46 protein-coding genes and 1 tRNA gene (2 of these 47 cut by a window edge) are annotated in these 57,671 nt (G+C 39.9%); 33 read left to right on the forward strand and 14 right to left on the reverse strand.

The window, feature by feature from the left end; all coding sequences use genetic code 11:
- From DVR12_RS19990 to DVR12_RS20010, 5 genes are all read left to right on the forward strand, one after another.
- Positions 1-2,541 carry the 3' portion of a hypothetical protein gene (locus DVR12_RS19990; protein WP_147323495.1) on the forward strand. 873 nt of this gene lie to the left of the window's left edge, so only the last 2,541 of its 3,414 coding nucleotides appear in the window; its start codon lies beyond the left edge, outside the window; the stop codon is at positions 2,539-2,541.
- Between the two features lie 27 nt (positions 2,542-2,568).
- Positions 2,569-6,990, forward strand: a complete 4,422-nt coding sequence (locus DVR12_RS19995; RefSeq protein ID WP_199417156.1) for a DUF6443 domain-containing protein — start codon at positions 2,569-2,571, stop codon at positions 6,988-6,990.
- Between the two features lie 2 nt (positions 6,991-6,992).
- A complete protein-coding gene (locus DVR12_RS20000) occupies positions 6,993-7,595 on the forward strand; it encodes a hypothetical protein (protein WP_116977572.1) in 603 nt (200 codons plus the stop codon).
- 339 nt (positions 7,596-7,934) lie between these two features.
- Positions 7,935-8,288 carry a hypothetical protein gene (locus DVR12_RS27635; protein WP_158563315.1) on the forward strand — a complete coding sequence of 118 codons (354 nt, stop codon included), beginning with the start codon at positions 7,935-7,937 and terminating at the stop codon, positions 8,286-8,288.
- 82 nt (positions 8,289-8,370) lie between these two features.
- Positions 8,371-8,976 carry a hypothetical protein gene (locus tag DVR12_RS20010; RefSeq protein ID WP_116977574.1) on the forward strand — a complete coding sequence of 202 codons (606 nt, stop codon included), beginning with the start codon at positions 8,371-8,373 and terminating at the stop codon, positions 8,974-8,976.
- 110 nt (positions 8,977-9,086) lie between these two features.
- On the opposite strand, the gene DVR12_RS20015 is transcribed toward DVR12_RS20010, so the two are convergent.
- From DVR12_RS20015 to DVR12_RS20025, 3 genes are read right to left on the reverse strand one after another with little or no spacing between them, the layout of a single operon-like run.
- Positions 9,087-10,034, reverse strand: coding sequence for a glycoside hydrolase family 43 protein (locus tag DVR12_RS20015; protein WP_116977575.1), 948 nt, complete (start codon positions 10,032-10,034; stop codon positions 9,087-9,089).
- Positions 10,035-10,090: 56 nt separating this feature from the next.
- Positions 10,091-12,865 (reverse strand): TonB-dependent receptor, encoded by a 2,775-nt coding sequence (locus tag DVR12_RS20020; RefSeq protein ID WP_116977576.1) that lies wholly within the window; start codon positions 12,863-12,865, stop codon positions 10,091-10,093.
- A 5-nt stretch (positions 12,866-12,870) separates the two neighbouring features.
- Positions 12,871-13,578 carry a hypothetical protein gene (locus DVR12_RS20025; protein WP_116977577.1) on the reverse strand — a complete coding sequence of 236 codons (708 nt, stop codon included), beginning with the start codon at positions 13,576-13,578 and terminating at the stop codon, positions 12,871-12,873.
- A gap of 320 nt (positions 13,579-13,898) precedes the next feature.
- Between DVR12_RS20025 and DVR12_RS20030 the strand changes: the two genes are divergently transcribed.
- Positions 13,899-14,639, forward strand: a complete 741-nt coding sequence (locus DVR12_RS20030; RefSeq protein ID WP_147323496.1) for a hypothetical protein — start codon at positions 13,899-13,901, stop codon at positions 14,637-14,639.
- A gap of 132 nt (positions 14,640-14,771) precedes the next feature.
- On the opposite strand, the gene DVR12_RS20035 is transcribed toward DVR12_RS20030, so the two are convergent.
- A complete protein-coding gene (locus DVR12_RS20035; protein ID WP_116977579.1) occupies positions 14,772-15,107 on the reverse strand; it encodes a winged helix-turn-helix transcriptional regulator in 336 nt (111 codons plus the stop codon).
- A gap of 117 nt (positions 15,108-15,224) precedes the next feature.
- Between DVR12_RS20035 and DVR12_RS20040 the strand changes: the two genes are divergently transcribed.
- Together DVR12_RS20040 and DVR12_RS20045 are read left to right on the forward strand one after the other, a co-directional pair.
- Positions 15,225-16,094 carry an SDR family oxidoreductase gene (locus DVR12_RS20040; protein ID WP_116977580.1) on the forward strand — a complete coding sequence of 290 codons (870 nt, stop codon included), beginning with the start codon at positions 15,225-15,227 and terminating at the stop codon, positions 16,092-16,094.
- 469 nt (positions 16,095-16,563) lie between these two features.
- The gene (locus DVR12_RS20045; RefSeq protein WP_116977795.1) at positions 16,564-17,106 is read left to right on the forward strand and encodes a hypothetical protein; all 543 of its coding nucleotides are present in this window, start codon (positions 16,564-16,566) and stop codon (positions 17,104-17,106) included.
- A 471-nt stretch (positions 17,107-17,577) separates the two neighbouring features.
- On the opposite strand, the gene DVR12_RS20050 is transcribed toward DVR12_RS20045, so the two are convergent.
- Positions 17,578-18,627, reverse strand: a complete 1,050-nt coding sequence (locus tag DVR12_RS20050; RefSeq protein ID WP_116977581.1) for a TAXI family TRAP transporter solute-binding subunit — start codon at positions 18,625-18,627, stop codon at positions 17,578-17,580.
- A gap of 374 nt (positions 18,628-19,001) precedes the next feature.
- Between DVR12_RS20050 and DVR12_RS20055 the strand changes: the two genes are divergently transcribed.
- From DVR12_RS20055 to DVR12_RS20085, 8 genes are all read left to right on the forward strand, one after another.
- The gene (locus tag DVR12_RS20055; RefSeq protein ID WP_147323497.1) at positions 19,002-21,254 is read left to right on the forward strand and encodes a hypothetical protein; all 2,253 of its coding nucleotides are present in this window, start codon (positions 19,002-19,004) and stop codon (positions 21,252-21,254) included.
- Positions 21,255-21,582: 328 nt separating this feature from the next.
- Positions 21,583-22,404, forward strand: coding sequence for a type IV toxin-antitoxin system AbiEi family antitoxin domain-containing protein (locus tag DVR12_RS20060; RefSeq protein ID WP_116977583.1), 822 nt, complete (start codon positions 21,583-21,585; stop codon positions 22,402-22,404).
- Positions 22,401-22,964, forward strand: coding sequence for a nucleotidyl transferase AbiEii/AbiGii toxin family protein (locus DVR12_RS20065; RefSeq protein ID WP_199417157.1), 564 nt, complete (start codon positions 22,401-22,403; stop codon positions 22,962-22,964). Before DVR12_RS20060 ends, DVR12_RS20065 begins: the two co-directional genes overlap by 4 nt.
- A complete protein-coding gene (locus DVR12_RS27830) occupies positions 22,933-23,202 on the forward strand; it encodes a nucleotidyl transferase AbiEii/AbiGii toxin family protein (protein ID WP_199417158.1) in 270 nt (89 codons plus the stop codon). Before DVR12_RS20065 ends, DVR12_RS27830 begins: the two co-directional genes overlap by 32 nt.
- Before the next feature lie 7 nt (positions 23,203-23,209).
- Complete coding sequence (gene hsdR, locus DVR12_RS20070; RefSeq protein WP_116977584.1) at positions 23,210-25,603, forward strand: EcoAI/FtnUII family type I restriction enzme subunit R; 2,394 nt, start codon at positions 23,210-23,212, stop codon at positions 25,601-25,603.
- A gap of 10 nt (positions 25,604-25,613) precedes the next feature.
- A complete protein-coding gene (locus tag DVR12_RS20075; protein WP_116977585.1) occupies positions 25,614-27,032 on the forward strand; it encodes a class I SAM-dependent DNA methyltransferase in 1,419 nt (472 codons plus the stop codon).
- Position 27,033: 1 nt separating this feature from the next.
- Positions 27,034-29,055 (forward strand): restriction endonuclease subunit S, encoded by a 2,022-nt coding sequence (locus DVR12_RS20080; protein ID WP_116977586.1) that lies wholly within the window; start codon positions 27,034-27,036, stop codon positions 29,053-29,055.
- 47 nt (positions 29,056-29,102) lie between these two features.
- Positions 29,103-32,903 carry an AAA family ATPase gene (locus tag DVR12_RS20085; RefSeq protein ID WP_116977587.1) on the forward strand — a complete coding sequence of 1,267 codons (3,801 nt, stop codon included), beginning with the start codon at positions 29,103-29,105 and terminating at the stop codon, positions 32,901-32,903.
- A gap of 84 nt (positions 32,904-32,987) precedes the next feature.
- Here the strand turns inward: DVR12_RS20085 and DVR12_RS20090 are convergent, their stop codons facing one another.
- Positions 32,988-33,983: a 5'-nucleotidase gene (locus DVR12_RS20090; RefSeq protein ID WP_116977588.1), complete on the reverse strand. Its 996-nt coding sequence runs from the start codon at positions 33,981-33,983 to the stop codon at positions 32,988-32,990.
- A 37-nt stretch (positions 33,984-34,020) separates the two neighbouring features.
- On the reverse strand, positions 34,021-34,455 hold the full coding sequence (locus DVR12_RS20095) for a helix-turn-helix transcriptional regulator (protein WP_233522431.1): 435 nt from the start codon (positions 34,453-34,455) through the stop codon (positions 34,021-34,023).
- Between the two features lie 259 nt (positions 34,456-34,714).
- On the opposite strand from DVR12_RS20095, the gene DVR12_RS20100 reads away from it, so the two are divergent.
- The 9 genes from DVR12_RS20100 to DVR12_RS20140 all read left to right on the forward strand — a co-directional run bounded on the left by DVR12_RS20100 (position 34,715) and on the right by DVR12_RS20140 (position 39,702).
- Positions 34,715-35,452 (forward strand): sensor histidine kinase, encoded by a 738-nt coding sequence (locus DVR12_RS20100; RefSeq protein WP_116977589.1) that lies wholly within the window; start codon positions 34,715-34,717, stop codon positions 35,450-35,452.
- A gap of 30 nt (positions 35,453-35,482) precedes the next feature.
- Positions 35,483-36,397 carry a HEPN domain-containing protein gene (locus tag DVR12_RS20105; protein WP_116977590.1) on the forward strand — a complete coding sequence of 305 codons (915 nt, stop codon included), beginning with the start codon at positions 35,483-35,485 and terminating at the stop codon, positions 36,395-36,397.
- Positions 36,381-36,776, forward strand: coding sequence for a hypothetical protein (locus DVR12_RS20110; protein WP_116977591.1), 396 nt, complete (start codon positions 36,381-36,383; stop codon positions 36,774-36,776). Before DVR12_RS20105 ends, DVR12_RS20110 begins: the two co-directional genes overlap by 17 nt.
- A gap of 8 nt (positions 36,777-36,784) precedes the next feature.
- Positions 36,785-36,991 (forward strand): hypothetical protein, encoded by a 207-nt coding sequence (locus tag DVR12_RS20115; protein WP_116977592.1) that lies wholly within the window; start codon positions 36,785-36,787, stop codon positions 36,989-36,991.
- A gap of 56 nt (positions 36,992-37,047) precedes the next feature.
- Entirely contained in the window at positions 37,048-37,866 is an 819-nt protein-coding gene (locus DVR12_RS20120; protein ID WP_116977593.1) for a hypothetical protein, read from the forward strand.
- A gap of 185 nt (positions 37,867-38,051) precedes the next feature.
- Entirely contained in the window at positions 38,052-38,420 is a 369-nt protein-coding gene (locus DVR12_RS20125) for a hypothetical protein (RefSeq protein WP_116977594.1), read from the forward strand.
- 19 nt (positions 38,421-38,439) lie between these two features.
- Positions 38,440-38,706: a hypothetical protein gene (locus tag DVR12_RS20130; RefSeq protein WP_116977595.1), complete on the forward strand. Its 267-nt coding sequence runs from the start codon at positions 38,440-38,442 to the stop codon at positions 38,704-38,706.
- Between the two features lie 29 nt (positions 38,707-38,735).
- Complete coding sequence (locus DVR12_RS20135; RefSeq protein WP_147323498.1) at positions 38,736-39,422, forward strand: hypothetical protein; 687 nt, start codon at positions 38,736-38,738, stop codon at positions 39,420-39,422.
- A gap of 31 nt (positions 39,423-39,453) precedes the next feature.
- A complete protein-coding gene (locus DVR12_RS20140) occupies positions 39,454-39,702 on the forward strand; it encodes a hypothetical protein (RefSeq protein ID WP_116977597.1) in 249 nt (82 codons plus the stop codon).
- A gap of 409 nt (positions 39,703-40,111) precedes the next feature.
- On the opposite strand, the gene DVR12_RS20145 is transcribed toward DVR12_RS20140, so the two are convergent.
- The 7 genes from DVR12_RS20145 to DVR12_RS20175 form a co-directional block, all read right to left on the reverse strand.
- Positions 40,112-41,206 (reverse strand): site-specific integrase, encoded by a 1,095-nt coding sequence (locus tag DVR12_RS20145; protein ID WP_116977598.1) that lies wholly within the window; start codon positions 41,204-41,206, stop codon positions 40,112-40,114.
- Entirely contained in the window at positions 41,203-41,532 is a 330-nt protein-coding gene (locus DVR12_RS20150; protein ID WP_116977599.1) for a hypothetical protein, read from the reverse strand. The genes DVR12_RS20145 and DVR12_RS20150 overlap by 4 nt, the downstream gene beginning before the upstream one ends.
- Positions 41,533-41,647: 115 nt before the next feature.
- Positions 41,648-41,731, reverse strand: a tRNA-Leu gene (locus DVR12_RS20155).
- A 191-nt stretch (positions 41,732-41,922) separates the two neighbouring features.
- On the reverse strand, positions 41,923-42,735 hold the full coding sequence (locus DVR12_RS20160) for an enoyl-ACP reductase FabI (protein WP_116977600.1): 813 nt from the start codon (positions 42,733-42,735) through the stop codon (positions 41,923-41,925).
- Between the two features lie 102 nt (positions 42,736-42,837).
- Positions 42,838-43,470 (reverse strand): DUF2625 family protein, encoded by a 633-nt coding sequence (locus DVR12_RS20165; protein ID WP_116977601.1) that lies wholly within the window; start codon positions 43,468-43,470, stop codon positions 42,838-42,840.
- Positions 43,471-43,697: 227 nt separating this feature from the next.
- Positions 43,698-45,407, reverse strand: a complete 1,710-nt coding sequence (locus tag DVR12_RS20170) for a GMC oxidoreductase (protein ID WP_199417159.1) — start codon at positions 45,405-45,407, stop codon at positions 43,698-43,700.
- Positions 45,408-45,435: 28 nt separating this feature from the next.
- Positions 45,436-45,987, reverse strand: coding sequence for a gluconate 2-dehydrogenase subunit 3 family protein (locus tag DVR12_RS20175; protein ID WP_116977603.1), 552 nt, complete (start codon positions 45,985-45,987; stop codon positions 45,436-45,438).
- Between the two features lie 343 nt (positions 45,988-46,330).
- On the opposite strand from DVR12_RS20175, the gene DVR12_RS20180 reads away from it, so the two are divergent.
- The 8 genes from DVR12_RS20180 to DVR12_RS20215 form a co-directional block, all read left to right on the forward strand.
- The gene (locus DVR12_RS20180; protein WP_116977604.1) at positions 46,331-46,966 is read left to right on the forward strand and encodes a GntR family transcriptional regulator; all 636 of its coding nucleotides are present in this window, start codon (positions 46,331-46,333) and stop codon (positions 46,964-46,966) included.
- 504 nt (positions 46,967-47,470) lie between these two features.
- Positions 47,471-50,545: a SusC/RagA family TonB-linked outer membrane protein gene (locus DVR12_RS20185; RefSeq protein ID WP_116977605.1), complete on the forward strand. Its 3,075-nt coding sequence runs from the start codon at positions 47,471-47,473 to the stop codon at positions 50,543-50,545.
- Positions 50,546-50,563: 18 nt separating this feature from the next.
- The gene (locus DVR12_RS20190) at positions 50,564-52,021 is read left to right on the forward strand and encodes a RagB/SusD family nutrient uptake outer membrane protein (RefSeq protein WP_116977606.1); all 1,458 of its coding nucleotides are present in this window, start codon (positions 50,564-50,566) and stop codon (positions 52,019-52,021) included.
- 431 nt (positions 52,022-52,452) lie between these two features.
- Entirely contained in the window at positions 52,453-53,769 is a 1,317-nt protein-coding gene (locus DVR12_RS20195) for an aspartate aminotransferase family protein (protein ID WP_116977607.1), read from the forward strand.
- Positions 53,766-54,944, forward strand: a complete 1,179-nt coding sequence (gene dgoD / locus DVR12_RS20200) for a galactonate dehydratase (protein WP_116977608.1) — start codon at positions 53,766-53,768, stop codon at positions 54,942-54,944. The genes DVR12_RS20195 and dgoD overlap by 4 nt, the downstream gene beginning before the upstream one ends.
- Before the next feature lie 18 nt (positions 54,945-54,962).
- On the forward strand, positions 54,963-55,730 hold the full coding sequence (locus tag DVR12_RS20205) for an SDR family NAD(P)-dependent oxidoreductase (protein WP_116977609.1): 768 nt from the start codon (positions 54,963-54,965) through the stop codon (positions 55,728-55,730).
- 5 nt (positions 55,731-55,735) lie between these two features.
- Entirely contained in the window at positions 55,736-57,127 is a 1,392-nt protein-coding gene (locus tag DVR12_RS20210) for a neutral/alkaline non-lysosomal ceramidase N-terminal domain-containing protein (RefSeq protein ID WP_233522432.1), read from the forward strand.
- Positions 57,124-57,671 carry the 5' portion of an SLC5 family protein gene (locus DVR12_RS20215; protein WP_116977611.1) on the forward strand. It continues 1,024 nt past the right edge of the window, so 548 of the gene's 1,572 nt are visible here — the first part of the coding sequence; its start codon is at positions 57,124-57,126; its stop codon lies off the right edge, out of view. Before DVR12_RS20210 ends, DVR12_RS20215 begins: the two co-directional genes overlap by 4 nt.

Here is a 57,671-nt window from a genome sequence, read left to right on the forward strand (position 1 = left end):
CATAGAGAAACAAATACAGACCAGGTATTAAGCTTAAAAGGTAAAAGGATTAAGACAATAGTATTGCCTAATGGGGTTAATCTAACTTTCGATTACAGAACGGAAAATAAACCTGATTTAGTTATTTATTTCTTATTAGATAAGATAACTATTACAGGAAATAATAATAAAAGAGGGTTCTATTTGACACAGGATTATTCTCTTAATAGAGCAACTCTTAAAAAGGTAACTCCTTTTAATGGGAGTACTGAAATTAAGATGCCACCATACCAGTTTGAATATGACAGGCCTTTACCAGACAGGTTATCTAAAGAAATCGATCATTGGGGCTTTTTTACCAATCGTAGTACCGTTGTTGGTTTAATACCTTATGAACTTTTCCCGGAAAAACTTACAACATTTTATGAACTACCAGGATATAACAGAGATACCGATTCAGTGGGAGTATTAGCAGGATCCTTGAAGAAAATTATTTATCCTACCGGTGGGTCAACTGTTTTTCAAATGGAACCTAATAAGGCTTATAGCAACTGGTTGGATCAGAAGTTTACTACAACAGTACCCGGACCAGACAAAGTAAATAAAAATACTTCTGCTTATGTAGAAACCGGGCATCCTTATAAGTCAGACTTTGCTACAATATCTTATGACGGGTTATTAAATACCATGACCAATTTTAAAGTTAGTGCCCCTACTAGTGGAAGCTGTACCAGTGGTTGTAAGTTGGTATTGGAAGTTTATACCCCCACCGGAAGTTTGTTAATGTCTAAGGATTTTCCGTATTCAAATACTGATGGTATTTTTGGTACATTTTCCATTACAAATATGGTCAAAGGTGATTACAAATTTGTATTTTATACAAGTGGACTAACAGGCTTTGCTACTTATGTAGGAGTTGAGTGGGTTGAAACAATTATGCCAAATCCTGTTTCTGTGGTTTATGCGCATAAGCAACCTTTCGTTGGTGGGTTAAGAGTAAGGAAGATAGCTGATTATACCGTTGATAACGGAACTCCAATCGCAGAAAGAGAATATGAGTACTTGACTGCAGACGGCAACAAGAGTTCTGGTTCATTAGGAATTACTCCAAAATATTCTTTCTCAGCGTATTATTTTTATAGAATTACAATTGGGGCACCTCCGGGAGGAGATCAGTATGCTGATATCGGAGTTCATAATTATATAGTAAGATCCTCAAATACAATTAATGATTTAACCTATACAAATGGAAGCCCGGTTACCTATAGCAGAGTAGTCGAAAAACAAAAAAACAATGGTAGAGTAGAACGGTATTTTACCTCGTTTGAAGAGGGTGGGGCAATAGTAACCCAGTCAGCACCTTATATTCCGGCAGACTACAAACCCTGGGAATACGGATTATTAACCAAAGAACTTGTATATGATAACAATAATACTTTGGTTAAAAAGACAGAAAACGATTATCAATTACTTGAGGATAAGTATTTTCTTGATCCGGTGAGGTTCCAAAACTTTAAAGGGATATCAATACTTCCAGTCAAATATTACTTTCTGGTCGATTTTAATGTAACGTACGACTACTGGAAATATGCTACCAGACCAATCTATTTTCTAAGTAAGGAATTTTATCCTCCTGCTGGAAGAACAAACCTGATTAAAACTGCTGTTTTTAACTATGATAAGCTAGGTAATTATGTGAGGAAGGAAACAAATTCTATCTATGATATTAATAATTATTATTTAAGCTCTACCTGGAGTTTAAATAGTCTTAAGGATACGATACGCACTACATATAAATATACACCGGATCTGGTTTCAGTTGGTGCTGATTCTGCAATATATAAGGGAATGCTTCAAAAGAATATAATCAACATTCCACTGGAACAAACACATTTTATAAATAACAGACAGGTCGGATTTAATAAAAGTAACTATCATACTCCTTTCTCCGGTTTATACCTTACTAAAAATGTACAGGTGAAAAAAGGAAATGAGGCAATTGAAACCCGTATTAGTTACAGCAAGTATAATAATCGTGGCAGAAATTTAAGTATGTATAAAGATGATGGGCCTATAGTCTCATATAAATGGGGATATAATAGTCAATATGTCATAGCTGAGTGTAAAAATGCAGAAGCAGATGAATTCTATTATGAAGGCTTTGAAGAAACGGGTGTCAATGGTAATTCAAGAACGGGTACCAGATCATTCTCAGGAACTTTTACCACTGCCGATAAACTAACTCCGGGATTACGCGGGAAAACGTATAAGATCAGCTATTGGTACTATACAGCAGGAACCTGGAAATTCAGTGGCGAATTAAGTTATACTGGTCAGACTTTATCTGGTACAATAGACGATGTAAGGATTTATCCTGAATCGGCAGAACTGACAACCTACACTTTTGATCCTTTGGTTGGAGTTACTTCCGTTTCAGATGTTAGAGATATGCCTACATACTATGAATATGATATTGCCGGCAGATTGCGTTCGGTTAAAGACAAGGATGGGAAAATACTGAAATTGTATGATTATCAGTATTTGCAACCAATCACGCAATAATCATTATCCATTTTTGAAACCTATAGCATGAAAAGAATTCTGTTCTATACCTTATTAATAGCTGGCTTTAGCATTCTAAATGTAAATAGTTTATTAGCTCAAAATAAACCTGATGGGAGTATAAAACGTAAACCAGCTACTCCTGTTGCGTTACCTTCAAATGGAGCTATAAACTCCATCAATTACATAAGAACCTGGTTGCCCTCAATACCAACCAGCGATACATCTGTTGTTATCTCAAATTTGCGTACTTCAAAAGAAGTAGAAGAGTCAACAACATACTTCGATGGACTCGGCAGGCTTATACAAACAATAAACAGACGTAATAGTCCATCTGGTAAGGATCTGGTAATGCCTATGGTCTATGATGAAGTTGGAAGGCCCCAGTATAAATATCTGCCGTATGTTCCTCAAACCGGGAATATGAGTGATGGAAAGTTTAAGTCCAACCAGTTTGTGGCCCAGCAAGCTTTCTATCAGGATACTATTCTTAACCCGGCAGCCATTGGGGAAAATATATTTTATAGCCAGAATGAGTTTGATGGTTCTCCTTTAAATAAGACTGTTGCTCTTTATTCACAAGGCAATAGCTGGTCAAAAACTGGAGGAAATCACCCTCTTAAAACAGTTGAAGTTGCAAATACAACAGGCGATTCTGTTAGAATCTGGAAACAATCCCCGTCTGGCGGGCTACCAATAAGTCCGGGAATTTATGACGCTGGAGAACTTTTTAAAATAATAACAACTTCGGAGGAGGGATATCAAACTATAGATTATAAGAATAAAGAAGGAAAGATTCTTTTAAAAAAAATACAAGCGGCAGTAAATCCAGGAACCGGTCATATGGGTTGGAATTGCACGTACTATATGTATGACGATTGGAATAATTTGTGTTTCGTTATTCCGCCTTTAGCGGTACAGGGATGTATTCAGGACTGGAACTTAACAAATGTTGCACCTGGATTATGTTTTCAATACAGGTATGATAACCGTGATAGAGTAATTGTTAATAAGTTCCCAGGGGTAGATTCTACAGAAATGGTTTATGATAAACGTGATAGGGTAGTATTCGTTCGTGATGGAAATAATAAGGCCAATGGGGATTGGCATGTAACGTTTTATGATGAGCTGAATCGCCCGGTTAAAACTGCATTGTACAAAAGTAATGCTACCCGGCAATCACTGCAGGATCAAATGAATACATTGACTCAAACTACCGGTACTACTTCTTATACTTTCCCGGGAGATATGGATCTGGTGGTTGGTGTACATACTAAATCTTTATATGAAGCAACCAATAGTATTACCCTTACTGAGGGGTTTGAAGCCACTGGTGAAACCATAATACAAATCAACCCTAATTTAACTAATGGACAGGATATTGTAACAGTAAATAATCCACTACCTAATTTGCCTGATAACCTGCTGACACCCTTGACATTTGTGTTTTATGATAAATACAACTTTGCAGGTGCCCAGGCCTCAATGCCGGAATACGGAACGAAATTAAATGCTGGAAATAATCCATACGATGAACCTTTTTCTGTATCTGCTTTTCCAAAAGGATTGGTAACAGGTACAAAAACCCGCATACTTGGTACTGATCAGTGGCTGGTTACTACTAACTACTATAACGATAAAGGGCGTTTAGTTCAGGCAATCCAGGATAATGTTGCCGGAGGTAAAGATGTTACATCCAAACAATATGACTTTTCCGGGAAAGTATTAAGCATATATCTAAAACATAATAATCCTCGAAGTGGAACTGTTCCTCAGATTTCTGTACTTACCAGTTTCGGATATGATGCAGCAGGAAGGGTAATATCCATTAAGAAAAAGCTGAATGATCTGGATAGTCTGGAGAGAGTGATTGTGGTGAATGAATATGATGAGTTGTCACAGTTAAGAGCAGAACGTTTGGGCTTGAATAAGAGTGGAGTACCAATTGAAAGGATTTCATATGAATACAATATACGTGGATGGCAAAAGAGTATTAATAAAAAGTATCTGAATAACCAGTCAGATACCGCACATTTTGGACAGGAATTAAGTTATGATTATGGGTTTAAAGATTCTCTGTTTAATGGTAATGTGTCAGGAGTACGATGGAAAGGGTGGAATGACCAGTCTCCCAGGGCTTTTGGATATAACTATGACCTGGTATCCAGATTAACACATGCAGAATATAGTCAGCAGAATTCACAGAATAGCCCATGGACCAAAGATCAGATGAACTTTACAGTTGATTGGCTTACTTATGATGCGAATGGTAATATTCGTAAGATGGCGCAATACGGACTTGATGGAACAACCAGCACTCCTATTGACAGGCTGAATTATACTTATGCTAATTATAGTAATAAGCTGATGTCTGTTTATGATACCAGTACAGTAACAAGTCCGTTAGGAGATTTTAAGAATGGAACTAATTCTGGTGATGACTATGCTTACGATCCTAATGGTAATCTGATTAAAGACCTGAATAAAGGGATAACCAGTATTACCTATAATATTTTAAATCTTCCATCCGTCATACAGACAGCAAAGGGCACTATTACTTATCAATATGATGCATTGGGTGGAAAACAACGTAAAACAGTTGTAGATAACTCAGGTTCCTCTCAGAAGGTTACTGTGACAGATTATATTAATGGACTTACATATACTAATGATAGTCTTCAGCTTATCGGTCATGAAAAAGGTCGTATAAGAACTATATTCAAAACCGGGAAACCAGTAGAATATGCATATGATTACTTTGTTAAAGACAATATAGGGAATACCAGATTGGTATTAACTGAACAGAAAGACTTTAAAATGTATGCAGCAACAATGGAGCAACCAAAGGCTGCAACAGAAATGGCGTTATTCAGTAATATAGAAGAAACCAGAACACCTGTACCTGTGGGGTATCCGGATGATGGTACCGGTATTGAGAATAAATCGGTCGCTAAACTCTCGAGTAAAGAAAATGGAAAAAAAATAGGCCCATCAATTGTACTTCGTGTAATGGCCGGTGATACTCTTCAGGTAGGAAGTAAAGCATTTTTTAAATCAAATACTCCTGTCAGAAATGAGGGTAACGATATCGCAGAAAATATAGTAGCAGACCTGATTAATACATTCTCAGGAAGTGGCAAACAATCATCGGGGCATGGTGCAGGAGATCAAGCTATCGAGGTTCCATTTAATACGGATTTTTACAATAATGATTTAAAGAATTTAAAAGAGAAGGAGAATTCGAACCAGGACCCATCGAGGCCTAAAGCTTATTTAAGCTATATTTTGTTCAATGATCGTTTTGAAATGGTGGAAGAGAATAGTGGAGTTAAACAAGTGAAAAATGAACCTGATCAGCTACAGACTTTATCCTCAGATCAGGTTGTTGCCAAGCAAAGTGGATTTCTGTATGTTTACACTAGTAATGAAAGTCCTCAGGATGTGTTCTTTGATAATATCATAGTTACCCAGGAACCCGGACCAGTTTTGGAAGAAACCCACTATTATCCATTTGGACTTACAATGGCAGGAATAAGCTCCAATGCATTGAAGGGGTCAAACTATCCAGAAAACCGTTATAAATTTAGTGGAAAGGAACTTCAAACTAAGGAGTTTGGAGATAATTCCGGGTTGGAGTGGTATGATTACGGAGCCAGAATGTATGACCCACAAATTGGAAGGTGGCATGTAGTTGATCCACTAACCGAAGCATCCAGAAGATGGAGTCCATATACTTACGCATACGATAATCCTATCAGATTTATAGATTCTGATGGAATGCTGAGTTATGACTGGGTAAATAAAAAGTATGTCGATAATAATGGTCAGGAAGTAAGCAATATTGAGGCTGTACAGCAAATGGAAGGCTTCAGTGTACGTATTTATCAGGCAGATGAGAGTACTGAGACAAATAAAACAGAGAGTACTGAAAGTGTTAATCAGACAGATGGAGATAAAGTTAAAGCTCAAAGAGATAGACTGGTTAAGACAGCAGAGAAGCATGTTGGGGAGACTGCATGGGCGCTAGAAGTAAGTAAAGATAATGTAGAATCTGGTAAGTGGAAATGCAATAAATTTGTCTACGATATGTTAGTGGAAGCAGGTTTTAGTATAGGCTTGCCAAATGGAAATGGGGGGTTAGGTGGAAAATATCCTTACACGGCAAGTCAGTGGGCTGATCCTAAATTAAAAATACCGGGTTGGATAGTTGTTGCAACACCTGAACCTGGTGATATTGCAGCTTATGCGGATGCTGGTTATCATGACGCTACAGGACACGTAGGTATTTATGTAGGAAATGGAAATGGAATTTGGGCAAATAATATAGACATTCGTAAAGATCCAGTAAATCAAGCTACATGGCATACTTCGAAACCGATTATTTATCGAAGGTATGTAGGGCCAATCAATTTTTTTTCTGAAAATTATACTAAAAATCCAGTACATTAACTATGAAAAAATATTCAGCAATATTTTGTGTTTTTCTATTTGTGGCTTGCACAAATCAAAAGCCCCCAAAAAAATGTACGGATTTTCCAGCTATTCAACCAAAGTCTTATGCTGAAGTCTATAGTTCTATAGATAGTTTGACTAAAGGAAACATACAGGCTTATCTGGAACTTTCTTTTACATTAAGTGGTAACCCTGGTTTTAGAACTATGCTGAATAATCCATGTATTTATAAGCAGGGGTTGATTACTTTGCTAAAGGATACTTGTGTGAGTGATACCCATAGAGTGTTCGCTTTATATAGTTTGCAACACTTGTGTATTGATGAATACATTGAGGTGCTAACTACTGTTCAATCCTTATATGAAAACAAGAAAGTAGATGAAGAATTTATGATGAAGGCCATTGGACAGGGGTTTAGTTTAGAAGTTTGTAAAAACTATAAAAATATCCATGTACAGGAAATATTAAAAAGTGTTATGCAGACATTTAAGAACAAGAATCGTAAAAATTGGATAAACAAAATACTTACGGGAAATAGTTGGAAATATTCGAGGTCTTATTACCGAGAATCTGGAGAACCGATGCCTTGGACTTGTGATTAACTGTATTTCTGTAGATTATTTTTACTTATCATTCCAATTTATAATAAATCAAAAGGGTCTGTTTATTGACTCAATTTAGTAGTAAATGATATGAAAAAATATTCCGTCATTTTTTGTGTTTTTCTATTTTGGGGTTGTACAACCTCAAAAAAAACCAAATGCACTGATTTGCCGGCTATTCAGCCAAAGTCTTATACACAGCTTTGTACTATGATTGATAGTATTATAATTCCTAGATATCAAGTTGGCTATATAGAGTTCCCTTTTACGCTAAGAGAAGACTCTAATTTTCGAGCTATCCAGGATAATCCTTGTAGTTATAAATTGAGTTTAATTGCCATGTTGAATGATGATAATTTGGATAGAATACATAAGATGGTTGTATTGTATAGTTTACAACATCTATGCATTGATGATTACATCCCGGTACTAACAGCTGTTTATACCTTATATAAAAATAAAAAAGTAGATGAAGAATTTATGTTTACAGCTATTGTTCAGCATTTAAGTATAGAGGTGATTAAGAATTATAATAACGTTCATGTGCAGAAAGTATTAAACAACGTATTGCCACTACTCAAGGAGAAGGCTAAACAGGATAATATAAAGGAGATACTTTCAGGAAGCATTTGGAAGAACTTAAAGACTTATTATAGAGAATCTGGAGTGCCTATGCCATGGACCTGCGATTAAATATCATAGAATATATTCTCATTTCGGATTTATAATCAGCTTAAATACGCTGCTATATGATTCTAACTAGCTGCATGAAAATATGAAAAAATACATCGCAATTTTTTGTGTTTATTTATTGTGGAGTTGTACAACCTCAAAAAAAACCAAATGCACTGATTTGTCAGATATTCAGCCAAAGTCCTATGCTGAAGTCTATAGCTCTATAGATAGTCTTGTTAACCATAAATTTGTAAAAGGTTATTTAGAGTTTCCATGGAAATTAAAAGAAAACCATGGTTTTCGAACCATTCTGGGTAACCCCTGTACTTATAAATCTGGTTTAATCGCTATTCTCAAAAACGATAGTTTGGATGTAACACATAGGCTCTTCGCATTACATGGTTTGGAACGTTTGTGTATTGATGACTATATCGAGGTGTTGACTATTGTTTATGATTTATATAAGAGTAAAAAAGTCAATGAGGCATTTATGATATCAGCTATTGCTACAGAAGATTTTAGTATGGATGTTGCTAAAAATTACAAGAATATTCACTTACAGGAAATATTAAAAGATGTTCTTCATATACTTGAAAGTGAGAATCAGAAAAAATTTGTAAACAGTGTTCTTTCTGGAAAACGGTGGAAGTATTTAAAGGCTTATTACCGAGATTCTGGAGAACCGAGACCTTGGACTTGCGATTAAGTGTAATCTGTTTTAAAATTAATTGAGATCGATTTATAAAATGGCTTGAACCTGGTAAAACTTTGGTTCAAGCCATTTCTATTTGTTGAGAAGATTTAAAACTAACAATCCTATTTCCCTTTCAACCATTGAAATGAAGTACTATCAGCAACTAGCGCATCAACCCCTGATTTCATATTCTTAAACTTCAATTTTAGCATACCAGTAGCGCGTGGAGCAACTGTATCTTTAGAATGATGAGTATGTAGTACATAATACAGATTGCGCTTGTTATCCATGAAAATATCTCCATGCCCTGTTCCGTTAAATCCGATACTCTGCCGACTGATAATTGGGTTGTTTTCATATTTGGTCCACGGACCTTTTGGTGAATCTGACGTTGCGTATCCCACTGCGTAATCCTTGTTTCGGAAATCATTTGCAGAGTAGAGCAGGTAGTAGATATTTTTATGTTTTAATACAGTAGGCCCCTCTGTAACCGGCCATTCCGACTTCCAGGTATTTTCCCATTGTTCTGTTCCCGAAATACATTCTTTTTCAGTTCCTGGAATTATATCAGAGAGATCTGATTTCATTTCTGTTACAAAAATGCGATTACCCTGTTGCAGCTTTACATGATAGAGATATACCTTCCCATCGTCGTCAAAGAAGATGAATGGATCGATTTGTTTGCCTGTTCCACTGAGTGCATGAATGCTATCTTGTTTGAATGGTCCGGTAGGGCCGGAACCTTTGGCAATTGCTATCTGCTCATTGGCGGTATATGCCATGTAATACATTCCTTTATGCAGAAAAATCTGTGGTGCCCAGAACCCCTGTGAACCATATGCCTCACCACGAGTAAGGGCTAAACCTTTTGCAGGCTTCCAGCTTTTAAGATCATCAGACTCATATACCGGAAAGCCCTTTGGACTACCGGTGCCGTATAAATAGTATTTTCCTTTTACCGAAAATATTGTAGGATCGGCAAGGAAAACAGAAGGCTGCTGTGCCAGGCCTTTAGTAGCAATGCATGTCAAAAGTACTGCAATGCAAATAGAGATCTTCTGATTAATCATAGCCACTAAAGATAATAGGAATGCCCGACTTTCTATACTGCTATTCTTCCAGATACCTATCGCTCAGGTACAAAGCTCCCATCTCCGCGACGCTCCCCTGAGGCCAATTTACTGCGGATAAAGCGTTGAGGGCTCCACAACAGCTGGCAAAGGAAATACCTGCTTTTAAGATTTGAGATGGCATTGGAGTAACCTGTTACCGTCTGAGTAATTACATTGTTATTATTTTGTTGGAATGCGTCCATTACCATGAAGCTGATGATCGCATCTTTTTTCTTCAGGATGCGTTTCTCAATATTGGCATTCAGAATAAAGGGATGCTGATTGACAAACATACTGCTGGCCCTTGAGATGTTTTGTCTGGCACTGATATTCATCTTGAAATCTGGGGTAAAGAAAATAGATGCATCCAGCTGCAGGTTTAACTGATTATCAAATAATGGTCGACCAGGTTGTAATGAGTTTTTGTTGTTATTACTATTGTAAACCAGGGATGGAGCCAGATCCAACCACTTTATAGGTTTTAACATAGCAGTAAAATCGTAGCGGTTCATTTGCTGATGGGTCATTTCATGGTTGCCATCTGCCAAGTATATCTGATACCTCCATTGATTCCGTCCACCAAATCTCAGTGAGGTATTCATTAATTTAAAGTTTTTAGACAAAGTATAATCGACCGATTTATCCTCTCCGCCGGCTACATTCAGATAATAGGTTTCGGTTCGGATGGTATGAGTCTCCGAGTCTATCTGTATAAGTCTGTTAGCTCCAATGTTATTGGAAGTTTTATTGAGTGAGGTTCCAGCACTAAACAATAACCTGGCCCTGGGAATTGGATATGTATAATTCATGGAATAGTTGTTGATTATCCCATTTTTCAAATTTGGGTTGCCAATAGCTACATCAAATGGAGTAGTATAATAAGGGCTTGCACTTAATTGCAGTAATGAAGGCAGATTTACGAGCCTGTTGTAATTCAGACTTAGGGTGCCTACAGCACCAAAATCATATCGAAACATCATCCCTGGTAAAAAAACAGCTGAGTGGTTGGAAAGTGCCAGGTCTTTCATGTTAAACTTAGCATTACGCCAAATCGTTTCATAAGTGCCTCTTACATCCAGTGAAAGCTTTCCAACACTATAGGAGAGTCCTAATCTGACTGGAATTCTGTAATTGATCAACACATTATCATTACTGAGTTCATCCAGCCTCCGGGGTGGCTGGCCATGAATAAGCTCATCCCGGTAGTTGATATTTGCATTCTTATCAACTAGTGGGCTTACGTCCAATGAAAATGTATATGCCTTCTTCTTATACGATAAAACGGCTCCTATCGAGTTATTCGATGAAAGTGTCTTTTGTTGCTGCAGCAAATAAAGTGAACTATCGGGTTTGGTATTGTTAGTACTAAAAATGTCGGTATTATCGTTTCCTGATCCATTCAATTTATTAATCAAATTATTGACCTTAATTACTAATGAAACTTTGCGCCTTTCATAGAATGTAAATACGGAATTTGCCTGTAGGGTAGGAGACTGTGAATGTCTGCCCATTGCTGTCCGCTGCAGATTATCCAAAATACCAGTTTGGTTAATTTCGCGAAGATTTTCATTCTCGCTATTGATAAGATTAGCAATGAGGTTGGTCATCATTCTAAATTCCTTATTGTGTAGATCGGCGGAAACAGACAATGCATGCCTCGTATCCGTATTATCCGATTTGTTTTTGGAATTTCTTTTAAGGCTACCTTCTTTATAAAACTCTTCCGAGACCTCTTCAGATTCATTTAAATTATGAGTTCTGTAAAACTCATATAACAGGTTAAGTCCTAATTTGCCGATTTTGTCATTATAAATTACTTTCGCTGCCGTACCATTCGACCTGCCTCCGGCTGATCCGCCTCCTGATCCGCGTAGCATATATTCGGTCATGTTACTAATGGAACCTAAGGGTGTTTCTCTTGTACTGACAATCCCTGCAGGTTCCTGTATATTTGAAACATTAACGCTCCACATTCGCTGTCCATCTATTGTTTTGGCAGAACCACTTTCTTTATAACGGTCATTAGTTCCTGCCTCCAGGGCTACCAGGTACATTTGGCCGGCCGACTTATCTACTTTGGTAACAATATTCAGTGTTTGTGAGGAAGGCGCGGCAGGGGACGATTTGGGGCCAGTTCCGTCTTCATTATCCTGAATTACCTGGATACGCTCAACAATATCAGCTGGTAATTCTTTAATAGCAGCAGCTACATCTCCATCAAAATATTTCGCACCATTAAATAACGCTTTGTTAACAGGTTTTCCATTGTAACTCAATCTTCCGTTGGCATCTGTAGAAAATCCCTCCATTCGCTTCAACATATCTTCCAGGCGGGCATATTCCCTGACGATATAGTCCTTTGCCCAGAACTCAGTGGTATCGCCCCGTTGTTGTGGTCCTTTCGCAGTGGTGACTACAATCCCTTTAAGTTGCACCAGGCTTGACGTCAATATCAATGGTGGTAATACCAGAATAGGCCTGGTATCATTCAGAAAATATTTCTTGAAGAATGGATGATAGCTTGCCATCTGCACCTCAAGAGTGAAACTCTCACTATGAACTACAGGAAAGTTAAATACCCCATATTCAGAAGTAAGCGTGTGTAATGTATCTTTTGAAGAAACCAACCTTACAGCCGCAGCTGGAACAGCCTTACCCAAACTATCCCGTACAACACCATTTACACGTCTTACCGCAATCGGTTTTGACTTAGGGGTGGTGGGAAATTGAGCGAAAAGTGATGCGCCGGATAGGAACAGGAGTGCGGCAGTTAAAAGGAATTTATGCAAAGGATTTATTTTAAGAGATAAGTAACAGATAATTTAGATTCTTTGAGCAGTGCTTCCAAACCATAGCCCGATCCCTTTTGAGGGTCGAAATGCGCCTCCAAAACCAGAACGTTCAAGGCATTAGCAAATTCCTTCTCTGAAGGAATACTTATCCGGATGGTGCATGTACCAGATTTGACTGGCAGTAACTTTCTGGGAATGGCGAGTTCTCCATCTGCTCCCACATAGTAAGCAGTTTCGCTTTCATCAGGAGCGCCACCTGCTTCTTTTGCCGGTACTGCTTTTATCCAGAAACCTCCAGCAGCCTGTATTCCATCGTCATTATACACAGTGAGGGTATCGAATGTATTGCTACCTGATTTTTTTATTTCCAGGTGGTTCCACATTTCGTCTTTATTATTGCTATAGTGGCCGGGATAAACTATTTGAACACCGGGTTTATCTCCGTCACTGATTTCAAAAATCATTCTTTTGGGTAAGGCTATATTCCATGCAAACTTTGGGCGCTTAAAAGCGATGTACAAAAAGTCCTGATCGTTGTGTAGGTCGTACTCCAGAACTGCAGCCTTATCGTAGTGCTTTAATGACGGCCCCCATTCAGTTAACTTGCCATCTATGATAACATTTTCCGGGCCTGATGTTTGGGCATAAACCACATGGAAAAAACTACAACAGACAAATAGTAGCGCACTCAAAATCTTTCGCAGGTACATGGTTGATATTTTTATGGATGTCATCCATTTCAATAAATTCAGGCCACACAGATTATCTGTTACTTTTTATTTCAAATGAGTAAAAAGTAGCTAGCATTTACCACTCTGTATGGTCTGTTCAATAAATTTAGGAGGTTGATTTTTACCTAGAATAGGCAACAAAACCTTTAAAAAGGGTGAAGCGCAAGTAGAACAGGATAAGTATTTTGGAGTGAATAGTATTCAAAATCATGCTGTCGGGTTATTAAAAAATGACAAGAAATGACTAATTCAATGATGCTAAGCCATCACTATTTTTGCCCTGAATAATTGCTTTGATTATGATAAAAAGAATACTCGGGATTTGTCTTCTGACCAGTATGTTGGGGGCCTGTAAAAAAAATTCAGATCAAAATTTGCCCACTTCTCTTCCAAGTGGTATAGGAACTTACGAAGTAAGTTTGATTGATAATATTACCGGTAAGGAGTATGCCAGAATTAAGGGAGTTACAGACAGCTCCCGCAACTGGATTATATCAACCAATAACGGTATTGAACTTAATATTTCCCCCGCTTACCCCTACGCGTTAAATAAACTTATACAGGGAAATATAGAGTATATCCCTGACTTCAGACTTCCCTCTAATCCCGTTTATGTTGAAACACCTAGCGTAAATGGGCTCCAGGCCGGATTCCATGTGAATGAAAAAATAAATGTTAAGACTTATTTGGCCTATAATATGTCGAATGAGAGTTATGGACAAGTTGTTTTGAAAGATCCTGCCATGTATTCAGTGGAAGGGAACAATATTGATATTTTTCCTTTTCTCTCCATTAAACAGGATAATTATATAAAAGTAACTATAAATAATATCCGTTCTTATAACTGGAGGTCTAGCAATTATAGTAATCGTCTGATGCGGGATTCGTTGATTGAAGGATCATTTGAAATGTTATTATCACCCAAGCCTCAACCTCTTAATAAGAACTTTTCGTTATCAGGGTTGTCCATCACACGGGTATTTATTAGTGGTACGTTTAAGAACGCGCATGTACGTGTGTTGCCACTGCCGAATGATTGATATAATTAATCAAACTCTTAATGACCATGCTTCTACAATAGGAAGAAGTTAGATGTACAACCAACTGGCATGTTGGTCGTTTGTTGTAAATAATTATTCATAGAATCGAGATTCAATATAGTTATACAAATTTTATATTGGCCTCTTAACAACCGGTAAATTCTTCTTCCCCCAGGTTGCTAAATCTTTTAGAATAGGTGTCATAGTTTTACCGAGTTCTGTAAGTGAGTATTCAACTCTTGGAGGAATCTCATTGTACTGTTGTCTGTTTACCAATCCATCTGCTTCCAGTTCTTTCAACTGCTCTGTCAGTACTTTCCTGGATATACCAGGTATGCGTGCAGCTATTTCACCAAACCTTCTGGTGTTGGAAGATAAAACATAAAGTATTATTGTTTTCCAGCGCCCACCTATTAATGCCATTGTTGCCGTTACCGGACAATTATTTGTATTTGTTGTTTTGTTCATTAGTTACATTAAGGTTACTACTTTTTTGCCTGTTACCTAAAGGTAACAAGTTACTTTTTGTAACTAAAGTACTTCCTTTGTTCAACAAACAGAAATTTTAATTTAAAAATTTAAGATATGATACTGGTAACAGGAGCAACAGGACATTTAGGTAAGGCAACGATAACTTCATTAATACAACGTGGAGTTCTTGCAAAAGACATTGCTGCATTAGTAAGAGATGAAGCTAAAGCAATCTCGCTTAAAGAAGCTGGTATACAATTACGCAAAGGAGATTACACCGATTATAACTCTTTAAAAGCAGCATTTAAAGGCATAGAGCAGTTATTGTTGATATCTTCTTCCGATGTAGTTGGCGATCGCTTAGAGCAACATAAAAATGCAATTAATGCAGCTATTGAAAATGAAGTAAAACGAATCACCTATACTGGAGTTGATATTCGTGATTTTGAAACAACCTTAATGCCAGCAGTAACAGACGTCCATATTCAAACTACCAATTATCTCAAAGAAAAAGGCATCCCTTATACTGTATTAAACAACACGCTGTATGCAGATCTGATTCCTTTGTTTGCCGGCGAACATGCAATTGAAAAAGGTGTCTTTTTTCCTGCGGGTTACGGAAAAGTACCCTTTGTACCCAGAGCAGAAATGGCAGAAGCCGCAGCTGTAGTACTAACAACTTCAGGACATGAAAACAAGGAGTATGCAATAAGTGCTAAAACAGCTTATTCATTCGGAGAAATAGCTGAGATATTGACAGATCTTTCTGGCAAGGAAGTGAAGTATCATGCTCCTGATGTAAATACCTATATTTCTCAGTTAGTGAAATCAGGAGTTCAGGAAGGAAGTGCCCGATTCCTTTCTGTATTCGGTAAGGCAATAGATAATAATGAATTTGATACAAAGCGTAGTGATCTGGAAGTATTACTGGGAAGAGAATCCGTTGATTTGAAGGATTATCTGAAAACTGTTTATGCCAAATAGTTATAAGGCATTTCAATCAATAGAATCATGAATGATATGTACTTACCGATATAATCAAGAGTTCTAAAGCTGACAACCTTGCATTGGCACAATTATACAAACAAAAAGGCATGTTTCTATATTGTAGAGATAAGCACTTTTCAAGTGCCCACTAGTGGAAGATTATCGAATCTGTTAGTATTGATACTAATTAACACTACCTGTTTCTTGGTTATATCAGAGGGCGAAATCGGCAACCTTTTTTGCAGTCAATGATGCTTCTTAAGCAACGAGTTTCTAAGGCCCAGGGCCTATTTACAATAATTTACAAAATTTACATTATAATTTACAACCCTGACCCTCCAAGCTCCAAAGATCACAGTAGTTTCGCGATATCAAGCTTTAATTGGATGAGAATAATAAAAGAGATGCCTTAAGTGGATCTGATTTATCAGGAGATAGATCTATGTTAATTAAAACTACAAAAAATATGAAAAAAGCTATTTATGCACTGATCCTACCGCTGGTTGTGGTAAGCGGACTATTATTTGCAAATCGCGAAATCAAAAATGAAAATTCTAAAAAATCTACTGCAAAACCACTATCTGCTGCAGAAATGAAAGCCGAATTGAGAAAATGGGAAGCTACCCCTGAAGGTATAAAGTTCAAAAAATGGGAAGCCTCTCCCGAAGGTAAAAAAGTGCTTGCCGGTGCTGCTAAAATTAGTAAGCCTATAAGTGCTTTTACCAATATGGAGGCTGTTGTAACCTCCCTTTCTCTTCCACCGGGCTCACATTTAGGTTTCGGAGTGATGGCTAAGATTAATGGGGAGGATTATATTCTGAGTTTTGGACTGGAAAAATCTAATGAATTTCAGCAATTACATAACCTGAAAGTTAACGACAAAATAATTATAAGAAGCCATAGTGCATCGTACGCCCCCAAATATTCATATCCTATAGTATCAGGCGACTATGTAGAACGAGATAATAAAATAATTTATAAACGTCCTCCTAATAAAGGTGGTTGCTGAGTAAATAAATTGTGAAATAAGCACATGAATTTCTTCTTTGCAAGCTGATATTCTTGTACGTCCTGGTGATTCTCTGGTTATGGGAGAGTGGTTGGAAGCGGGAAAATTTGACACTTGCACAAACAAAAAAGGCTTATCTCTACAATGTAGTGATAAGCCTTTCTGGTGCCCAGAACAGGAATACTATCTGTCTGGTTATTAATATCTTACAGTCGCGGAATGTCAAATTGGTGTCGCTGTTTTTTAGACAGCATGAAAGCGGAACGATTGTTCAAGCTTTTTAACTCTTATTCACCTAACACCGTAAAAATAAGAATTTATTAAAGAAAATGTGGCAAATGAAATATTTTTTGATAGTGCCTGTTAATGTGCCAATTTTAATTGGTAGCATCTGATTGACAACTATTCAGCCCAAAGCAAAGCTTAGGAAAGAAAAGTCAACGAACAACTGGAAAGTTAATATGCCCACAATCATTGCATCTCCAAAATAACGGACTTGACCCGCTTACGCTTTTCCTTGCCCTTAAATTCAATATAAATAGGAATGGCAGATAATACAAGCCCAACTACCGATAATATTGTGGCTATAAGGTTCGTATTTCTATCTAAAAATGATGGTTGATCACGATTATAATACTGCAATACTGCTTTATGAACAGGGATATAGGTTTCTCCCTCATTTCCAACTTTTTGTAGCTGGCAAAATGGGTACTCATTAACTAATTCAGATTCTTTCTCGAACAAGGCCCTGGTAAAGTTATATACCGTTCTATCACTGAGATTACTGCTGATCACTAACATTGCTTTTGTTGCGAATGTTTCGTAATTTTTCTCCGGCCTATAAAGGCTATAAAAACCCATCGGGAGCACAAACTTATTTAGTTTGTGACGCCGTAGCAAATAAGCATCTGTATTTTCAAACGCAACTGGGTGCATGGTTGAATCCTTCAATATGGAAGAGATTACCTCATTGCCCAATCCCACGATCATAAACCCAAGATCAACTTTCCCTTCCTTTAACATGTTGCGTGTTCTATGATAAGTCGTGTCAACAAACCTTAACCTCGATGAATCGATACCATAAAAACGGATAAGGTCCAGCAAGTCCTTACTTGTCTGGCTGGGCGAGTCCAGCCGCGCTATTTTAAGCGTATCACGGTAATTGGCGATATCCTTGATAGACATTAGATCCTTTCTGTTTGTGATGAGAAAATAAAGCTCGGAATATACATAGGCAACTGCGGATATATTCTTTGAATTCCATTTGGCATTGGATTGAACCATTCCTATGTCAGCATTTCCCTTATCGAGCTGGTCAATCGTTGTTCCACTGGCCCCCTGGGAATTACAAACCTTCAGTTTTACTTTAAAACGGGACGAATCTTCATTTAAAACATGCGAAAATGCGTCAAGAAAATGCTCATATTCACCACCTTTTTTTACACTCGCCGTTAGCGTGAGGTCTAGATCTTTCGCAAAACGTCTAGAAAAAAAAATGTAAGAATGACGAACCCTAAACAGGAGACTATAGCCACAGGAATGATAATTTTATAGTGCCTTTTAACTAACATGCGCAGGTTTGGCGTGATAATGCCCATAACATTAGAAGATTTTAGTTGATAAATTCAGGGGTATTAAATGCAGGTATAAAAAACTTTATAAGCAATCCATCAATTTTCAATTTCGATGGAAAAACGGCATAAATTTAACAATTAATCAAATCAGTTAGATTTTCATTTAAAACTTCATCTTTGTTTTGATATAAGGTTCCGCTAAAGTGCCCCAACCATGCTTAGTAGACTATTTCTAAGTTTCACTTGGCCATATGCTAGCAGTAACTTTTGCTATTGATAATTAAAATACATTATTTTTAATCCTTTACAATAGGATCCCGTATGTTATACACCGACGCTTGTATTTATTTTATCATAGGTATATTTACCATAGGTTTTCCGCTATTTATTAGTGCAATTGGCCGACTTGATGATCGATATGAATCCGCACTAATCACGGATATTTTCCGCAAGGAAAATATATGGGAATACTTTACATTCTTCTTATATGCGTCGGTTTTTGCAACTGGGCTACATGTTCTCGTCGCTTTTGTCACGATAGGTAATAATTCCGGAAATGTTGACAGTCATGTCTGGCCGATAATTGTAACCGGTAGTATTCTATATTTCCTGACGTTAGGATTGATCGTTAACTTTGGGCGGTTCGTGGCCCTAATTCTGGTTTATTACTCAGCAGAGCGGCTGATCAACCATTTCAAAGCACGCTCCGACAATGAACAACACGTTTATTTCAGGTCGCTGGCAGACATATTATACGTAGCGATTAAAAAGGAGGACGAAAGTGTAATTATTACCCTAACATCAGAGTTCGGAATTCGTTTCGCCCGCTTTCGTCAGTTGGCCCCTCCTGGACCGGTAGTTTATCCGGCAGCATTCTATGACTTTCAATATAAAGTTATTCGTGATACAATTGCCAATAAGTCAGCTAAAATAAATGCACTTCGTTTCAGCGCTACCGATGGTACCTGGTTGTTAGGTTCCTTCCAGCATACAGAGATTAGTGTGGATACGTATAGATGGCTGTGGTATAACCTGCTGCTTATGGTGGAAAGCGATAGCGACAATCTCATCCTAGGCTACTGGAAAATGGCGGACCAGTATATGACATTCGGGTTAGACAAAATCCGGGAACCGTTTACAAATGATGCGGCACAACAGGAGCTCAACCGGGCAGAAGCTTTAAAACGTGAAGAAGAAAGGAAACGCTTCTTGCAATTCCATTATGCCTTAGGAGGCCTTTTGTTATACCGGAAAAAATATGATGTCATCAGGAGGATGTTTTTGTTTAGTAACAGTACGCCCCCACGATATGAGCTTTTACCTGAATCTATCAACACCATAATAGAGGCTTATCTTAAATTTACCAGTCGCTTCGACATGGAGCTATGGCCGATCACTGCCAAATACCCTTTTCCAGAAATGGAAGGTACAGCAGCCGATGAAGCTATACGAGACAGGATTGCCTTATACCTGGCACTCCTGCTATTACGCCTCTATACGTTACAATCGCCATATTACGGTGTTAAATACGTGATACAACCAGCCATTCCCCCATCTCAGGCGGACAAACAGGTGTATATCGACAATATGCTCTATCTAGTCAAAGATCTGCAGCAGCTACTAGGTGATCATGAGTTATTGAAGGTATTAGAATACGACATTATCAATCCTGGGTGGTGCGTTCTTAATAATAAGCCCTACCCACCTAAATTAATTGAAGATTTTATCCAGAAGTTAAAAGACGCTTTTGCCCTACAGGAAATGGTTCAGGAAATGGTGCCTGAAAAAGTAGCGGCATTCAAAACCAGTTCGACAGATATACTGACGCAGCGATTCACTCAATTAGGAGTGTTGGGAAATGCTACGCCTATTACTCGAAACTACCAGGACAATGAACTCAGGGGAACCCGGCAATTGATGGATAAAAGTGCCTTTGCTGCTAACCAGGCGGTGCACAATATGAACTATGATACCTTCTTGGCAGAAGGATTGATGTTGCAGTTAAAGCAAGACGTAGCTCTCAGCATCCAATCGCGCGTGTCAACTAGCTACCTGGTACGCAAAGCCGATTTTGTAGATGCTTTAAAACGGCTGAACATCAAACCTGACAAACACTCAATTATCTCCTTTGGATTGGACAATGACGAGTTGCTTAAAGATCTAGCAGCAGCAGGTATAAGCTTGCCCGAGCGAGACCTTATCGTCATGCCGCCAGATGCCTTCGACTCAAGAATATTTTATCGCGTTATACTTGTATTAGATAAGAGCAAGCTTCCTAGTATCCTCCATCTGCCGCTTCCTCAAGAACTAATTGCCAAGTACCACCTTGAAGCTTACAGCGAGCCTTTTAATTTTTACGGCTCGGTCATAGACCTGAATGCGGATCCGGTATTAAGGGCGCAGCTTGGAAACATACCTGGTGTAGACCTGGATAAATCAGTACTGCTTACATTGGATTACCGCTTGGTACTTAGATGGTATAACGATACTGCCATCACACAATTAGGCATTTATGATGAATTTATACAGAAGGGTTTTCCAAACAGTCATTCCGATGTAAAACCAATCTCTTAACCGTAACTAAGGCTTAATGAGGCTCTGTTAACGCAGGAAATATATGCGCGGTTACTCCATAGGCATCCATTCGGGATAGGTTTGTCATCAAAAGGTATACTAATTGCCAAAGTTGCGTCAACATCGGTATAACGTAACGTAATTCTTTATTTAGTTTAGCTGTTTCCCTTTAGATCTTCAAATATCAAACTTCGAGTTATACTTTGTAGTTAATTAGTCAGGCTAAACCTGACTAATTAACTATAAAAACACATGCTAGTACCTATAATCAATAAAATTGCATTATTTTTCATATCATTGCAGTCAGGTTTAACCTGACCAGTTGACTATGAAGCATAAGTACATCTCTACTCAATCAAACGAGCTCTTGTCCTATTTTAATGAAAAGGACCGGTTTTGCTTTGGTTACGGAGAGGCGTTTAAGGCTTTGCCAGAATCCAGTGAAAGTGCGGTAAAGGAATTACTAAGCGATATGACCAAGAGGGGGCTTTTAATGCGCCTAAAAGAGGGAGTTTATTATATAATACCTTATGAACAGGATGCCGAATCATTTATGCCCGACTGGCACCTAATACCAGAATTCATAGTAAAAGATGCCCAACATTATATCGGTTACTATTCAGCGCTGCAAATTCATAATCTTATTATACAACCATCGTTGAAAGAACAAATTGTTGTTTCTAAGCAACTCAGACCTTCTGTAATCACAATTAAAAACATTCCCTTCCAGTTTATATATCACAATCCGGATCACTTTTTTGGCATGAAAAAGATTTGGATTGACAATTTCCATAAAGTACAATGCTCTGATCTTGAAAAGACAATTATTGATTGTCTTTTCAAGCCGGACTATGCAGGGGGAATTGTTGAAATTGCAAGGGCAATCAGCATCTCTGCCAATCGAATTAAATTTGAGAAGTTATTAGAATATGTAACGAAGTTTAAGTCACAGGCAGTGATTAAGCGGCTTGGATTTCTTTTAGAACTATTAAACATTGACAACCCCATCATTGAGAAACTATTAAAAGAAAAAACGGCTTCTTATGTATTATTGGATACAGAATTACCTAAATCTGGGAAAATGATAAGCAGATGGAGCATTCATCAAAATCTGGAGACAGAAACAATTAAATCAGCTATCTACACATGATTAAGCCCGGAGAAATTCAGCAAAAAGCAAGAGAAGTCGGAGTCCGAGATCAGCAAATAGAGAAAGATTATGTCCTTTCCTCGATACTAAAGGGTGTATCACAACATGATCTACTTTCAAAAAGTATCGTGTTCAAGGGAGGCACCGTATTGAAGAAAATTTATTTTACAGATTACCGGTTTTCGGAAGATCTTGATTTTACATTGCTGGACAACAACATTTCCAATGCACAGATATTTGAATGGTTTAAAGAAGCTTTTGAATACATTAGAGATGAAACAAATATTCCCCTTGATATAGTCGATAATAATGAACACGAGGATGGCGGAATAAACTTTTACATCAGCTATATAGGGCCATTGGGCGGCCAAGGCAATAATAAAAGGGTGAAAGTGGACATTTCGAGAACTGAGAAACTGGAATTTGAACCCATCTTAAAGCCTGTTTTCATTGATTATAGTGATTTAGAAGATTACAAACTTCTATGCTATCCCTTAGAAGAAGTTTTGATTGAAAAGTTACTCTGTAATGCAGCGTATGGCTGCAAGGGATTTTTATGACATCTGGTATTTATTAGTGGAACATGGAATGGATGCGGCATTTTACCTGGAAGAATTTAGCAAAAAATTTGCTAGCAAAGGATTAAATCCCAAAGGTTTTCACAAGAAACTGGCTGAAAGACTACCCCAGTACAAGGGTAGGTGGCAAAGCTCAATGAGTGAACAGATAAAGGATCTACCCAGTTTTGACAAAGTAGAACGTGAGACCCTGAGACAACTAAAACAAATAAAGCTGTGACAATATCATGAACAGAAAGACTTTATCAGAAAGAGACATCTGCACTAAGTTTATCACCCCTGCCTTGGTAAATGCTGGATGGGATACACATTTACAGGTATTGGAAGAAGTCTCATTTACTGATGGAAGGATTTATGTTAGAGGTAAAATCACAGCAAGGGGAGCTAGAAAACGAGCCGACTATATTCTATATTATAAGCCTAATATTCCGATTGCCATTATTGAAGCCAAGGATAACAATCATTCAGTAAGGGCGGGCATACAACAAGCCTTAGATTATGCAAAAATACTGGACATTCCTTATGTTTTCAGCGGCAATGGGGACGGCTTTTTGTTTCATGATCGCACGGCGATAGATGGAAATGTTGAAACAGAAATCGGTTTAGATAACTTCCCCACTCCCGAGCAACTTTGGCAGAAATATAAAAAGTATAAAGGGATTAAAACACCCGAAGCGGAGAAAATCGTTTCGCAAGATTATTATTTTGACGGAACAAACCGTAAACCAAGATATTACCAACAAATTGCTGTAAACAGGACTATTGAGGCAATTGCTAATGGGCAAAATAGAATTTTGCTCGTCATGGCTACTGGTACCGGCAAGACCTATACCGCTTTTCAAATCATTCACAGGCTTTGGAAAAGTGGAGCCAAAAAGCGTATCCTGTTTTTGGCCGACCGAAACGCCTTAATTGACCAAACACGCAGAGGCGATTTTAAGCATTTTAAGGATAAGATGACAGTTGTCAAACACAGGCAGATTGACAAGAGTTTTGAAATTTACTTAGCCCTTTATCAGGGACTTTCAGGAACGAACGAAGCTGCCAATGCTTACAAACAGTTTTCAAGGGATTTTTTTGACTTGATTGTAGTCGATGAGTGCCATAGAGGAAGTGCCAAAGACGACAGCAATTGGAGGGAAATTTTGACTTACTTTCAAAATGCAACGCACATAGGTTTAACTGCTACGCCTAAAGAAACAACAGAAACAAGCAATACTGAATACTTTGGTGACCCTGTTTACACTTATTCTTTGCGTCAGGGGATTAATGATGGTTTTTTAGCTCCCTATCGCGTTATTAGGGTTGCCTTGAATATTGATACTGAGGGGTGGCGACCGGAACAAGGAAAAACAGACAAGGACGGAAACGAGATTGAAGATCGCATTTACAATAGAAAGGATTTTGATAAAAATTTAGTGATAGAAGAAAGAACGGATTTAGTTGCTAGAAAGCTAACCGAGTTTTTAAATGGATATGACCGTTTTGCCAAGACCATCGTGTTTTGTGTAGATATTGACCACGCAGAAAGAATGAGAACTGCGTTAGCCAGGCACAACTCTGATCTGGTTGCCAGGAATTATAAGTACATCATGCAAATTACTGGCGATAATGATGAAGGGAAGAGAGAACTAGATAATTTCATCAATCCAGAAGAAAGGTATCCTGTCATAGCAACCACTTCCGAGCTAATGACGACGGGAGTGGATGCCCAGACTTGTAAGGTCATCGTATTGGATTCAAACATTACCTCAATGACGAAGTTCAAGCAAATCATTGGGAGAGGCACACGCATCAATGAAGAATACGGCAAATTGTATTTCACGATTTTAGATTTCAGAAACGCCACTGATCTTTTTGCCGACCCGCAATTTGATGGAGATCCAATCCGAATAAAACCGGTTGCATCAGATACTGACTTAGAAGGCATTATTGACGAAGAAGAGGACAACAAAGAACCCATCATAGACATAGAAACAGGTGAAGAGATTGAAATGGTGCTTCCTGAGCTTCGCTATCCCGAAGCTGATTTTCCACCAACGACAGTAAATGAACCTAGACAAAAGGTTTATGTGAATGGTGTGGATGTTTCAGTATTGATTAGTCGCGAATTGCATTTTGATCAGCATGGTAAACCCATTACAACAAGTTTGAAGGACCACACAAAAGAAATAATTAAAGGGCAGTTTGCTTCGATAGATGATTTTCTCAATAAATGGCAAAGTTCGGACCGCAAAGAAGCCATCATTGCAGAGTTAGTGGAACAGGGCGTAATGGTAGAAGCACTTTATGAAGCTGTTGACAAGCAAGTGGATTTGTTTGATTTAATCTGTCATGTTGCGTATGACCAACCGCCACTAACGAGAAAAGAGCGGGCTAACAGCGTAAAAAAGAGGAACTACTTTACTAAATATGGAGATCAGGTCCGAAAAGTACTGGAAGCATTACTCGACAAGTATGCAGACCAGGGCATTGAGAACATTGAAGACATTCAGATTCTGACTGTTCCGCCCATCAATGAATATGGTTCCGTTACCGAGATCATCAAAGCATTTGGAAGTCGTGAGGAATATGAAAATGCCATTAGAGAATTAGAAAACGAATTGTATAAAATAGCATAATACATAATAAATGAGCAATATTGGAGGTATAATAAAATCAATCAGGGATGTTTTCCGTAAAGATCCTGGCTTGAGTGGAGACGCTCAACGCATTGAACAATTGGGCTGGATGATATTTTTGAAACTTTTTGACGACAAGGACAAGGAAAAGGAAATCCTCGATAGAAAATATAAATCGCCAATCCCATCTGCTTTCCAATACCGTAACTGGGCGGAGAACGATGAAGGTATGACTGGAGATGAGCTCATCAATTTTGTCAACAATCATTTATTTCCAGCGCTCAAAAACCTCAAGGTCGGCACGAATGATAAATTAGGCATCATTATCAGGCAAATATTTGAAGGAACCAACAATTATATGAAAAGCGGAACTACGTTTCGCCAGGCAATTAATAAACTCAACGAAATCGACTTCAACAGCAGCAAGGAACATCACGTCTTTAATGTAATTTATGAAGAGATACTTCAAGGATTGGCTACCAAGAAGGACACGGGCGAATTTTACACTCCAAGAGCTGTAACACAATTTATTGTGGATATGGTGAACCCGAAACTGGGTGAGAAAATTTCGGACCCAGCCTGTGGTACTGCTGGCTTTTTAGTTTGTGCAATTGAACACCTAAAGAAACAAGTAAGGAATGTAATAGATAAACAAACTTTGCAAAAGACCGTTGCCGGAACGGAATTGAAGCCTTTGGCTTTTATGCTGAGTGTGATAAATCTGATTACCCACGATATCGAAGTGCCTCAGATCGAAAACGGTGATTCGCTGAGTCGTGAATATAACTCCATCAGACAAAAGGATAGAGTAGATATCATTATAGCAAACCCACCTTTTGGTGGCGTCGTCGGTGATGGTATGGAAACCAATTTTCCTTTGAATTACCGCACGAAAGAAAGTGCAGATTTGTTCCTGATACTATTTATCCAATTACTTAAAGAGGGTGGACGGGCAGGTATTGTATTGCCCGATGGCAGCTTGACCGGCGATGGGGTAAAACAACGGGTAAGGCAAAAGTTGTTGGAAGATTGTAACGTGCACACCGTTGTGCGGTTACCCCAATCCGTTTTTGCTCCTTATGCTACTGTAAATACCAACCTCATTTTCTTTGAGAAGGGTAAACCTACACAAGAGGTTTGGTATTACGAACACACTTTGCCTGAGGGAGCCAAAGCCTATAACAAAACGAAACCTATACGCATAGAAGAATTTGAATCATTAAAGGCGTGGTGGAAGAAAAGACATGAAAATGAAGTGGCCTGGAAGGTGCCCATACAAACCATTATTGACCGTAATTATGATTTGGATATAAAGAACCCGAATAAAAGAGTGGAGGAAATTATGTATAATCCGAAGACAATAATTGAAAACCTTGAAAAATCATTTGAAAAATCGGTTCGTTTGTTGAATGAATTAAAGAATATTTGAAATGACTTGGGAAACAGTAAGGCTTAAAGAAGTTATCTCACATAGAAAAGGCTTCGTTGAAATTAATGATGAAACTGAGTATAAGTTAGTAACAGTAAAGCTGCATCGTAAAGGTGTAGTTCTAAGAGAGAATCTAAAAGGTTCTCAGATCAGAACTAAGAAACAGCAAGTTTGCAGAGCTGGCTATTTCATTGTTGCGGAAATGGATGCAAAAGTTGGAGGATACGGCTTTGTTCCAGATCATTTAGATGGTGCAATTGTAAGTAGTCACTATTTTTTATTTGAGTTGAATGAAAATAGATTAAGACCGAAGTACTTAGAGGTTATTTCACAACTTAGAATATTGCAGGATCAAATAAAGGCAGTAGGTTCAACTAATTATGCTGCAATTAGGCCTTACGATGTTCTTGATTGGGAAATTCCTTTACCTCCGATTGAAAAACAACAGGAGATTGAAACATTGTATTTAGAAACCAGATCTAAAATTGATAATCTCAATATTGAACTTTCTTACCAACTCAACCTCATCGATCAGCTCAATCAAGCCATTTTGCAGGAAGCGGTCCAGGGAAAATTAGTGCCACAAGATGATAAAGACGAGCCTGCAGATGATCTGCTTAAACGTATTAAAGCTCAAAAGGATTTTCTGATTAAGTCGAAGAAATTAAAAATAGGAAAATCAACTGATCAGTCCGTAAGCTATACGGACGAATATCGGATACCTGAAAGTTGGATTTGGTGCAAAGTAGATGATATTTTCTTTGTTACCAAACTAGCAGGTTTTGAATATACTAAACATATTAAGCTTAAAGAAGCAGGAGAAATTCCTGTAGTGAGAGCTCAGAATGTAAGGCCATTATACATCGATAAAACAAAATTGCTTTATATTGACGAGAGAACATCTTTTTCTTTAGAAAGATGTTCTCTTACAAAAAAATGTTTACTCGTAACTTTTATTGGAGCCGGAATCGGAGATGTTGCAACATTTAATGAGAATCGCAGATGGCATTTAGCTCCAAATGTTGCAAAAATGGAGCCTTTCGAAGGGTGTGACGAAACGATAGACGTTATGTTTTTTAACTACTTTTTACTATCAAATATCGGGCAAAGAGAATTGTTTAAACATATGAAGGCAACTGCACAGCCGAGTCTTTCAATGGGAACAATTAGAGACATAGATATTCCCCTTCCTCCATTTTCCGAACAAAAACGTATTGTGCAAGAAATCGAATTCCGGTTTGCCAAAACCAAGCAATTAAAAGAGTACATCATCGCTAACCAACAAGCTACCGACCAACTGCTCAAAGCCTTTCTGCATCAAGCGTTTGAATTGAAAGAAAAAGGGGAACCTGTTATTAAATCTAATGGAAAAGCAATCGAATTGACAACATCAACGATAAGCTGGAACAATCTTGCTGCAGCCCCCTTTGAAAAACGTGCTGCCCAACCTGTAAATAACATTCAGAATATTGATTGGGAAATGGCCTTAATGGTCGCTTGCATGAAAAACAAGCTTGGTGTTACATACGGAGATGTAGGTTTGCAGAAAAATGTGTTCAATACCAATTATCTACAGCCTATTTTTTCAAAACAGTATAATTTTATTAATTCCAATTTTGGAACATACAGTTCCGAACTAAAGGATGACTTAAAGCGTAATCCCTATCTTATTTCAAAAAAGATTGCAAATAACAAGGAAGTGTATATTGTAAATCCCAAATACAGTAAGCAAGTATTGAACAAACTATCGGCACCAGAAAACAGGGGGTTTGTGAAGGCCATAGAAAATATGCTCAGCATTTATGAACAGCCCTTCATCAACAAGGAAACGGACAAGATAGAGCTTTACAATACGGTTTTAAAGGTTGCCATAGATAAAAGGACTACTGACATTAACGTGATTTATCAGGAAATGAAAAATTGGAAGATCAATCAACCAATTTACACGACCAAAGCCGAAAAATTCAGCAAATCGGACTCTGGAAAAATGTTGAAACTTTTAATAGAAAAAGGGATATTGTAATTAATTCGCTGTTGTTTAAAAACTGATCTTCAGATTGCTTAATCGTTATGAACAAAAACTTACCGATAAAACATCTATCAGCCAGAGTACCTTGGCATGACAATAAGTGGAATGGCAAAACTTGTTGCAGTGTTTTAGATAATTCTTTTTGTAGAATTTTGCCCAGAGTTGATGCGACGAAGAACCCTGATATTGAGCCTTCCGATACTACAATCACGGAAGATAACTTCCCTCCTTGCATTTCGGAGAAAGGAACCTTCCTTTCTCCCTATAGTTATACAAGAGAATTGAGCCATGCCTGGACAACGATTAATCCAATGTTCAAAGATTTTAAGCCAGGTATTTATTATCATAAGCCCTTCTCTTTTAACGCTGTTCCATTTTTGTGGATGATGAAGAATAAAGGAAGTGATGACAATCCCCATTACTCTGAAAAAGCTAATGTATTTGAGTTAGATTATGATGCAAACTTAGAACAGCAGGTCGATATTAAATTGGGGTTTGCCGGCAATATCTGGGTCCAACACCCAGCCAATCAGAAGATCTTATTGGATGCCTTCTTTGGTTGTCTTAAAAAGCAGGAGTCTCTTGTTTTTTTCTATTGCAAAGACACTCCGTTTTCAAATCCGAATGAGAGAATAATAGTTGGAGTAGCCAAAGTCAAGAATGAACCAGGATCGATACTTGAATACAATTTTGATAGAAATTATCAAGGTCACAAAAGTCATCCCTGGGACAGATGCGTTGAACATACCTTAACAACAAATAATCCCGATGGTTTTTTGCTTCCTTACCACGAAATATTAGACTATACCAAGCAGAAGAGCACTGAAATTGAATTAAAGGAATATGCTGCTTTTGCACCGGATTACAAACAGTTCTCTTTTGCTTCTGAGTTAGTTGAACATGATACGGCTATCGATGCTCTTTTGAATATTGCTGAGAGCTTGAAAAAGTCTGAGGTATTGCTGGAAAAATCTTTTAGAAAGGAATTGGATTGGATTGATGCAGAAATTTCAGCCATTTGGAACATGCGTGGAGCATTTCCTGGTATGGGGCCGGTCCTTAGTGCACTAAACGTAGAAGATGGCAATACCATCGCATGGGAGATTGAAAAGCATATCATTCAGAAAGATGGCAACCTTTTACAGACCAATCCTTGGACAATATTTGAGGAAAGTATTGCAGAGCCAGAGAAGTACATAAAGACAAGAGGGGCTAAACTCTTTAATGCAACTGCTCAAAGAATTTGGAAAGGCAAGCCTGGAAAGAAGAAAGAGTTTTATAAACAACTTAGTCGTTGCCAACTAAATAATGATCAAGCTAACTTTATACTTACAAAACATGCTGAATTAGTCGGTTCGATACAGGAGATAATCGAGAATCTATACTTGCTTTATGAAAAGACCAGGTTTGAAGGATACGGAATTTCTTTTCGCCAGATCGACAAAGCACTGCTTCCACCGGAAAAAATTCAATTAGCATTTCCGTTAACAAAAGAATCTGCTTTAAAAGACCGTTTAGATGAAAGAAGAGTAAGAGCATTTACAATTTTCATTTTGGAGGAAGCTGCAGCCGAAGGCCATTCTTTATTGCCCTTTGATGAGGTGTTGGAGAGAATGAAAGCTAAAGCAATGGATGAGCCATTTCCAATTGATGAAGATATTTTAACTACACAATCAGAGGAAGATTTTTTTGTTGAAGAAGTAACCTCAATTCTACCAAGTAAAACGAATCCTACTCTATTTCTTAAACTACAGAGAATAGCTGAATTAAAGGACATAATCAGGCAGCGTTTGAATATTGGGCAGGTTTTAACAAAGCCGTATAACATTGAAAAGGACTGGTTAAAACTCATAAATAGTCATAAGAAGTTTCCCGCTTTGGATACCCATAGCCCCGATTATATAGATGAAATAACAGCTAGGAACGAAAAAGCGGAAGCTTTGAATGTCTTGACGAATTACAGGTTTTCAGTATTAATTGGCCCGGCCGGCTCGGGAAAAACATCACTGCTAGAAATTTTTGAGAAACAGGATGAAATTGTTCGTGGTGGAGTATTGAAATTGGCTCCAACAGGTAAAGCGAGGGTTAAATTAGGCCATGACGCAAAAACAATTGCTCAGTTTCTTTATCCTGACAGGTATAACCCAATGACTGGTACTTATTTCATTAATGAGGAAGCAGGAAAATATTCATCAGCAAAAAATATCATCATAGATGAGGCGTCAATGCTTACCGAGGAACAACTGGCTGCTTTGTTTGACGCTTTGGGGCCAGTTGACAGAATTATTTTAGTAGGTGATTATAGGCAATTACCCCCAATTGGGACAGGTAGACCTTTTGTTGATATTGTGAATGAGATTAAACCGAAAGTATTTGTAAAGGAGAACATTTTTTCTGGTGCTGCATATGCAGAATTAAGAAAAATTAGACGGCAGAGCAATACAGGCGATTTTCGCTGGGATGTCGTACTAAGTCGTTGTTTCAGCGATGAGCCTACTAAGGAAGACTTAGAGGCATTTCATGCGATAGCATCCGGATCAATAAAATCGGACCATATCCGGTTAGCAAAATGGTACGAGAGTAAAGATTTCAGAGAGCTTTTTGAACAAATTATCGCAGAGGAACTTCCTTTAGACAAAAACGATATCATTAAATCATTTAACAGAAAGATTGGAGCGAAGGATTTTGGCGACTACCAGTACTTTAATTATGATTATGCAGAAAAGGAAATTGAGAAATGGCAGGTTATTTCTCCGGTAAACGGCTATGGTTACGGCGTGAAGGAGGTGAACAAATTCTTTCAAACTACGTACCGGAAACCTTTCATTAATTTGGCTTTAAACATTCAACCAGAGAATTCTAATTATTTCCAAAAACGAAAAGTTGCAAAACCCAAAGGAAATGACAATATTGTTTATGGAGATAAAGTCATTAATTTAAGGAATACGCGTTGGGAAAACTGGCAGAAGATAAAACCTTCTGAAAAGAAAACCGAAGCATTAAATTATATCGCTAATGGTGAAATCGGTATTATTACGGGAGAGTTTCGAGGTAAAGATAACGATCGCAAGGGCGAGCCTAACGTTGAAATTTCATTCTCTACTCAGCCTAGCTATAGCTATGTCTTTTGGCCCGACCAATTTGGCGAAGAGGGAAAGTATTCTTTGGAATTAGCTTACGCAATAACGGTACATAAATCTCAGGGTAGTGGTTTTGAAAAGGTTTTTTTTATAATGCCTTCCAAAGGGGCATTATTAAGTCGTGAGCTACTTTATACTGCTTTAACAAGGCAGGAAAAGAAGATTATCATTTTGCATCAAGGCGACTTTAAAGATTTCCTTCGCTTAGCCTCAACAGATGCATCTTCCACTGCAAGAAGATTCACGGATCTTTTCCATTTACCTCAAGTGAAGCAGTTGAAACAGAAATGGTATGATGCAAGGTATGTAAACATAAGCGAGAGAGGAGAACCAATGTTGAGCAAAAATGAAGTGATCATTGCTAATTGTCTGAATAAATATAAAAGACAAATTACGTATGCTTATGAAGATAAATTGAAACTGGATATTTCAACGAGGATTATAAAACCTGATTTCACGATTGACAATCTTTCAACTGGTAAGCGTTTCTATTGGGAGCACTTAGGGATGATGACAAAAACGAATTACAGAGAGAAATGGCTGAAGAAATTAGAAAGCTATTTGAAAGACGGTTTTGTTTTACATACAGAAGCTAAGGAAGGTGACGAAAAAATATTAATTATTACGGAAGAAAATCCCAATGGCGGAATAAATTCTCATGATATTGATCTTACCGTAAGAAGATATATACTTGAAACCTAAAAAATCACTTTTAAGTTTTAGGCAATTCCAGTTATAATTATAATTGGATTCCTTTTTAAGTTACTTACCTAAAGTGTCTCTATGTTAAATAGTTCCAGGATATTCTTTCTTTTCAATATTTGAAACAACCTCCAACTTTGCTAAGGCACTGCTTTCTATGGGTAAACGTTTTAAAGGAGAGTCAGATGAGTATGGTACTTGGCCTGATGGTACAACGAGAGAGGTTTGTTTTAGATGTACTTCCTGATCGTCAAAAAATATATGAGCACCGAATGCTTTTAAAACCTTATCTTTTGAGAGTCCCCCTAGAAAATAGGCTTCATCAACATATACGCCCCATTTTCTTAGCGTTTTAATGACGCGCATGTGAGAAGGCGCATTTCGTGCAGTAACAATTGCTAATCTCAAAGGCGAAAGTTCAATGGAAGTAGGAAGCTCCTCTTGAATCTTTGATAATTTGATTAATAATTTTGCAAATGGGCCTTCATTCAATGGCTCATCTTCATGCTCTTGTTCATATTTATGAAAGGCATCCATACCTTCGGTCTTATAGCGATGCTCTGACTCGTCTGAAAACAAAACAGCATCGGCATCAAAGGCAATTTTAACACGATTGTCAGTTGGATTAAACGATGTTGGTGGAGCGTAAATAAAAGCCGCAGCGCATTCTTTTGAATCAATTACCGTTTGAACATCTTTCTCATCCTTACTTAGGAATAAATCTATGTCAAAAGCATCTATATACGGAGCAAGCGGCTCGCCTCCACTAAAAGCCATTCTTGTTATATCAAGATCATGCCTTCTTACAGAATTCATTATACGTACGCCAGTTTCAGGACTATTCCTTGACATAACAACGACCTCTACGATTCTTTTTTTAGCATCTTGATTAAGGTGCAATAAGCTTTGTACTAAATGGAAAGCTGTACCAGGCTCAAGTAGGTCGTTTTCATGTTCTAATTGAAACTTACAGTATCCTTTAATCCCTTGTTCGTCAAATATTTGGTTTTCAGTTTCCAAATTAAATAACGAACGGCTGGAAACGCCTATTACTAAAATTTGAGAAAGATCTAACGGCATTATTTCTAATTTAGAAGCGCAGTATTATCTTAACTTGTCATTTCTTCTTATCTGACAGCATCTTCTCCAATAACGCAATCTTCTCATCTTTTTCTTTTAAAAGAGCAGCATTTAACTTCTTTATGTCCTCCATTGCCTCGATGTACTTATCCATAGGATTAAATGTACAGTTAAAATAGTCGCGGCCAAAGTGAGTAGAGTTTGCAGTGGCCCCTTCATAATTATGCTGAATATTATAAATAGCCGCCTCCTCATTAAAGTTCTTAATAGCATCTATCGGCACCTTTAGCGTCTTGGCAATCAATTCCAACTGCTCCGGCTCAATGGTTTCTTTGGTTTCCAATAAAGAAACACTCTGTTGGCTGATATTGAGGGCATCAGCCAATACATCCTGTTTAACATGCAGGATTTCTCTAAGGCGTTTTACCGCGCGTCCTTGATGTACTTTTTCAGGCATACTGGTAATTGTCATAGTCACAAAGATATTGAAAACTAATAATTTGGTATCCTACTTCATCCGGGCTGGTGAGATACCAAGGGTTATTCCCGGTTAACTACCCGGTAAAATACAACTATTTTTTGTTAATGCACAGGCTTGCTTGGTGGGCTACGGTTACCGGGGATGGTAATTTACCACACGAATCAGGTATCTAACAGCCGCCAGTAGTGCAATACGCTACCGGAACTGTTATGGACAACCATCTCCCTTAACACCATTAAACTAGCCATTTATGCCAATCTCATTTGAAAACAACATTATTACCCCATTGCCCCCGGCTGCCTTAGCTCAAAAAAACGCCCCACAGACTATAGAACTGTTCCTCGGTATGTTTGCCCATGAGCTACGCACACAGGTAGCCGGTACTGTACAGGTCTGCAGGTATATCCGCGAAGGCAGCAAGTCAGAGGCCTTCTTTCAGGCGTTGGAAACGACAACCCTTGATACCTTACATATATTGGACAATATGCTTGCTACCGTAAAATTCCATAACGGTAAACTGGATATTACACCTGCCTACTGCCAGATTGATTTCCGGTCATGGATAACACCGTTCATTCGCCAACAAGAAAGGACTGCGGCCCTGCAACAAAAGGATATTTGCCTTATACTGCATCCCTCGCTGGAAAATGCACAGGTTGCCACAGATCCTGTAAAACTTGGGCAGATACTGCAAAACCTGCTCTCCAATGCTCTTAAATACAGCCATCCCGGCACTGTTATTACCGTAAAATGTAGTCTGGAAGGTAACGTAATCACTATGCAGGTTATCAATCAGGGAATGGAAATCCCACCGGAAAAAGCCAGCCGCTTATTTATTCCATACGAAAGGTTAGACAATGGCCTGGCAGGCACGGGGCTAGGGCTGTTTCTCAGCGCGCAGTATGCACACGCTTTGGGCGGTGCTCTTGCTGTACAAAGTGAACAGGGAAATACCGTTTTTACGTTAACCCTTCCCGTTTATAGCTAAACCGACCTCTAAACAACCTAAAAAGTACCTATGCGCACACATTTACCCCATCTTTCCAAACAGCAGGTCATACAACTGGCAAAGCTGATAGAGAAAATCCTGCATGTTCTGCAACCAGAATTGATCTGGTGCTTAGGCACCCGTACTACCATTATGCAGGATTGGAGTTGCTTCTGGCCGGGGGAAGGTTATCAGGAAATGATATTCCCGACAACATTTGACTTGCTGATCCTAACCACAGATACAGAAAAACGACCGGAATACGAGCTTGTCCAGTTAATAGAACAGCAAGCGGCATCATTGCCATGTGAAATCACCTGTATGGTTCAGAAGTATGCAGCATTTATGGATGGCTTGTCTATCGGTTATCGTTTTGACACTACCGTTTACCGTAAAGCGGTACCTGTTTACAGCAGCGGAAGGCCATTCACAGCAGAACTGCCCGTTGAACCAACGAAAGAAGAGATTAAAATCCGGATTACCACCCAATGGAACCGGTGTTTCACTACTGCCAAACGGTTTTTCAAGACAGCCACTGATTGCCAGCAGGAGAACTGGCCGGAGCAGGCAGTATTTAACCTGCATCAGGCAGCACAACATACCTGCATGGCCATATTAAGAGGAATCACGGGATACCGGTCAACCACCCATAATCTTTCCCGCTTACTGGCCCTGATTGACAACTTCAGTATGGAACCGTCTGTTATTTTTCCCCGATTGACAAGGGAAGAAACAGAACTATTCAACCTGTTAAACAAGGCTTATTCGGATGCCCGTTATAAAGAAGATTATACTGTACCTGCTGAAAAGGCTGCTATCCTCATAGACAGAATAAAGGAATTAATGTCCGTAGCCGAATCCCTTTACCAGACAAAGCTACAAGAACTTGATAAAGGCCAACCAATTGTATTCCCTATAACAACTACACATGAGACAACAGCCTAACCGCCCCTCTGGAAATCCCGATAGATCAGGGCCAAGCATAACAATGGAGGTTTTGCTGCCAGCAAAATTCCAAATAGCTTGCAAACAAATGGGAGTGGATGAGCAGGAAGCTATCCAGTTCTGGATAGATCATATCCTAATAGTCTCCTATGTATTAAACGAGGAAGAAGATATTTATTCTTTAGCTACATCGGTGTTTGCTGCCTATACGCATACAATTCACATTACGGCGATCCCGGATAAGGTTAAAAGAGAGATATGTATATACTATACCCAACAGACAATCGCGCTGATAAGTGAGGCAGATCATACAAAGAGCTATATAGCCCTGATAAAAGAATGGTATCAGCGACTGCATAAGCATAATAAACGGCAATAAATATTTATATGAAAAAGCGACTTACCCTGCGCCACACACACGACAGCTATATTCTTACGGAAATCACCCAGTGTACCTTACAGGCATTGGTACAGTTTTACGTTGACCACGTATCGGTAAACGATTTTCTGCATACCAATGATCCTGTAATCGTAAAAGCCACAAAGGTATTCTTGTCCTTCACAAAAGAGGAAGAAAGGAACAAGCCGGGATAAGCTACCCGTCAAATAAGGGAGGGGGAATTATTACCGGTTTTTATTATATTAGTAGCATGCCTAAGAAAGAAACTCCCTTAAACCCACCCCGCAACCATGTTGCCCTGCTTCTGGTACAAAAATTCCAGCATGACTACGAGGCAATAATGGAGCACTACACCTTATTGCAACAACTGGAAATTTCCGAACACCTGCTAAGTATTGTCCAATTGGCCCGGCAAGAGGGTGTTCATAGTGATCAATTCTGGCATCAGTACAAAGCAAAGGATTTAGCGTTACTCAAACGCTATGGCAAAACCCTTAAACCTTATGTGAGTAAGAGCTTTCACGCTTATTTTTATGATAATACCGTATTGGCAGAAAAAGAAATTTATTCCTGTGAGGTATACAACAGCTTACCTGGAGCTGAACAATCCTTATCCGCAGATGAAAACAGTCAATTTCTCCAGCTCTGTCAAAACGTGCTGGATTCGGCCATTCATTTTCTTTACCTGCAAAAGGAGCCGGAGGGGCTTTACATAGAAGCTGTAACTGCACCTGCTACAGAAGAACCGAATAAAGAGGCGACCCGCTACCGGCAATTGCTCACCTTATATTACCTGCTCAAAGCAGGCTTCCAGACAGAACACCGGGATAATGGCAATATCAGTGATGTAGTTAGGCTGGCACATCTGCTAACAGGGATAAAGTTTACCACCCTGCAAAATTCAGACATCTATAAGAAATACGCTAAAATACCCGATCACAAAGCAGGCGCACAGTTGCTGGCAGACCTTCAATACATTCGACCTTACTTTACGGTTCTTCACCTGGACAGTGCTGTTGCCCTTATAGATGAAGATATCCGGCAGCATGCTAAACGGATCAGGAAATAACTGCTACTGCTTACCGTTAATACAAACAGCTTGCCGTTAAACGGTCTCCTCACTTGAAGTCTACTAACTACATTTAAAACATAGGTATCCCTATAGGGGGATACCAGCCTTCTTGCTATTCTCATCTTTGCATACAGAACGGCAAACGTAAAAATGACTTCCGTTTACCGGTAAACCCAACCTGTATGTCAACAATAACACCTGACTCAAAACAAGCACCACCTGATCCAACAGCAGCAAAGGAAAAGGCAGCAAAAACTCCTATAGCTCCGCAGGACCTGTTAAACCGCCTATCTGGTGTACTACCTACAGAAAAGGAGGGATTACAACAATGGTATAAGTTATTGGCTCATCCGTTGATCGTTATAGCGAGCCTCTGTCTGCTGGCTTATTGGTTATATACACAAAAGTATCAGGCATCGCCAACCCAGAGCCCTGAAAAAGCAAGGCTGAAAAAACAGGTAAAGAAGTGGAAGAAGCGGTACAAACAAAACCATCACAATAGTATTAGCGATAATCGGCATACTGTAAACGGTATATCCCTGATGGATTAAGAACTTAAAACACATCACCATGCAAAGTGCTAACAAACCGGCTACAACCAGTTCACACACTATTCCTATTGATGTTTTAGTGGACATCATTCGCATCCTGCTCAATAACCATTTAAACTGGCAGGTAGAAGGCATCAATGAGCAGGAAGGCACCCTGCTGGTACAAATCAGCCAACAACAGGGTAACCCTAAACACCAGAAAGCCTTACAAAACATCATTGGCATATTGGGTGATTACAATTACTACTTTAAGGGCAGTCCACAGGATGAAGCCCTCGACTATTAACAATATCGTTTACCGTTAAACTGAAATCAATGACTACCACCTGTCAATACTGTGGCACGCCGATGCAAGCCTTACGAAGCACCCGTAAATATTGTAGTGATACCTGCAAGCAGTTAGCATTTTACAAACGGAACGGATTGGTATTAGCCGATGCAGAAACTAATACTTTAACAGGTAATGAACCAGCAGTTTTGCAGGCAGAAGCCAAAACAAATGCAGATAAACCAGATTATATGGTAAGGCAACAAGACCAGCCCTATCAGCAGGTATATTCCCGGCTACTGGAAGCGGTACAGGAATGCCTGGATAGTAATAACTACACATTTATATTTGAAAACCCAGAGCAATATTGGGGAACCTATGCCATACAGCCAGTAAAATGGGTAAGCCTTCGATTGCGCTGCCTGTTGGAAAATATGCTTCGTTTAAGCAATATGCCTTCTATACCCAACGAAACATTAGTTCTTTTACGGGATTCGTTTGCTGATATGGCGGCGGCAAGTCCTTACCGGCAACTGCATGCTGATTATCCCTACACCGCGCTGGCAAAAGACATCATACACAACCTTGACCGCATTGTTCATAACGTTAAACCGAAAGGCTATACCCGCTTTCGTTTAACGCTTAGCCGTAAAGCATCCCTCATTGCCTGTCGTTTTGCGCTGGCAGCTATGGTGCCGCTAGTAAAGTTCCGTGAACTCAACTTTTCAGAATAATTATCTCTAAATCTCTAAACCCAATTATTGTATGTTAACTGTTATTACAAAACGCAAATTACACGTTCCTGTAGATGTGCTGATCCGGGTAGCCGATGTGTTACTGGAAAACGATATCACCAATACTATTACAGGCACAGATGAAGATGAGGGCCACATCACTATTGAAGTGGAATACGAAAAAGAGCAGCGGGATGCCATTCATGAAGCCGAAGACATTATCTCGGACTACCATGAAAATGAAGAAGACGAGGATGATGACGAAGACGATGAAGATTAACACCTATCTTACCACCACCACTGCAAGATTACTCGTAGTGGTGATTTTCTTTACACAAAAACTAAAGCCCTAATCTTACACCTGTGAAAGGTAAATTCCAATACTAAACCATACAATATGATATAACGTGACGATCTACTAATCATGCGAGCAATTGCACTCTGTTTTAAACCCTTCCTAAAACCAGAAGAAGCGCTGATTTATTGTAACCTTGGCTGAACGCAATTTGCTAAGAACTGTGAAGAATATGGGGTTTACAAAACCAATAGTGGTTATTACAGGAAAGAAGATATAGACAAGAAGTTGTCCGGTGAAACAGCGGCAGTGCAGGCTGCAACCCCGCAGATCAAACTAAGAGCTGCATAGTAAAACAGGGCTATTCATCATCGAATAGCCCTGTTGCTTTAGCCTAAAGGAAACCCTCAATATTAAAAGAAGGCAAGTGACTGATCGCCTCCGACTGATCTTTGGGCTTATGCCTTTTGTAAGTCTGTTGTACCTGCCTTGTAGTGGTATGCCCCATGAGATACGCGATAGTCACATCATCCACATTCTTATCCTTTAGAAGAATAGAGAAACTTAACCGGGCGCAAGACCATGTTACGTATTTATTCACGCCAGCCCGTTTAATCCATTCTCCTAACACCTTATTGGCACCATTAGCTGTAGGCAGGCTGAATACTTTATTGGTAGAAATTGTCTTACCTAGCGGCAGTTGTTTAACCTCTTCCAAAATAGCAAGGGCTATAGGGTGCAGGGTAAGCACTACAGGCTTGCCGGTTTTCTGCTGTATGATCCTTGTAATTAATGTACCACCTTGTAAATCCTGCCATTCCAGCCTTTTCACATCCACCCATCTCAGCCCGGTATAGCAACTAAATAAAAAGGCCAGCTTCACTTGCTGGTTAAAACAGGGTGTGTTAAGTAAAGCAATATATTCCTCTGATTCCAGGTGTTCCTTCAACGCAGCGCTAGGATTGCGCACAGCCGGAATATCCTCTGTCGGGTTATTCCTGAAATATCCATCCTTCGTAGCAGCTTTCACAACCCATTTGAAACGTGCATAATAGTTGGCCGGAGTTTCGCCAGTCAATGTATCCAACAAATGCCGCCGGAACCGTTTACAAAAATTCTCCGTAATATCTACCGGTGAGATAAAATCACTTTTGATATAAGCCTTAAACTTGGTAAGATAGCAGGCCAGATGCCGGTTGCCTTCCCGTTTATTTAATTTGATATAATCCTCAAAATACTCAACAAAATTTGCCTTGAATTTATGAGCAGGGATAACCGGTGTACCAACCGCCTGCTGTTCGATAGTTAACTGGCTCTTTTTAGTCTCCAGTATCTTCAGCGCTTCTTTGTTGAAGTTCTTTTGAATCTGGTTTTGCGGGTTAGCATAAATAAATACGCCGGTAGAAGGTCGCTGTCCGGGGCCACGACCTAAATCATAAAAGAAATAGATCTTATCTCCTTTCTTATTGAGCTTTTCTCCAATGTTCATAGGGTTTCATTTTTAAAGGTTACGGGAGAGAAGCCCAATGAGTATGCCATGCCAACAATAAAAACAAGGTAGCTAAAGCAAGCTACCATCCGGTGAAAGTTTCTGAAAGAAAGCGGGAATAACAATCTTGAAAATAATTTTAAAAACCATCCTGCACAAAATGGCAGAACAGCCATATAGGCTTGGGCTTCACTGCCAGCAGCGAGTGTCATAGTGAGTGTCAAACCGGGTGTCAAATATGCCTTTTTAACCTGATTTTGATGCAAAAATCTCTTGGTTAGATTCCGGTTGTGTTCCGGTGGAGTGCCTGCAATTCTGAGTGTCATTGCGAGTGTCATTTGAGTGTCGTAAATAGTGGGAAAAAGGCCTAAAAAGCATGAAAAACCGACACTCGCGAAAATAAAAAAGCCTTACAAATCAATGACTTGTAAGGCTTATAAGTGCCCAGAACAGGAATCGAACCTGCACATCCTTGCGAATACAAGATTTTGAGTCTAGCGCGTCTACCAATTCCGCCATCTGGGCAATAAAACAAGAACTATTTCTTTTGTTTCGGGCTGCAAGTATAGAACAGTTTTTTTAATTATTCAATTTTTTTTTGTCGGAACATAAAAAAAGGTTCTAAGAACAGGTAATTGCAATTGAATTTATGTAATGCAAGCAGCGAGAAATTGAAATCATCCCTAAAGCCTTTACGCTGGCTTTAGGGAATGAAATTATTTATCCAATGTTGCAATTACAGCTTCGGTGACACCGGTACTTGAAAAACCTCCGTCATGGAAGATGTTTTGCATTGTAATCATGCGTGTGTAGTCGGAGAACAGCGTGACTGCAAATTCGGCACAGTTGTCGGCAGTTGCATTTCCGAGCGGCGACATTTTCTCCGCAAAAGTGGTAAAACCATCAAATCCGCTGATGCCTTGTCCGGCTGTGGTATAAGTGGGAGATTGGGAGATAGTATTGATACGAACTTTTTTCTTCATTCCATATTTATAGCCAAAGCTTCTTGTGATACTTTCCAGCATAGCTTTAATATCTGCCATCTCGTTATAATTAGGAAATGCCAGATGTGCTGCAATGAAGGATAAAGCTACAACTGAGCCCCATTCATTGATAGCATCGAGCTTATATGCTGTTTGTAGTATTTTGTGAAAACTAATAGCTGAAATATCTACTGATTTCTGCATGAAATCATAATTCAGATTCGTATATTCGTTGCCTTTACGAAGGTTTACACTCATACCAATCGAGTGTAAAATAAAATCTACTCCACCTTTGAAATGCTCTTTTGTTTTGATGAAAAGATTTTCAATGTCTTCCAGATTGGTGACATCGGCAGGAATAACAGGTGCATTGCATTGTGCGGCAAGTTGATTGATTTCTCCCATTCTGATAGCAAAGGGAGCATTTGTGAGCACGATTTCTGCTCCTTCTTCAACGCAACGAAGTGCAGTTCGCCAGGCTATAGATTTTTCATCCAGTGCGCCAAAAATAATTCCTTTTTTACCTTTTAATAAGTTGTGAGACATGATTAAGGTTTGAAGTTAAGATTTGATTGCTACTGGTGTTAAATGTATATCAATTTGCTATACGGAAATAGATGGAATTAGTATTTTAACATTTTGTAGATGTTATAAAGTGAATGGTTCAGATAAGTTCCATGCATCAGAAATACTGATAGTATGTTGATCGGGTTGATTAAGATTTACGACAACCTGGTTACCATTTATATTACTGATTGCTTTCTCCCAACCATGAAAGCGAAAGGATTCGTAAAAACCAGCAACATCTCCATTACAACAGAACCCGATAAAATCTGTATACCCGATTTCCATATTCTCCCATTCCTTAGTATCTGGTGTAAAATAAAATACGCTTCCAATTCCTTCCTGGCCTTCCAACCCCCCTGTATTAATGGCAAAGAAACCTCCAAGAATGTCATCTGCTATTAAGAGAAACAAAGGTTCATCTCCTTCATGTATATACGATTTTCCGATATTCCAGTCGGGAAGGCTACGATCCAGTTCCGGGCATCCCGATCCCAGTATTCTTATCCATCCATGATCCGCCAATATTCCTCCTGTTTCAAAAATTACAGCACCAATAGGAGAACGGGTACTCAATTGTGCTGAGTACAGCGACTTAGCTGCCCGCTCTTCATTTTTTGGCAAAATAGTGATAGGGTTACTGGCAGAATGGAGTAGGTTTTGCAGGTTTTTCCAGCTACTTTCTTTCGTATTTATAAGTTCAGCGAGTGATTTCATCCATGCAAAGTAGGGATTTTTTCCTCGCAGAGCCGCAAAGATTAATATTAAGAAGCAAAGGATTTTTTTTAAGGATTTAAGGATTGAAGCGAATGCTTTAGGAACTTCTAATTGGTTTCAACAATAACAGAAACCTGTCAGCAGCTTTTAAAACACTCCTTTCTATCTCTAAATCTTAAAAAAAATCCTTTGCTTCTTAATATTAATCTTTGCTTCTCTGCGAGAAACTATATTTCCCCTTTCTTTAGTTGTGTTACGGCATAGTCAACAGCTCTTGCTGTCAAGGCCATATATGTTAAAGAGGGGTTTTGGGTAGAAGTAGAGGTCATACATGCTCCATCTGTTACAAAAACATTTTTACAGAGGTGCATCTGATTCCACTTATTTAATATAGATGTTTTTGGATCATTACCCATTCTGGCTCCGCCCATTTCGTGAATATCGAGCCCTGGTGCTTGTTTGGAGTCGCCTGTGCTGATATTTGTAAATCCGGCTTTGGTATACATTTCCGTCATTTGCTCAAAGAAGTCTTTCAGCATTTTTTCATCATTATCGTCATATGCTACATCGATATTGATAATAGGAATGCCCCATTCGTCTTTATGTTGTGAGTCGAGCGTAATTGTATTGGATTCTTTGGGAATGGTTTCTCCCATCATATGGGAACCAACATACCAGCCATCTACTTCGCTGTTGAACAGTTGATCTTTCAATGATTTTCCGAAGCCATCCGTATTGGTATGGGAGCCACGGCCAGCACCAAATCCGGCGGCATATCCTCTCAGGAAGTCAGTTTCCTGTTTCTTTACATTCCTGAATCGTGGGATATACGCACTGGTAGGGCGTCTGCCATCTGTAGTACTATCTTTAAAACCTTCGTATTGTGCAGAGATATGACCTCTGTAGTTATGGAAGGCAAAGTATTTACCAAGTATACCGCTATCGTTGCCCAGTCCATTCGGGAAACGGTGGGAGGTAGAGTTCAGCAGTATAAGATTTGTATTGACTGCAGCTGCATTTACAAAAATTACATTGGCATAGAACTCGATCATTTCCTTGGTGTTGGTATCAATTACTCTTACGCCGGAAGCTTTGCCTTTTTGTTCGTCGTAGATAATAGAGTGTACAACGGAGAATGGGCGAAGTGTTAGATTCCCGGTTTTTTCGGCCCATGGAAGGGTAGAAGAGTTACTGCTGAAGTAGCCGCCAAATGGACAACCACGTTGACACATATCTCTTTTCTGGCATTGTCCACGACCCTGATCCAGGTGAATTTGCTGGGGTTGGGTGACATGGGCGCAACGGGCATATATAACCTGTCTGTCGTTGTAATTCTTCTTAACAGCGTCCTGGAAGTAGTTTTCCACGCAGTTGAGGTCCATGGCCGGAAGGAATTCACCATCTGGTAGCTGTGGTAATCCATCCTTATTTCCGGAGATTCCTACAAATTTCTCTACATAGCTATACCATGGCGCAATGTCTTTATATCTGATAGGCCAGTCGACTGCAAAGCCGTCACGAGCGGGTCCTTCAAAGTCGAAATCGCTCCACCGTTGAGTCTGGCGAGCCCACATGAGTGATTTACCGCCTACCTGGTATCCTCTGATCCAGTCGAATGGTTTGGGTTGGCCATATGGGTGGTCGTTATCTTTTACGAAGAAGTGTTGTGCATCTTCTCTGTAAGCATAACATCTGCTGATTACGGGATTGGCATCTTTAATTTCCTGGGGTATCTGACCACGATGGGGGAATTCCCATGGAAACTTGGTAGTGGTTGGGTAATCTTTTATGTGTTTTACATCCCGGCCTCTTTCCAGTACCAGGGTTTTGAGACCTTTTTCAGTAAATTCTTTAGCAGCCCAGCCGCCACTGATCCCAGAGCCGATAACGATGGCATCGAAAGTACGGTTTTGAGCGCTTTTATTATTGATACTCATAATTATTAAAAGTTAGGCAGTCGTTCAGTTAAGAAAGTTTCCGTGGTTGTGGTGTATAAGGAACACAACCTTTATAGCGTCCTGGCACCAGTTCGTAAACATTTACTTTGGTGAGGAAGTACTCTGAAGAGGTATATGCCTGGATAGTAAGGCGTTTGGTTGCTTTGTAAAAGTAGAACAGATCATCCTTATCATCTTTGATAGCTTCTAAAGATGTTACCAGGGCATCTCTTTTGTCCTGACTACTTTCAAGAAATGATTGCCCATTCATTTTCTTGCTGGCAGCATCAAAGGCTTTGAAGCCATTCATCCATCTTTCCTGATCTTCCTTTTTGTAGCAATCATCCAGCATCAGAAGGGTAAAAAGGTGTGCTCCCAGTTCTTTGGCGCCCGGTGTGCTGGTAGGTGGAATAATGGTGTTTACTAATTCGGCTAGAGTTTTTTCCTGGTCACCGTCGATTTTCAGATGTTTTAAGGTCATCGACGTGCGGGTAGTCTTTTGTAGGCAGGAGGGAAGAATGGCCAGTCCTGCAGATACAAAGAGCAATTGTTTTATCGCTGATCTTCTGTTCACTGCCATGGATTGATGTTTAGAGTAATAATACGGGAATTATATTGCATTACTAAAGTTTGCTAAAACGTTTTAAATAAGCAATAAATATAAAAAATCTCTGCATTTTCGCAGCGGGTCGGTATGAAAAGGATAGAAGAGTAGTAGAAATGGTTGAAAAAGTATAGTAATTTGACAGATTATGAGTGATATAGGAGGTTGACCTTTTTAAATAATGAATGGGAATATTAATTTTGCAGTATCAACCGATGGGGTACGTTATGATCCACGTATGAGAGGGCCGACAGATAAATTAGCGTATCTCTAAAAAATGTTTACTTTTGATAAAAAATTTCGTTTACATAATTAATCTATGAAAACAGACTCCTTAGCCAATAAAGTGTACGTAGAACTGCGCCGTAAGATTCTTTCTAACCAACTGGTGCCGGGAATGCGCCTGAAGGAAGATGTATGGGCCAAAAAGATGGAAGTTAGCCGCATGGCGGTTAGAGAAGCGCTTACCCGTTTGCTGGGCGAAAACCTGGTGATCTTCGGGGAGAAGGGAGGCTATTTTGTAAAGACCATGAACGAGGAGGATATTAAACAGATCCGCCAGTTACGTGAGTTGCTGGAGCTGGGCGCTTTGCGTTTAGCTGTGTTGCATTGCAGTGAAGAACACATTAATGCATTGGAGCGTATTTGTGAGGATTTCAGCAGTATGGTAAAGAATGGTTACCTGGGTGGTGCTTGCGAAGCAGATGTAAAATTCCATGAAACGCTGGTTGCCAGCGCTGTTAATCCTAAGCTGATGGAGCTCTATCAGTTTAGCAATATTCCGCTGTTTCATATGAAATTAGGTAAGATGTTGCAGATGGACGACTATGCACAGACCGATGATGAACATCGTCAGATTGTTAATGCCCTTAAACTTAGAGATTTGAAAATGGCTGAAGAGGCCCTGATAAAGCATTTGGTAAGAGGTGAACTCACTACGTTGGAAATTGACTGACCCATAATTTCTGGTTATCCCACCCCGCGTAATAATTTCTTCACGATTTCTTAAAAAAGATTTTTTTGTTTACAAAACAACATTATATTTGTAAACATAACAATCAACATACCTATTGATGAAGTTTAGCCTGTAAACGGTTGTCATGTGAATGCTAGCTTTACAATCTAATACAATCTAAGCCTTTTTCCGGAGAACACCGGTATCTACGCAGTTGTGCCGAACAATTGAACAGGATACCTATGCCCGTTAACGTTAGGTTTTTGCCCATTGATTTGCGCTCCACTAAAGCAAAATTTGTAAACAAAATTACGGAGATGCATATTAGTATATCCGTGCACGTAGGAAAACTGTTGACAGGTTCACACCCGTCAACTACAAACAAGCTGTAAAAAGGACAAATAAATCCTGTGCAGACAGGATGAACGACACAACGATTAATTATTTAATCAGGGTCAGAGTCAGGGACAGACATTATCTAACCATTTTATCTACCAACGTATTATGAAAGGCAAACACCTTCACCTTTTCGCATGGTTGCTCACAATTGCCATCACTCTCTGCAAACCACTCCATGTGTTTGCACAGGAGGCGCAGGAAATCAAGGGTACTGTATTGGATGCTCAGACACAAACACCACTTCCCGGTGTAACCGTAATGGTTAAAGGGGGTAAAACAGGTGCCGCTACCGACGCCAAAGGTCAATTCTCCCTGCGCGCCACTGCTGCCGATATTCTAACCTTTTCTTTTGTAGGATATGATAAAGCCGAACAAGCTGTCGGAAGTAGTAAACATATCAATATCTCTCTACAATTATCAAAAACTACCTTAAATGAAACAGTGGTAATCGGTTACGGTACCGTTAAAAAGAGTTCCGTTACCGCCGCTGTTGCAAAAGTGGAAAACACAAACCTGGACCAAATGCCTGCCGGTCGCCCGGAAGCCGCCCTGGTTGGTCGTTTGGCCGGTGTAAACATTTCTCAGGCAAGAAGTCAGCCTGGCCAGGCTCCGAACATTCGTATCCGCGGTGCCGGTTCTATCAGTGCCGGTAACGAACCTCTGGTTGTAATTGATGGAGTACCAGGTGGTAATCTCGGTAACATCAATATGAACGATGTTCAATCGATCGAAGTATTGAAAGACGCTTCTTCTGCCGCTATCTACGGTTCTCGTGCCGCCGGTGGCGTTATCATGGTTACCATGAAAAAAGGTACTGCCGGTAAAACTAAATTCAACTTCAACGGCTATGCCGGTGTGTCTAAAGCCATGGGCCATAACGACTGGATCACCGGTAAAGAGTATTACGACTACGCCGTGAAATTCCAAAACAGAGAATTTGCCTGGGCTGGTGGCGATCCTTCTCTCCCTGTTTGGGGTGATGCAAGAAGACCTGTTGCTTACCAGGTTAACGATACCATCAATTCTGCAAACCCTGTAATCTGGCAGGATGCAGTACTGGAAACAGCTCCTATTCAAAGCTACAATCTCTCCGCAAGTGGAGGTACCGATAAGGTTACCTACTACGTTGCCGGTACCTATAAAGATGAAAAAGGAACTTTACGCAATACCTGGTTCAAAACATATGGTCTGCGTGCCAACGTCGACGTTAAAGCAAGCAAACTGGTTGAACTGGGCTTTATGCTGACTCCTTCCTATTCCAAACTTCGCTCTCCTTCCGTTGATATAGCCAATTTCTCCAAGTACCCAAGTTTCGTGCAAACCCGCCGTGCCGATGGTTCTTATCCAAAAGCACGCGACTACTGGGGCGCAGTGGTAAGTGGACAATTAAATCCACTTGCAACACTTGATGGTACTGAATACTATGGTTCAACTTTTGCCAACATCAGTGATATGTACCTCAAACTGAATCTTGCTAAAGGTTTAAGCTTGAGATCTTCCGTAGGAACTAACATCGCCTACAATACCAACGATAAGTATCAGACTTCATGGGGTAATGCTGCAGGATCTACCGGTAGCCAGATCAAGTCTAATACTATTAATGTTATCAATGAAAACGTGTTAAGCTATAATACCACTTTCGAAGGTGGACATGACCTCTCCGCTATTGCTGGTATGTCGTTCCAACGTAACTGGGCTGAGGCTTCAAACATTTACGCAGTAACCGGTTCTTTCAACAACGATATCATTCACTCTCTGAGCAATGCTACCATAAACACTGCTCTCAGCACTTTCACCAAATCGCAATGGGGCCTGGTTTCTTACTTTAGCCGTGTAAACTATGCATATAAAGATAAGTACCTGTTATCTGCTTCTATCAGAACTGATGGTAGCTCAAGATTTGGTCCTAACTCTAAATGGGGTTACTTCCCGTCTGCTTCCCTCGCATGGAGAGTTAAACAGGAAGAATTTATGCAAAGCATTAATGCCATCAGCGACCTGAAAGTTCGCGCCAGCTATGGTGTTACAGGTAACTTCAATATTGGTGATTTCGCTTACTTAGGTAAAATGAAAGATGCCATTTATTCTCCAGGTAACGCTATCGTGAAAGGTCAGGCTCAAGGAAACTATGGCAACCCTGATCTGACCTGGGAAAAAACAGCAGGTATCGACTTGGGTTTTGAATTGGGATTGCTGGATAACCGCATCAATGTAAACTTCGATTACTACAATAAGAAAACCAAAGACCTGTTGTACGAAGTATCTGTTCCAATCACTACTGGTTTCGCTACCGGTTTATCTAACATCGGTTCTGTAAGCAACAAGGGTATTGAACTGGAATTAACAACCCGCAACGTGGTTGGTAAATTCAACTGGTCTACTTCCTTCAACTTCTCTAAAAATGTAAACAGGGTAGAAGATCTGGGTGATGTAAAAGAAAGAGTGGTAACAGACCAGTTTGGTATGTCCTGGATCCTGAGAGTAGGTGAACCAATGTTCTCTTACTATGGTTACAAAACAATCGGTGTATTCCAGAATGCAGAACAAATTGCCAATACCCCTGCATTGGGCGGCACCAAACCCGGACACGCAATTATATACGATCGTGATGGCAACAAAGTCATCACCCCAGACGATAAAATGATTTTAGGCAACTTCCAGCCTAAGGCAATATTTGGAATGGTGAACAATTTTTCCTGGAAGCGTTTTGATCTGAGCATTGCTATGCAGGCTTCCGTGGGCGCTAAGATGTACAACTTCGAGAACGAATATTATGCAGGTACTTTATTAGGGGCTATGCGTCGTTCTCTGGTAGAAAACCAATGGTATTCTGCTGCTAATCCTGGCGATGGTAAAACTCCTGCGATTACACTGAATAACATCGCTTCATGGGCTGCAACTGATGTATTAATTGAAGATGCATCTTTCCTGTCGATCCGTAACATCAACCTGGGATATAAAATTCCTGAAGAAATCACTAACAAGTTACGTATGAATGCCTGCCGCGTTTACTTCTCTGTAAGCAATGCACTAATGCTCACCAAGAAAGGATTTCATGGTTATAACCCGGAAGGATTTACTGGTGGTGAAATCGGGGGTGTAAACAGTAAGCCAGGTTATAATACCGGTTCTGAACCATTGAGTCGTTCTTATGCATTGGGCTTCAACTTTAATTTTTAATCCACAAAAGAAACAGAGATGAAAAAGACTATCATTGCTGCTCAGATGTTGTTTTTGTTGGGTGGGGCAAGCTGCACAAAGCTGCTGAATCTTAAACCTGAAGATACTTTAACTACAGGTAACTATTATAAAACATCTAACGATATGAATCTCGCTGTGGTGGGTGTATACAATGCACTGCAACAGCGTAAACAAACCGACTTCCTCATCATGGAGTTGCCTTCTGATAACCTGTACATGAGTAGTAATACTGCTGTAGCAGGAGGATCAGATATGGATAACCTGGCCGTAGTTTCTGACAATAATATTGCTGCCGATTTCTGGGAAGCTACTTACACCGGTATTGGAAGAGCGAATGCAATTCTTGAGAATATCAATGTGCCTACCGATTACCAGGGCACATCAAAAGATCAATATACCGGTGAGGCTGAATTCATGCGTGCATGCTTCTACTTCGATCTGGTTCGTCTTTATGGTGGTGTACCAAAAGTAACCGGCTCACTTTCTATCAGCGATGCCAAAAACATGGCTAAATCAAGTACAGATGATATCTACGCTTTGATTATTACTGATCTGAAGGATGCAGTTGATAGACTTCCTAAAACTATTGCTCCTGGTAGAGCAAATAAAGCTGCTGCACTGGGTATGTTGGGTAAGGTATATGTTTATCGTAAGGATTATGCAAGTGCAAAAACCTGCTTCGAAAGAATCAACAGCGAGTTTAGCTATATCCTGGAACCAGAGTTTTCTACCCTCTGGAGCCTGGCTACTGAAGATAACAAAGAGGTGATCTTTACCATGAAATATATCGAAAGTTCTAATGGTCAGACACTCTCAACTGCCTATACTCCAAATGGTGGTTTGTATCAAAACGTAGAAAGAGGAAATGAAGTAGCACTTCCATCCTGGAGCCTCAACAAACAATTTGTAGCGGGTGATAAGCGTAAAGCTAATACCATTACTGATATGTATGTTCCGTTTTCGGGAGGCCCTGCAATCTTCTATCCATATGTCAGCAAATATGCTGTAAAACATATTATTGGATCTTCGGGCTTGGATATCCCTGTACTTCGCTATGCTGATGTTGTTTTATTGTATGCCGAATCTTTATACAACTCAGGCGACAAAGGAAATGCACTGGTGCAGTTGAACAGAGTTCGTGAAAGAGCCTTTGGCAATACCACTCACAACTATGTAGCTGCTGATATTGCATCGGCAGATGATTTCCTCAACAAATTATTGCTGGAAAGACAATTGGAATTTGCCTACGAAAATGAAAGATGGATGGACCTTGTGCGTACCGGCAAAATGACTACTGTTATGGCTAAAGAAGAACGTTTATACAATAACGTTACTGGTGTAGCCTTAACTACCACTTTATCTCCGCAAGCGTATATGGCCCTGTTTCCTATTCCAAAGAGACAGATCGACCTATACAATCCAGGTGTTTTGAAACAAAATACCGGCTATAATTAAGGATAGATTTGAGTAAGAATTAATACGTGGAACCAAGTTAAAACGGTCCGGGATCTCACAGAAATTGTGCATTGGAGTTGGTGCTGTGATATTCCGGACCCGATTAACGAGTAACTAAAAATCAGTTTCGCATCCCTTGGAAGTTAAACCTTTTAGCAACTTCATCTGATTGTAAAGTGAAACCCGATGAGATCTTCCATGTTGTACGAATCCCTAATGCTGATAAAGCTACCAGTATGTATTGGAAATTAAGTGTTAATGATTTTTACTGGTAAACAATTTTCAACAATGAACATTCCTGGCGAATTTTTTTCTCTGCCTGGTGCTAAGATTAAGAATGGTCAGTTTTCGAGATATACAGACTAGCAGCGGATGGAACGCCTCTGACTATTATCAACAAACAATCTAAAAAATATTAACAGTATCATATTATGAATGCATGGCCAAAATCAGCAGCGCTGTTGAAGAACAATGAACAGTGGATTCCCGGTGGTGTTGTATCACTTAACCGGAAGGCAGACCCAAATATTGTATTTGAAAAAGGTTTGGGAAGCCGCGTATGGGACCTTGAAGGAAATGAGTATATCGATTATCAGGCCGGATTTGCGGCTACCTTCCTGGGGCACAACGATCCGGATGTTAATGCTGCTGTAATGCAAACCCTGAATCAGGACAGCTTACTGATGAGCGCTGGTCCTACTAATCTGGAAGGTGAATTTGCCAGACTGTTTTGCGAGTGTGTACCAACTGCTGAAAGTGTACAGATTGCCACTACCGGTTCTGAAGCTACCTATCACGCACTACGTATAGCCCGTGCCGTAACCGGTAACGATCACATCATCGTTATGCAGGGTGGCTACAATGGCTGGCATAACGATGTTTCCTGCAACGTTATCAGCTCACTGGATGACATTGGACCTAGAGTTAGCCCGGGCGAATACCCTTATGATTCTTCATCTGCGGGTGTTCCACAAGCTCACAAATCACTCGTACACATTATCAACTACAACGATCTCGAGTCCGTAGAATATATAGTTAAGCGTTACCCTGTTGCAGCTATTCTTCTCGAACCAATTTTGCAAAACGTAGGTATTCTGAAACCTCAGCCTGGCTATCTGCAAGGCTTGCGCAAACTGGCAGACGAGAAAGGATTCCTGCTCATCTTTGATGAAGTAAAAACAGGTTTCCGTCATGCATTGGGTGGATATCAGCAACTGTGCGGTATTCAGCCGGATCTTAGCACTTTCGGTAAAGCCGTTGCCAATGGTTATCCTCTTGGGGTAATTGCTGGTAAGAAGAAATACATGGATTACTTTGTACATCCGGAGAGAAGCAAACGTGTACTGATTGCAGGTACTTTCAATGCTCATCCGCTTACTACTGCTGCTGCTATTGCAACATTGAAGAAATTATCTTCAGCTGGTGTTTATGAGCATGTAGAAAAACTGGGTAAGATGATGGAAGATGGATTGAATGAAATTTTTGCTGCTACTGGCCGTAAATATTTTGTTTCCCGCCAGGGCTCTGCATTCTGTACCTACTTCATGGATCATGCACCGGTAGATTTCCATGATATCATGGAAAATCACGACTTTGAATACGATAAAGTATATCGTCGTAAGCTGATCGAGAACGGTATCTTCAATTTCCCACTGCCTATCAAACAAGGTAGTATCTCTTTTGCCCACACTGTAAAAGATATTGAAGAAACATTAGAGAAAACTAAAAACATCGTTGCTCATTTATGAAAATAACCGCGATTGAAACGCATGTATGCCATGCCAGGATGCGTAACTGGATTTTTGTAAAGATTGTTACCGATCAACCTGGATTATGGGGCTGGGGTGAAGCTACTTTAGAGTGGCATACCCGTGCCGTTGTTGGTGCAATTGAGGATATTTCTCAATTGCTGGTAGGAGAAGATCCAAGAAGAATTGAGCATCTCTGGCAAATGATGTACCGCCAGCATTTCTGGCATGGTAACGGTATAGTAAGAGGTACTGCTATCAGTGGTATTGACATCGCCCTATGGGATATTCTGGGTAAAGTTCATAATGTACCATCTCACGAATTAATGGGTGGAAGAGTTAGAGATTATATCCGTTTATACTGTCACTTAGGTGGTGGGAAAATGGAAGATTTCTACGAAACCCGTCCGGATGATGCTGCACGATTTGGTGAACTGGCACAGAAAGCGGTTGAAGACGGGTTCACCGCCTTCAAATCTATGGCCGTTCCTGAAACTATGCCTTTAGAAGGTCTGAAACCAATCCGTTATGCCGAAGCTTGCGTAAAAGCAATGAGAGAGGCTGTAGGAGAGGATATTGATATCATGGTTGATTGCCACGCACGCCCAAGCCCGCTGATGGGTATGCAGTTTGCAAAGGCACTGGAACCATATGGTTTGTATTTCTTCGAAGAACCATGCTGGCCTGAAACAATGGACGATATCGCCCTGATTCAGCGTGCCGTAAAAACCCCTATCGCCAGTGGTGAAAGGTTGGTAGGTATTCACCAGTTCCGCGACCTGCTCGAAAAACGTGCCGTAAGTGTTATCCAGCCAGATATCACTCACTGTGGTGGTTTGAGTGAAGCCCGCAAAATTGCCAACTTAGCAGATGCCTATCGCGTGGCGGTAGCTCCTCACAATCCTCAGGGGCCGGTAAGTACTGCTGCCTCCATTGAATTGGGTTTTGCTACTCCTTCCTATGCAATATGTGAAAGCGTACATAATGATGTACCTTGGAGAGATGAAGTGGTTAGTGAAGGATTTACTGTTGAGAAAAAAGGACGAATCGTAAGACCTAATACAAAACCAGGACTGGGTATCGAAATCAACGAAGCAGTTGTAAAGAAACATCCGTTCCAGCAAGAGGTATTACAGCGTACTTTCTATAAAGACGGTAGCGTAGGTGATTGGTAATAACTAAATGAAACCGGCATGAAGAAATTATTTGAAGAGAAAACAGTGCTCATTAGCGGAGGCCTTGGAGATATTGGAAAAGCGATAGCGATTGCATTTGCAAAATCGGGTGCCAACGTTGCCGTAGGAGATATTCAGCCTTCAGCTCAGGCTGCTTCCCTGCTCAACGAACTAACCCAGCTTTCTGTGAAATGCAGTTATACACAGGTTGATGTATCAGATGCCGCGGCAGTAGATGCCTGGGTAACTGAAGCTACCAACGCTTTCGGTACCGTTCACATAGCTATCGCTAATGCTGCAACGGTAACAATTGCCGGTTTATATAAGATTACTGATGAACAGTGGTCAAAAGAATTACGTGTAAATCTGGATGGTGCATTTTACGTATCCAGAGCTGTTACAAGCAGATTATTACAACAGGATCAAAAAGGTAGTGTGGTATTTGTAGGTAGCTGGGCTGCAGAAGCTGTTCATGCTCATATCCCTGCTTATTCGGTATCCAAAGCCGGTATGCGTATGCTTTGCCAGTGTATGGCTTTAGAACTGGCTCCTCATGGTATTACGGTAAATGAAATAGCACCGGGATACGTGGATGCCGGCCTTAGTCGCAAGGTCTGGGAACAATCACCTGCACAGAAAGAAGATGCTCGTCTGAAAGTTCCTGTACAAGCCTTAATTACGGCTGAAGAAGTAGCAGAACAGGTACTTCGCCTGAGCGATCCTGGAAATAAACATATTACGGGCAGCATCCTTTTAATGGATGGTGGTCTTTCACTTGTGAGATAGATACTATGAGCATAGCGAAATCATATATGCCATTCAAAAATCCTTCATTCCGTGGATGGATAGGAACAGGGAGAGAGGATATTACGCCTCCGGTGGGCATTTTTGCCCGTAACTGGGGCGCAGCCAAACATGAAGTGTCAGCAGGCGTGCACCTGCCGCTGACACTTACCTGTTTCTCCTTTCAAACGGATGAAAAGGATGCACCACTTTTTTTAATCTCTGCGGATCTTGGATGGTGGAAAAGCGCAGCAGATGAACGTCAACTGAGAGAAGGTATTCTGAATGCGCTGGCACTGGAACCTTACCAGTTGATGTTTTGTTTAACGCATACCCATGCCGGTCCGAGTACTTTCAGTGAAGATGCAAACAAACCAGGTGGACATTTCATAATTCCTTACCTGGAAAGTGTTAAACAAGCCGCTATCAGTGCCTGTAAATCGGCCCTGGCAAATGCCAGCCTGGCCACTCTTTCCTGGAACTACAGCAAATGTGACCTGGCCAAAAACAGAGAATTACCTGAAGAAGGTACCGATCGTATTCTCACCGGGTTTAATGTATTAAAACCAGCCGACGATACCTTACTGGTAGGCCGACTAACAGATGCTAATGGAACTATCATCGGTTCTATAGTGAATTATGCTTGTCATCCTACTACTTTAGGTGCTGCCAATGATTTAATATCTCCCGATTACGTAGGAGCCTTGCGTCTGGTTGTTGAGGGTTCTACCAATGCACCATGTCTGTTTTTACAGGGCGCATCCGGTGAACTGGCGCCTGCAGAACAATATAGCGGCGATACTACGTTGGCCGATCAGTATGGCCGTCAACTCGGATATGCTACCCTGGCTGCTCTGGAAGCTATGCAGCTGCCACAAACGGCGCTGGAATTTACGGGTGTAGTAGAATCAGGAGCCACACTAGCCATGTGGAATAAAACAACTTTCCTGCCTGATGCAACCAAACAGGCGGAGATGAAACTGGTATCCCTCCCTTTAAAAGATTTACCTACCCTGGCAGAAATAGAAGCTGCCTGGGAGCAATGTACGGATCATGTAATTAAAGAACGCTTATGGCGACAAAGAGGTATCCGTAAAACAATCGGAGACGGAGATACCTCCAACATGCCTTTATGGGTATGGCGCTTAGGCGATGCTGTGTTGGTGGGGCAACCCAATGAGGCTTATGCCGCATTTCAGCAACAGTTGCGGGAGCAACTGGCACCTGCCGCAGTAGCCGTAATAAATATTGTAAACGGATATGCAGGTTATTTACCTCCTGCATCTTCGTATCACGACCAGAGTTATGCAGTTTGGCAAACACCATTTGCACCTGGTTCACTTGAACTGCTGACAGCTTCAGCTACAGCTATTTCCCAACGAATGATCCTATCGAAATGAATTTGAACCTAACCGCTTTAGATGCTGCAATTTTCGGGATATACATTCTAGGTGTTATCGGCCTTGGTCTGTATGCTTCCCGTAAAGGTCAGCAAACCAAAAGAGATTATTTTCTGGCTGGTGATAAATTACCCTGGTGGATGATCGGTGGTAGTATTATTGCTGCCAATATTAGTAGCCACCACCTGGTAGGCGCAATGGGCGTAGCTTATAGCCGTGGTTTCGTTGCTATTGCAATGGAATGGGGCGCTATTCTCATGGGCTTTAATGCCTTACTCTGGATTTTCCTTCCTTTCTATATCCGCAACGGATTTTATACAGTACCCGAATTCCTTGAACGAAGATTTGGGGCGGCTGCAAGAACCACGTATGCAGGTCTGATCCTATTGACCTATATCCTGGTTGAAATTAGTGCTGTACTATATCTGGGAGCATTGTCATTACACTCTCTATTTGGAATTTCTGTAATGTCGAGTGTCGTAATACTGGCTTTAATTACCGGTGTTTATACCATTGCTGGTGGATTACGGGCAGTTATCTGGAC

Origin of the sequence: Chitinophaga silvatica, assembly GCF_003419895.1 — a bacterium.
Taxonomy (GTDB): Bacteria; Bacteroidota; Bacteroidia; order Chitinophagales; family Chitinophagaceae; genus Chitinophaga; species Chitinophaga silvatica.

Bases quoted from the DNA above. Each gene is read 5' to 3' on its own strand.
- DVR12_RS19995 (WP_199417156.1), top strand. From the start codon at position 2,569: ATGAAAAGAATTCTGTTCTATACCTTATTAATAGCTGGCTTTAGCATT.
- DVR12_RS20000 (WP_116977572.1), top strand. From the start codon at position 6,993: ATGAAAAAATATTCAGCAATATTTTGTGTTTTTCTATTTGTGGCTTGC.
- DVR12_RS27635 (WP_158563315.1), top strand. From the start codon at position 7,935: ATGTTGAATGATGATAATTTGGATAGAATACATAAGATGGTTGTATTG.
- DVR12_RS20010 (WP_116977574.1), top strand. From the start codon at position 8,371: ATGAAAAAATACATCGCAATTTTTTGTGTTTATTTATTGTGGAGTTGT.
- DVR12_RS20015 (WP_116977575.1), bottom strand. From the start codon at position 10,034: ATGATTAATCAGAAGATCTCTATTTGCATTGCAGTACTTTTGACATGC.
- DVR12_RS20025 (WP_116977577.1), bottom strand. From the start codon at position 13,578: ATGTACCTGCGAAAGATTTTGAGTGCGCTACTATTTGTCTGTTGTAGT.
- DVR12_RS20030 (WP_147323496.1), top strand. From the start codon at position 13,899: ATGATAAAAAGAATACTCGGGATTTGTCTTCTGACCAGTATGTTGGGG.
- DVR12_RS20035 (WP_116977579.1), bottom strand. From the start codon at position 15,107: ATGAACAAAACAACAAATACAAATAATTGTCCGGTAACGGCAACAATG.
- DVR12_RS20040 (WP_116977580.1), top strand. From the start codon at position 15,225: ATGATACTGGTAACAGGAGCAACAGGACATTTAGGTAAGGCAACGATA.
- DVR12_RS20045 (WP_116977795.1), top strand. From the start codon at position 16,564: ATGAAAAAAGCTATTTATGCACTGATCCTACCGCTGGTTGTGGTAAGC.
- DVR12_RS20055 (WP_147323497.1), top strand. From the start codon at position 19,002: ATGTTATACACCGACGCTTGTATTTATTTTATCATAGGTATATTTACC.
- DVR12_RS20060 (WP_116977583.1), top strand. From the start codon at position 21,583: ATGAAGCATAAGTACATCTCTACTCAATCAAACGAGCTCTTGTCCTAT.
- DVR12_RS20065 (WP_199417157.1), top strand. From the start codon at position 22,401: ATGATTAAGCCCGGAGAAATTCAGCAAAAAGCAAGAGAAGTCGGAGTC.
- DVR12_RS27830 (WP_199417158.1), top strand. From the start codon at position 22,933: ATGCAGCGTATGGCTGCAAGGGATTTTTATGACATCTGGTATTTATTA.
- hsdR (WP_116977584.1), top strand. From the start codon at position 23,210: ATGAACAGAAAGACTTTATCAGAAAGAGACATCTGCACTAAGTTTATC.
- DVR12_RS20075 (WP_116977585.1), top strand. From the start codon at position 25,614: ATGAGCAATATTGGAGGTATAATAAAATCAATCAGGGATGTTTTCCGT.
- DVR12_RS20080 (WP_116977586.1), top strand. From the start codon at position 27,034: ATGACTTGGGAAACAGTAAGGCTTAAAGAAGTTATCTCACATAGAAAA.
- DVR12_RS20085 (WP_116977587.1), top strand. From the start codon at position 29,103: ATGAACAAAAACTTACCGATAAAACATCTATCAGCCAGAGTACCTTGG.
- DVR12_RS20090 (WP_116977588.1), bottom strand. From the start codon at position 33,983: ATGCCGTTAGATCTTTCTCAAATTTTAGTAATAGGCGTTTCCAGCCGT.
- DVR12_RS20095 (WP_233522431.1), bottom strand. From the start codon at position 34,455: ATGACAATTACCAGTATGCCTGAAAAAGTACATCAAGGACGCGCGGTA.
- DVR12_RS20100 (WP_116977589.1), top strand. From the start codon at position 34,715: ATGCCAATCTCATTTGAAAACAACATTATTACCCCATTGCCCCCGGCT.
- DVR12_RS20105 (WP_116977590.1), top strand. From the start codon at position 35,483: ATGCGCACACATTTACCCCATCTTTCCAAACAGCAGGTCATACAACTG.
- DVR12_RS20110 (WP_116977591.1), top strand. From the start codon at position 36,381: ATGAGACAACAGCCTAACCGCCCCTCTGGAAATCCCGATAGATCAGGG.
- DVR12_RS20115 (WP_116977592.1), top strand. From the start codon at position 36,785: ATGAAAAAGCGACTTACCCTGCGCCACACACACGACAGCTATATTCTT.
- DVR12_RS20120 (WP_116977593.1), top strand. From the start codon at position 37,048: ATGCCTAAGAAAGAAACTCCCTTAAACCCACCCCGCAACCATGTTGCC.
- DVR12_RS20125 (WP_116977594.1), top strand. From the start codon at position 38,052: ATGTCAACAATAACACCTGACTCAAAACAAGCACCACCTGATCCAACA.
- DVR12_RS20130 (WP_116977595.1), top strand. From the start codon at position 38,440: ATGCAAAGTGCTAACAAACCGGCTACAACCAGTTCACACACTATTCCT.
- DVR12_RS20135 (WP_147323498.1), top strand. From the start codon at position 38,736: ATGACTACCACCTGTCAATACTGTGGCACGCCGATGCAAGCCTTACGA.
- DVR12_RS20140 (WP_116977597.1), top strand. From the start codon at position 39,454: ATGTTAACTGTTATTACAAAACGCAAATTACACGTTCCTGTAGATGTG.
- DVR12_RS20145 (WP_116977598.1), bottom strand. From the start codon at position 41,206: ATGAACATTGGAGAAAAGCTCAATAAGAAAGGAGATAAGATCTATTTC.
- DVR12_RS20150 (WP_116977599.1), bottom strand. From the start codon at position 41,532: ATGACACTCAGAATTGCAGGCACTCCACCGGAACACAACCGGAATCTA.
- DVR12_RS20160 (WP_116977600.1), bottom strand. From the start codon at position 42,735: ATGTCTCACAACTTATTAAAAGGTAAAAAAGGAATTATTTTTGGCGCA.
- DVR12_RS20165 (WP_116977601.1), bottom strand. From the start codon at position 43,470: ATGAAATCACTCGCTGAACTTATAAATACGAAAGAAAGTAGCTGGAAA.
- DVR12_RS20170 (WP_199417159.1), bottom strand. From the start codon at position 45,407: ATGAGTATCAATAATAAAAGCGCTCAAAACCGTACTTTCGATGCCATC.
- DVR12_RS20175 (WP_116977603.1), bottom strand. From the start codon at position 45,987: ATGGCAGTGAACAGAAGATCAGCGATAAAACAATTGCTCTTTGTATCT.
- DVR12_RS20180 (WP_116977604.1), top strand. From the start codon at position 46,331: ATGAAAACAGACTCCTTAGCCAATAAAGTGTACGTAGAACTGCGCCGT.
- DVR12_RS20185 (WP_116977605.1), top strand. From the start codon at position 47,471: ATGAAAGGCAAACACCTTCACCTTTTCGCATGGTTGCTCACAATTGCC.
- DVR12_RS20190 (WP_116977606.1), top strand. From the start codon at position 50,564: ATGAAAAAGACTATCATTGCTGCTCAGATGTTGTTTTTGTTGGGTGGG.
- DVR12_RS20195 (WP_116977607.1), top strand. From the start codon at position 52,453: ATGAATGCATGGCCAAAATCAGCAGCGCTGTTGAAGAACAATGAACAG.
- dgoD (WP_116977608.1), top strand. From the start codon at position 53,766: ATGAAAATAACCGCGATTGAAACGCATGTATGCCATGCCAGGATGCGT.
- DVR12_RS20205 (WP_116977609.1), top strand. From the start codon at position 54,963: ATGAAGAAATTATTTGAAGAGAAAACAGTGCTCATTAGCGGAGGCCTT.
- DVR12_RS20210 (WP_233522432.1), top strand. From the start codon at position 55,736: ATGAGCATAGCGAAATCATATATGCCATTCAAAAATCCTTCATTCCGT.